52 protein-coding genes are annotated in these 56596 nt (G+C 68.2%); 20 read left to right on the top strand and 32 right to left on the bottom strand.

Annotated elements, in window-relative coordinates:
- Positions 1-24: 24 nt before the first annotated feature.
- Entirely contained in the window at positions 25-843 is an 819-nt protein-coding gene (locus ACWGLC_RS11720; protein ID WP_452100120.1) for a sucrase ferredoxin, read from the top strand.
- Positions 844-888: 45 nt separating this feature from the next.
- Here the strand turns inward: ACWGLC_RS11720 and ACWGLC_RS11715 are convergent, their stop codons facing one another.
- Together ACWGLC_RS11715 and ACWGLC_RS11710 are read right to left on the bottom strand one after the other, a co-directional pair.
- Complete coding sequence (locus ACWGLC_RS11715; RefSeq protein ID WP_452100072.1) at positions 889-1860, bottom strand: VOC family protein; 972 nt, start codon at positions 1858-1860, stop codon at positions 889-891.
- Positions 1861-1920: 60 nt separating this feature from the next.
- Positions 1921-3120, bottom strand: a complete 1200-nt coding sequence (locus ACWGLC_RS11710) for an acyl-CoA dehydrogenase family protein (RefSeq protein WP_452100071.1) — start codon at positions 3118-3120, stop codon at positions 1921-1923.
- Positions 3121-3265: 145 nt separating this feature from the next.
- Here ACWGLC_RS11710 and ACWGLC_RS11705 point away from each other — a divergent pair, with 145 nt between their 5' ends.
- The gene (locus tag ACWGLC_RS11705; RefSeq protein WP_452100070.1) at positions 3266-3832 is read left to right on the top strand and encodes a flavin reductase family protein; all 567 of its coding nucleotides are present in this window, start codon (positions 3266-3268) and stop codon (positions 3830-3832) included.
- Here ACWGLC_RS11705 and ACWGLC_RS11700 read toward each other — a convergent pair.
- From ACWGLC_RS11700 to ACWGLC_RS11665, 8 genes are all read right to left on the bottom strand, one after another.
- On the bottom strand, positions 3829-4545 hold the full coding sequence (locus ACWGLC_RS11700) for a PadR family transcriptional regulator (RefSeq protein ID WP_452100069.1): 717 nt from the start codon (positions 4543-4545) through the stop codon (positions 3829-3831). The two genes, ACWGLC_RS11705 and ACWGLC_RS11700, sit on opposite strands and share 4 nt — an antisense overlap.
- Before the next feature lie 18 nt (positions 4546-4563).
- Entirely contained in the window at positions 4564-5808 is a 1245-nt protein-coding gene (locus ACWGLC_RS11695; RefSeq protein ID WP_452100068.1) for an ABC transporter substrate-binding protein, read from the bottom strand.
- Positions 5809-5830: 22 nt separating this feature from the next.
- The gene (locus ACWGLC_RS11690) at positions 5831-6346 is read right to left on the bottom strand and encodes a nuclear transport factor 2 family protein (RefSeq protein ID WP_452100067.1); all 516 of its coding nucleotides are present in this window, start codon (positions 6344-6346) and stop codon (positions 5831-5833) included.
- Positions 6343-7074 (bottom strand): ABC transporter ATP-binding protein, encoded by a 732-nt coding sequence (locus tag ACWGLC_RS11685; protein WP_295648783.1) that lies wholly within the window; start codon positions 7072-7074, stop codon positions 6343-6345. Before ACWGLC_RS11685 ends, ACWGLC_RS11690 begins: the two co-directional genes overlap by 4 nt.
- Positions 7071-8867: a branched-chain amino acid ABC transporter ATP-binding protein/permease gene (locus tag ACWGLC_RS11680; RefSeq protein WP_452100119.1), complete on the bottom strand. Its 1797-nt coding sequence runs from the start codon at positions 8865-8867 to the stop codon at positions 7071-7073. Before ACWGLC_RS11680 ends, ACWGLC_RS11685 begins: the two co-directional genes overlap by 4 nt.
- Positions 8868-8877: 10 nt before the next feature.
- The gene (locus ACWGLC_RS11675) at positions 8878-9744 is read right to left on the bottom strand and encodes a branched-chain amino acid ABC transporter permease (RefSeq protein WP_452100066.1); all 867 of its coding nucleotides are present in this window, start codon (positions 9742-9744) and stop codon (positions 8878-8880) included.
- Positions 9741-10976, bottom strand: a complete 1236-nt coding sequence (locus ACWGLC_RS11670) for an ABC transporter substrate-binding protein (protein ID WP_452100065.1) — start codon at positions 10974-10976, stop codon at positions 9741-9743. The genes ACWGLC_RS11675 and ACWGLC_RS11670 overlap by 4 nt, the downstream gene beginning before the upstream one ends.
- A gap of 109 nt (positions 10977-11085) precedes the next feature.
- Entirely contained in the window at positions 11086-11973 is an 888-nt protein-coding gene (locus ACWGLC_RS11665) for a mycofactocin-coupled SDR family oxidoreductase (protein WP_452100064.1), read from the bottom strand.
- 196 nt (positions 11974-12169) lie between these two features.
- On the opposite strand from ACWGLC_RS11665, the gene ACWGLC_RS11660 reads away from it, so the two are divergent.
- Genes ACWGLC_RS11660 through ACWGLC_RS11650 form a run of 3 tightly spaced genes read left to right on the top strand, consistent with a single transcriptional unit; the run spans position 12170 to position 15672 of the window.
- Positions 12170-13840: a flavin-containing monooxygenase gene (locus ACWGLC_RS11660; protein ID WP_452100063.1), complete on the top strand. Its 1671-nt coding sequence runs from the start codon at positions 12170-12172 to the stop codon at positions 13838-13840.
- Positions 13837-14667 carry an SDR family oxidoreductase gene (locus ACWGLC_RS11655; protein ID WP_452100062.1) on the top strand — a complete coding sequence of 277 codons (831 nt, stop codon included), beginning with the start codon at positions 13837-13839 and terminating at the stop codon, positions 14665-14667. The genes ACWGLC_RS11660 and ACWGLC_RS11655 overlap by 4 nt, the downstream gene beginning before the upstream one ends.
- Before the next feature lie 51 nt (positions 14668-14718).
- Complete coding sequence (locus tag ACWGLC_RS11650; RefSeq protein WP_452100061.1) at positions 14719-15672, top strand: alpha/beta hydrolase; 954 nt, start codon at positions 14719-14721, stop codon at positions 15670-15672.
- Between the two features lie 2 nt (positions 15673-15674).
- On the opposite strand, the gene ACWGLC_RS11645 is transcribed toward ACWGLC_RS11650, so the two are convergent.
- From ACWGLC_RS11645 to ACWGLC_RS11625, 5 genes are all read right to left on the bottom strand, one after another.
- On the bottom strand, positions 15675-17219 hold the full coding sequence (locus tag ACWGLC_RS11645; protein ID WP_452100060.1) for an FAD-binding protein: 1545 nt from the start codon (positions 17217-17219) through the stop codon (positions 15675-15677).
- A gap of 88 nt (positions 17220-17307) precedes the next feature.
- Positions 17308-17679, bottom strand: coding sequence for an SgcJ/EcaC family oxidoreductase (locus ACWGLC_RS11640; protein ID WP_452100118.1), 372 nt, complete (start codon positions 17677-17679; stop codon positions 17308-17310).
- Positions 17680-17953: 274 nt separating this feature from the next.
- Positions 17954-18187, bottom strand: coding sequence for a hypothetical protein (locus ACWGLC_RS11635; RefSeq protein ID WP_452100059.1), 234 nt, complete (start codon positions 18185-18187; stop codon positions 17954-17956).
- On the bottom strand, positions 18187-19332 hold the full coding sequence (locus tag ACWGLC_RS11630) for a Rieske 2Fe-2S domain-containing protein (RefSeq protein WP_452100058.1): 1146 nt from the start codon (positions 19330-19332) through the stop codon (positions 18187-18189). The genes ACWGLC_RS11635 and ACWGLC_RS11630 overlap by 1 nt, the downstream gene beginning before the upstream one ends.
- Before the next feature lie 90 nt (positions 19333-19422).
- On the bottom strand, positions 19423-20208 hold the full coding sequence (locus tag ACWGLC_RS11625; RefSeq protein ID WP_452100057.1) for an IclR family transcriptional regulator: 786 nt from the start codon (positions 20206-20208) through the stop codon (positions 19423-19425).
- Positions 20209-20418: 210 nt separating this feature from the next.
- Between ACWGLC_RS11625 and ACWGLC_RS11620 the strand changes: the two genes are divergently transcribed.
- Together ACWGLC_RS11620 and ACWGLC_RS11615 are read left to right on the top strand one after the other, a co-directional pair.
- Entirely contained in the window at positions 20419-21249 is an 831-nt protein-coding gene (locus ACWGLC_RS11620) for an alpha/beta fold hydrolase (RefSeq protein ID WP_452100056.1), read from the top strand.
- A gap of 373 nt (positions 21250-21622) precedes the next feature.
- Entirely contained in the window at positions 21623-22963 is a 1341-nt protein-coding gene (locus tag ACWGLC_RS11615) for an ABC transporter substrate-binding protein (protein ID WP_452100055.1), read from the top strand.
- A 105-nt stretch (positions 22964-23068) separates the two neighbouring features.
- Here ACWGLC_RS11615 and ACWGLC_RS11610 read toward each other — a convergent pair whose 3' ends face one another.
- On the bottom strand, positions 23069-23482 hold the full coding sequence (locus ACWGLC_RS11610; protein ID WP_452100054.1) for a PRC-barrel domain-containing protein: 414 nt from the start codon (positions 23480-23482) through the stop codon (positions 23069-23071).
- 255 nt (positions 23483-23737) lie between these two features.
- Between ACWGLC_RS11610 and ACWGLC_RS11605 the strand changes: the two genes are divergently transcribed.
- The gene (locus ACWGLC_RS11605; protein ID WP_452100053.1) at positions 23738-24211 is read left to right on the top strand and encodes a MaoC/PaaZ C-terminal domain-containing protein; all 474 of its coding nucleotides are present in this window, start codon (positions 23738-23740) and stop codon (positions 24209-24211) included.
- Between the two features lie 186 nt (positions 24212-24397).
- Here ACWGLC_RS11605 and ACWGLC_RS11600 read toward each other — a convergent pair whose 3' ends face one another.
- From ACWGLC_RS11600 to ACWGLC_RS11585, 4 genes are all read right to left on the bottom strand, one after another.
- A complete protein-coding gene (locus ACWGLC_RS11600) occupies positions 24398-27454 on the bottom strand; it encodes a DUF3427 domain-containing protein (RefSeq protein WP_452100052.1) in 3057 nt (1018 codons plus the stop codon).
- On the bottom strand, positions 27451-27840 hold the full coding sequence (locus ACWGLC_RS11595) for a (deoxy)nucleoside triphosphate pyrophosphohydrolase (RefSeq protein ID WP_452100051.1): 390 nt from the start codon (positions 27838-27840) through the stop codon (positions 27451-27453). Before ACWGLC_RS11595 ends, ACWGLC_RS11600 begins: the two co-directional genes overlap by 4 nt.
- Positions 27841-27928: 88 nt before the next feature.
- On the bottom strand, positions 27929-29029 hold the full coding sequence (locus tag ACWGLC_RS11590) for a hypothetical protein (protein ID WP_452100050.1): 1101 nt from the start codon (positions 29027-29029) through the stop codon (positions 27929-27931).
- Positions 29030-29193: 164 nt separating this feature from the next.
- Positions 29194-29742: a DUF4352 domain-containing protein gene (locus tag ACWGLC_RS11585; RefSeq protein WP_452100049.1), complete on the bottom strand. Its 549-nt coding sequence runs from the start codon at positions 29740-29742 to the stop codon at positions 29194-29196.
- 777 nt (positions 29743-30519) lie between these two features.
- Between ACWGLC_RS11585 and ACWGLC_RS11580 the strand changes: the two genes are divergently transcribed.
- Positions 30520-31404 (top strand): TIGR03619 family F420-dependent LLM class oxidoreductase, encoded by an 885-nt coding sequence (locus ACWGLC_RS11580; RefSeq protein ID WP_452100048.1) that lies wholly within the window; start codon positions 30520-30522, stop codon positions 31402-31404.
- A gap of 54 nt (positions 31405-31458) precedes the next feature.
- On the top strand, positions 31459-32478 hold the full coding sequence (fgd, locus tag ACWGLC_RS11575; RefSeq protein ID WP_452100047.1) for a glucose-6-phosphate dehydrogenase (coenzyme-F420): 1020 nt from the start codon (positions 31459-31461) through the stop codon (positions 32476-32478).
- Positions 32479-32529: 51 nt separating this feature from the next.
- Here the strand turns inward: fgd and ACWGLC_RS11570 are convergent, their stop codons facing one another.
- Together ACWGLC_RS11570 and ACWGLC_RS11565 are read right to left on the bottom strand one after the other, a co-directional pair.
- Positions 32530-32844 (bottom strand): hypothetical protein, encoded by a 315-nt coding sequence (locus ACWGLC_RS11570; protein ID WP_452100046.1) that lies wholly within the window; start codon positions 32842-32844, stop codon positions 32530-32532.
- A 65-nt stretch (positions 32845-32909) separates the two neighbouring features.
- The gene (locus ACWGLC_RS11565; RefSeq protein ID WP_452100045.1) at positions 32910-34088 is read right to left on the bottom strand and encodes a phosphotransferase family protein; all 1179 of its coding nucleotides are present in this window, start codon (positions 34086-34088) and stop codon (positions 32910-32912) included.
- Between the two features lie 288 nt (positions 34089-34376).
- On the opposite strand from ACWGLC_RS11565, the gene ACWGLC_RS11560 reads away from it, so the two are divergent.
- The gene (locus ACWGLC_RS11560) at positions 34377-35357 is read left to right on the top strand and encodes an LLM class flavin-dependent oxidoreductase (RefSeq protein ID WP_452100044.1); all 981 of its coding nucleotides are present in this window, start codon (positions 34377-34379) and stop codon (positions 35355-35357) included.
- On the opposite strand, the gene ACWGLC_RS11555 is transcribed toward ACWGLC_RS11560, so the two are convergent.
- Positions 35354-35989 (bottom strand): TetR/AcrR family transcriptional regulator C-terminal ligand-binding domain-containing protein, encoded by a 636-nt coding sequence (locus ACWGLC_RS11555; protein ID WP_452100043.1) that lies wholly within the window; start codon positions 35987-35989, stop codon positions 35354-35356. The two genes, ACWGLC_RS11560 and ACWGLC_RS11555, sit on opposite strands and share 4 nt — an antisense overlap.
- 173 nt (positions 35990-36162) lie before the next feature.
- On the opposite strand from ACWGLC_RS11555, the gene ACWGLC_RS11550 reads away from it, so the two are divergent.
- Both ACWGLC_RS11550 and ACWGLC_RS11545 read left to right on the top strand, forming a co-directional pair.
- Positions 36163-37407: an NAD(P)/FAD-dependent oxidoreductase gene (locus ACWGLC_RS11550; RefSeq protein ID WP_452100042.1), complete on the top strand. Its 1245-nt coding sequence runs from the start codon at positions 36163-36165 to the stop codon at positions 37405-37407.
- Complete coding sequence (locus tag ACWGLC_RS11545; protein ID WP_452100041.1) at positions 37404-38567, top strand: saccharopine dehydrogenase family protein; 1164 nt, start codon at positions 37404-37406, stop codon at positions 38565-38567. Before ACWGLC_RS11550 ends, ACWGLC_RS11545 begins: the two co-directional genes overlap by 4 nt.
- A gap of 18 nt (positions 38568-38585) precedes the next feature.
- Here ACWGLC_RS11545 and ACWGLC_RS11540 read toward each other — a convergent pair whose 3' ends face one another.
- Together ACWGLC_RS11540 and arsB are read right to left on the bottom strand one after the other, a co-directional pair.
- Positions 38586-39092, bottom strand: coding sequence for an arsenate-mycothiol transferase ArsC (locus tag ACWGLC_RS11540; RefSeq protein WP_452100040.1), 507 nt, complete (start codon positions 39090-39092; stop codon positions 38586-38588).
- The gene (gene arsB, locus ACWGLC_RS11535; protein WP_452100039.1) at positions 39089-40225 is read right to left on the bottom strand and encodes an ACR3 family arsenite efflux transporter; all 1137 of its coding nucleotides are present in this window, start codon (positions 40223-40225) and stop codon (positions 39089-39091) included. The genes ACWGLC_RS11540 and arsB overlap by 4 nt, the downstream gene beginning before the upstream one ends.
- 100 nt (positions 40226-40325) lie before the next feature.
- On the opposite strand from arsB, the gene ACWGLC_RS11530 reads away from it, so the two are divergent.
- Both ACWGLC_RS11530 and ACWGLC_RS11525 read left to right on the top strand, forming a co-directional pair.
- Positions 40326-40703 (top strand): ArsR/SmtB family transcription factor, encoded by a 378-nt coding sequence (locus ACWGLC_RS11530; protein ID WP_452100038.1) that lies wholly within the window; start codon positions 40326-40328, stop codon positions 40701-40703.
- Positions 40704-41110: 407 nt separating this feature from the next.
- Positions 41111-41746, top strand: coding sequence for a maleylpyruvate isomerase family mycothiol-dependent enzyme (locus ACWGLC_RS11525; RefSeq protein ID WP_452100037.1), 636 nt, complete (start codon positions 41111-41113; stop codon positions 41744-41746).
- A 25-nt stretch (positions 41747-41771) separates the two neighbouring features.
- Here the strand turns inward: ACWGLC_RS11525 and bioD are convergent, their stop codons facing one another.
- From bioD to bioB, 4 genes are read right to left on the bottom strand one after another with little or no spacing between them, the layout of a single operon-like run.
- Positions 41772-42518: an ATP-dependent dethiobiotin synthetase BioD gene (gene bioD / locus ACWGLC_RS11520; RefSeq protein ID WP_452100036.1), complete on the bottom strand. Its 747-nt coding sequence runs from the start codon at positions 42516-42518 to the stop codon at positions 41772-41774.
- Entirely contained in the window at positions 42515-43660 is a 1146-nt protein-coding gene (locus tag ACWGLC_RS11515) for an 8-amino-7-oxononanoate synthase (RefSeq protein ID WP_452100035.1), read from the bottom strand. Before ACWGLC_RS11515 ends, bioD begins: the two co-directional genes overlap by 4 nt.
- A complete protein-coding gene (locus tag ACWGLC_RS11510) occupies positions 43657-45009 on the bottom strand; it encodes an adenosylmethionine--8-amino-7-oxononanoate transaminase (protein WP_452100034.1) in 1353 nt (450 codons plus the stop codon). The genes ACWGLC_RS11515 and ACWGLC_RS11510 overlap by 4 nt, the downstream gene beginning before the upstream one ends.
- A 1-nt stretch (position 45010) precedes the next feature.
- Complete coding sequence (gene bioB, locus ACWGLC_RS11505; RefSeq protein WP_452100033.1) at positions 45011-46222, bottom strand: biotin synthase BioB; 1212 nt, start codon at positions 46220-46222, stop codon at positions 45011-45013.
- 107 nt (positions 46223-46329) lie between these two features.
- Here bioB and ACWGLC_RS11500 point away from each other — a divergent pair, with 107 nt between their 5' ends.
- Entirely contained in the window at positions 46330-46860 is a 531-nt protein-coding gene (locus ACWGLC_RS11500; RefSeq protein WP_452100032.1) for a TetR family transcriptional regulator, read from the top strand.
- A gap of 116 nt (positions 46861-46976) precedes the next feature.
- Here the strand turns inward: ACWGLC_RS11500 and ACWGLC_RS11495 are convergent, their stop codons facing one another.
- A complete protein-coding gene (locus ACWGLC_RS11495; RefSeq protein WP_452100031.1) occupies positions 46977-47561 on the bottom strand; it encodes a CAP domain-containing protein in 585 nt (194 codons plus the stop codon).
- A 136-nt stretch (positions 47562-47697) separates the two neighbouring features.
- Between ACWGLC_RS11495 and ACWGLC_RS11490 the strand changes: the two genes are divergently transcribed.
- Positions 47698-49785 (top strand): oxidoreductase, encoded by a 2088-nt coding sequence (locus tag ACWGLC_RS11490; RefSeq protein WP_452100030.1) that lies wholly within the window; start codon positions 47698-47700, stop codon positions 49783-49785.
- Positions 49786-50066: 281 nt separating this feature from the next.
- Here ACWGLC_RS11490 and ACWGLC_RS11485 read toward each other — a convergent pair whose 3' ends face one another.
- Positions 50067-51752, bottom strand: a complete 1686-nt coding sequence (locus tag ACWGLC_RS11485; protein WP_452100029.1) for an MFS transporter — start codon at positions 51750-51752, stop codon at positions 50067-50069.
- A 119-nt stretch (positions 51753-51871) separates the two neighbouring features.
- On the opposite strand from ACWGLC_RS11485, the gene ACWGLC_RS11480 reads away from it, so the two are divergent.
- The 3 genes from ACWGLC_RS11480 (at position 51872) to ACWGLC_RS11470 (ending at position 55552) form a co-directional block, all read left to right on the top strand.
- On the top strand, positions 51872-52981 hold the full coding sequence (locus ACWGLC_RS11480; RefSeq protein WP_452100028.1) for a baeRF3 domain-containing protein: 1110 nt from the start codon (positions 51872-51874) through the stop codon (positions 52979-52981).
- A 77-nt stretch (positions 52982-53058) separates the two neighbouring features.
- On the top strand, positions 53059-53856 hold the full coding sequence (locus ACWGLC_RS11475; RefSeq protein ID WP_452100027.1) for a SurA N-terminal domain-containing protein: 798 nt from the start codon (positions 53059-53061) through the stop codon (positions 53854-53856).
- 100 nt (positions 53857-53956) lie between these two features.
- Positions 53957-55552: a hypothetical protein gene (locus tag ACWGLC_RS11470; RefSeq protein WP_452100026.1), complete on the top strand. Its 1596-nt coding sequence runs from the start codon at positions 53957-53959 to the stop codon at positions 55550-55552.
- A gap of 76 nt (positions 55553-55628) precedes the next feature.
- Here the strand turns inward: ACWGLC_RS11470 and ACWGLC_RS11465 are convergent, their stop codons facing one another.
- Complete coding sequence (locus ACWGLC_RS11465) at positions 55629-56507, bottom strand: universal stress protein (protein ID WP_452100025.1); 879 nt, start codon at positions 56505-56507, stop codon at positions 55629-55631.
- Between the last annotated feature and the right edge of the window lie 89 nt (positions 56508-56596).

Below are 56596 nucleotides of genomic sequence, written 5' to 3'. Positions count from 1 at the left end.
CTCGAGGGGTCGGGGTCGCGCGGGATGCGGTGGCTCATGCTCGAGCTCGCCGGCCCGTGGGGGCATTCGGCGTTGCTGGAATCGCCCGGGCTTCTCTCGCCCGAACTGGGCCGCCGCATCGCTCGGCGTGCCCAGTCGGAGGACATCCGGGTGGCCGCGATCCGTCGCCCGGGTAAGCGCTCCGAACAGCGGCGTTGGCGGTGGGCACTGGCCGATGCCCGGCCCGGACAGGAGTCCCTGCGGTGGGGCGAGGTGGACGGGCCCGACGGTTATGCGGAGATTCCCCTCGACGGCTCCGCGGGCACGCCGTCCGACGAGCCCCTGGTCGCGATCTGCGCGCACGGCAAGCACGACCAGTGCTGCGCCGTCCGTGGCCGACGCGCCACGACGCTGATAGCCGAGCGGTACCCGGAGGCGACGTGGGAGTGCTCGCATCTGGGCGGAGACCGGTTCGCCGCGACGATGATCGTGCTGCCGCACGGTCTTTTCTACGGCCGTGTCGATTTGGCGGTGGATCCTGCCGACATCATCACCCGGTACACCGAGGGCCGGGTGGACCCGCGCCACCTCCGGGGTCGCAGCAGCTACCCGGCGGCGGTGCAGGTCGCGCAGCACCGCGCCCGGTCGTTGCTCGGCGACGACCGCATCGAAGCCTTGGCCCCGCTGGACGTGACCGCCGTGGACGACGCCGGCCACGTCGTCGTCACCCTCGCGGGCCCGCTCGGGCCGATCGGGGTGCGACTGCGGGAGACCTTCTCCGAGCCGATCTTCACCATGTGCCAGGCCCGCTCGGCCGGCCCGGTCAAGCAGTGGGAGCTTGTCAGCATCAGCGCTCTGGAGTGACGCGGCTGGTGAGGGAGCCGGGCCGAGCAGTCGCCCGGAGCCGGGTCAGGCGTTCTCGACCACGGGCTCGGCGAGGTCGTCAGCCACCGTCTCGGCGGTGGGGTCGTCGAGCGGGATGGTGCAGGCGAGCGGCTCGCTGCCGGACCAGTCGTGGCCCCAGTAGCTGTCGGCGGCAATGAGCTGTGGCAGGTAGCTGTTCTCGTCCACCGTGAGGCCGTCGTAGCCGAACTCGATATCCCACCCGCCGGGGGCGCGGAGGTAGTAGGACACCATCTTGTCGTTGGTGTGTCTGCCGAGGGTGGAGGAGATCGAGAACCCGTGCTCGATCGTGCGCTCCATGGCTTGGGCGACCTGGTCCATCTCGGCCACCTCGAGCATGATGTGCACGATCCCGGGGCCCATCTGCGGCGAGGGCATCACCGCGAAGCTGTGGTGGCGCGGGTTGACGCCCATGAACTGGATGCGCAGCGGTGGCATGCCGGGCATGGGCGGGAACGGGAAGGCGCCGCGGGTGTGGAAGCCCAGGACGTCGCGGTAGAAGGCGATGGTCGCCTCGTGGTCGGTGGACGGCACCACGATGTGGCCGAGCCCCAGTTCGTCGGTGATGAACTCGGTACGGAACTTCGTAGACACCGCCGAGTGGTCGAGGCCTGCGCCGTGGAAGATCTCGAGCGGCTGCCCGGTGGGGTCGTCGAGGGCGATCAGCTCGTCGACGTTGCGGGCGCGGGCCTCATCATGGGACAGGTCGCGGTAGGCGACGCCGTGCTCGGTCAGGGCGGCGCGGACGCGGTCGAGGGCGAGTTCGTCACGCACCTCCCAGCCCATCGCGGTGAGCTTGTCGGCATCACCGCGGCGGACGATCAGGCGGTGGGCGCGCTCGTCGGTACGGAGGTAGAGGGTGTTCTCGTCGGAGCCGGCGCCTTCGCCCAGGTCCAGGACGTCGAAGGCGAGGGTGCGCCAGCGGTCGAGGTCGGTGGTGTCGATGGCGAGGTAGCCGAGTGCGCGGATGTCTCCCATGGGGCGGTCCTTTCGGGAAGCGGGGGAACAGAAGTGTGCGGTGACGGGCAGGCGGGGCCGTCAGATCATTGCGCGGAGCGGGCCCTCGGGGTCCACGCCGAGACTCGAGAGCGCGGATGCGTGGAACACGGTGCTGGGCACGTGGATGGCGTGGTGGAGGCCGGCGTGCGCGTCACGCCAGAAGCGCTGCATCGGCTTGTCCATGCGCAGGGCAGTGCCGCCACACCGGGCGTAGATGTTGTCGACGGCGCGCACGGCGGTCCATGCGGCCTCGGCCTGCGTACGGCGGCCTTGCGCGCGCCTGGCGAAGCTCACTTCGTCGCCTCGGGCCACTATGTCCCAGATTTCTTCGGCGTTGGCGATGAGCGAATGACGGGCCTGGTAGATCTTCGCCTCGGATTCCCCGAGTTGGTAGAGGACGTAGGGGTCGTCCTTGATGGCGGTGCCCTGGGCGCCCACGCGCTCCTCGAGGTATTCGCGGGCGCACGCGAGCAGTCCCTCGCTGATGCCGACAGTGGCGGCGGTGATGCCGAGGGGGAACGCGCAGGACCACGGTATGCGGTACAGCGTCTGCTCGAGCCCCGCGCCCGCCACCTGGGAGCCGTCGATGAGGTGGTCGTACTCCATGACGCGCTCGTCGGGGATGAAGGCATCCTGCACCACGAGGTCTTTGGAGCCGGTGCCCCTGAGGCCAACGACGTCCCAGGAGTCAGCGATGATCTCGTAGTCCGTGCGGGGGATCACGACGTGCAGCATGCGGGGTGGCAGTTCCATGTTGCCGTCGGCGTCGTGGGCCATGGCGCCCAGGAAGGCCCACGTGCAGTGGTCGGTGCCGGAGGAGAAGCTCCAGCGACCGGACATGCGATAGCCACCTTGCACGCGGATGGCGATGCCGTTGGGCATGTACGGTGAGGCCATCCAGGTGTCGGGATCGGTGCCCCAGACGTCGTCCTGGACGCTCTTGTCGGCCATTGCGAGCTGCCATGGGTGCACGCCCACGATGCCGGCGACCCACCCGGCGCTCGGATTGATCGCGGCGATGCCCATGACGGTCTCGGCGAACTGCCGCGGCGTCGCCTCCATCCCGCCGTACTCGAGGGGCTGGAGCATGCGGATAACTCCGGCTTCCTTCATGCGGGCGACGGTGGTGTCGGGCAGTTTACCGAGCTCGTCGGCCTCGAGCCCCTCGGCGAAGAGGGCCTCGCGGTCGGCGGTGACTGCTGGGAGGACCGAGTCGGCGGTGAGGAGTGTTCCGGTCATCGGGGGGCCTTTCGGTGCAGTGGCGGCGGACCGCCTGGGGTGATGGCACCACTGTGGCCGAGGATGTGTCGTGGATCACTATGGATTTCCGGTGACCGGAAATCGGGGCCGGCTCGGGTGTTCTTGCACCGGTACTCCTTGGGGCATGAACACGACGATTGATCTCTCCGACACCCGGGCGCTGCGTGATGTGCTGGGCCGTTTCGGCACGGGTGTGTGCGTGGTGACCGGCCGCGACGCCGTCGGTGGGACGGTGGGGATGACCTGCCAGTCCTTCATGGGGGTCTCGCTGGAGCCGCCGCTGGTGCTCATCTCGGCGATGAAGACCTCCCGAACCCTGCGGCATCTCGTGGCGGACCGTCGGTTCGCGGTGAGCGTGTTGGGCGAGGGGGACGAGGCGGTGTCGGCGATGGCCGGTAGCAAAGCCGAGGACAAGTTCGAGCACATCCCGATGACGACGACGAGAAGTGGGCATCAGGTGCTCACCGATGCCCCGGCATGGTTCGCATGCACGCTCGAGCGTCAGGTGGAGACGGGCGATCATGACCTTCTGATCGGCCGGGTGGTCGAGGCCGGGCCGGCGGAGAGTGAGCGCCGACCGTTGCTGTTCCACGGGGGCCGATACGGCGAGTTGGCGGGAGAGTCGGTCATCCCGGTCTCGGCGGATCTGTCCAGCCTGCTCACGGCGACCGGTCCCGGGACGTGGTTCTAGCTACGGTTCGTGCGATTCTTCCAGCGGCCGGGGTCGATGGGGACCGGCAGTCCCGTGCCGAGTTGCTTGGCGGCGTGTTCGTAGCGCTCGGCCGTGCTGTCGATCAACTCGAGTAGTTCCTCGGCCATCGTGATCTCTGCCTCATAGTGTCGGCGTGACCAGTGCATGACCATGTTCGCGAACGCCCACGAGGGTTCGTCGCTCGAGTTTGCGGCACGGGTCGCGGCTCCGTCACGGAGTTCGACCATCTGCTCGATGTGCTCCCTGACCCGGGCTTTGAGATTCTCAGGCTCGTTGAGGTGCCCCAGCCACAGGTGTAGAAGCGTTGAGTGTTTGAGTGTCGGTCGGTCGACTTCGGCGGTCCGGGTCCACTCACGGAGCGCCGACAGGCCCTCCGGGGTGATCGAGTACGCGCGCCGCCGACGAGTGTCGCCGGGGGTGCTGTTGGACCGGACGTAGCCGTGCTTCTCGAGCCGCTTGAGCTCGGAGTACACCTGGCTGAAAGAGGGGCTCCAGTAGAAATAGTTGAGCGACCAGTCGGCCCACGTCTTGATGTCGTATCCCGAGAGTTCCTCGCCGAAGGTCAGCGTTCCCAGCACTGCCCACGCGGTGGCGGGCAGTGCTGGGAGCTCGATCTTTGCAGATGAATCGCTATTTTCGGGCACGGCCAACTCTAGCAATCCGTATGGCCGGGACTCGTCGTCGTGGGCCATGTTTGGAGGGCATCTGGCTCAGCCCACATCTCCGGGGACATAGAAACCCCGCTCGTTGTAGGTGCCGGGACTGATGAACAGCGGGACGTCCGGCGAACCGGTGGGGAAGTGGTTGGTCGCGGTGTACCGGTAGGGGTTAGGGCCCTTGGCGTCGGTGACCCAGGGCGTCGCGTCGCCACCGTCTTCCGCGATCCCGCTGGTGAGCGCGGCGGCCATAGCCTGCGCGCTCGTGTCTCCGTCGGTCTGCTCGGCGGCCCAGCGAGCGAGCTGCACGGTTGCGCCGGCCACGGCCGGGGTTCTGATTCCCGTATCAGCGATCACGGATCCCTCGGGAGTATTGATCGCCAGTTCGGCGAAGTTCTGCATCTCGTCGGCCACATCGCCGTCGTCGACCGCCCAGTTCTCCTGGACCGCCAGGATGTTGGCGAGTTGCTCTGGTGAGAAGTGGTCGACGAGGGGGAACGTCGACGACGTGGCGGTGCCGTACGCCGGGACATCCCAGCGCATACCGGTGAGGGATTGGATGACGTACTGCACCGGTGTGCCGTAGCCCTCGAACACCAGCGCATCCGGATCGGTGGCGCGGAGCTGCTCGAGTTGCGGCGTCATGTTGAGGGCGTCGGTGGGGTAGCCCACGGACGTGAACTCGAGGCCGGCGGTCTCGATCACTTCCCGGTAGACGGACTCCGAGGCCTGGCCGGTGGGATCGTTGGAGAACGCCATCGCGACCTTCTGATGGCCCTTGTCCTGCAACTCGGCGACCAACGCATCGACGTACGTCGCCATCGGCTCGGTAGTGCCGAAGTGGTAAGGGAACTTCTCGGGGTCGTTGAGTAGATCCGACTGTGTTGCTCCGGCCGAGAAGATCTCCTCGCGCGTGGTGATGGGCAGCAGCGAGAGCGAGACGGCCGAGGAACCGCCCGGGTAGACCATGTCCGGTCGATTCCCCGAGTTGATCTGCTCTTGGAGGGCACTGACCGCCATGGTGGGGTCGTTCTGGTCGTTGTTCTCGATCAGCTCGACCTGCCGTCCACCGATGCCGCCGGCCTCGTTGACCTGCTCGGTCGCGGCCTTGACTCCCGCGAGAACGGAGCGACTCGCCGAGGAGGTGGGGCCGGACATGTCCGCTGTGAAGAAGATGCGGTACGGGCCGTCGTTCGACGGGGCGGATTCCTCACCGAGCCGGGTCTCGCTGCAGCCGGTAAGCGCCATGGCGGTGGCCGCGATACCGGCCACGAGGGGCATGAACCTTCTGGTCTTCATGGTGGCCTTTCTGTATTTCCGGTCAGAGGGGTGTGAGGTAGTCAAAGAAGCCGGGGCTGCGGCTCTCTCGTAGGCGCGAGAGTCTGCGGTAGCTGATCAGCCACCGCCCATCGACCAAGCGGTATTCCTCGTGGTAGTGGCCGAAGCCGTGGAGGTATTCCTCGCCGCGGGGGCCCGCCCACCACAGTCGGTCCTCCATGGGCCAGACACCGGTGGCGGTGGTGCCGGAGGTCAGGACGATCTCGGGACTGTGTCCGTGGTGGACGGTGGTCACGTGGGTGGGCCCGCCGAGCATTCGGCGGAGCGTTGCGGTCAGTGCCTCGGGTTCCACGACGCGGTTCGACCGGCCGTCGGACTTGGGCTGCTTGTCCGCGGGCAGGCCGCCCCAGGTCTGGCTGATCACGTCGTGGGTGTGCAGCGTCGGATAGACGTCCCAGCGCTTCTCGTCCAAGGCGCGCAGGCGGGCACTGAACACACGTCTGATCTCTTCGATCGCGAGCGCCTGGTCGCCGCTGCTCATCGTGATCGGCCCGGTCATCGTCCGCTCCCCAGATAGATCTCCTGGAGGAGTTGGCCGTCGCGGTACTGCGCGGGCTGACCGCTGGAGACGATGCGCCCGGAATCCAGGACGGCCACCGAGTCGGCCACGTCCAGGGCCACGTCGACGAGCTGTTCCACCACGACGACGGCCAGGCCCTCGTCACGGAGCCCGCGCGCCGTCTCGAAGACCTCCGTACGGATGGCGGGTGCCAGTCCGGCTGACGGCTCGTCCAACAGGAGAACTGAGGGGTCGGCGGCGAGCGCCTGGGCGATGGCCAGCATCTGCTGCTGACCACCAGAAAGTCCACCTGCCCGGTCGGAGCGCTTTTCTTGCAACACCGGGAATCGATCGAACGCGGCGGCAAGTGCCTGTTTCCGAGCCGCGGATCGCATGGACCACCCCTTTGCGGAGTAAGTGCCCAGCAGCAGGTTCTCCTCAACTGTGCGATTGCGGAAGACCCGCTTGCCCTCCTGTACCAGTCCGATACCGGCCGCGGCCCGCTTGTGGGCGGGCATGGCCGTGACATCGCGCTCGCCGATCGAGATCGTGCCGGTCCGGACGTTCGGCAGTAATCCGGCGATGGCTGACATCAGTGACGTCTTGCCGGCACCATTGCGGCCCAGGACCACCTGCAGAGCCCCGGCCTCGACCTCCAGATCGACGTCGTGGAGGACGGTCAGGTCGCCGTACCCACCGCCGAGTCCGCGCACGTGAAGCGTCGTCACCGGGCACCTCCTGTGTTGTCGGGCGTGGTGCCCAGGTATTCGGTGGCCACATCGTTGTTGTCCCGGATCTCGGCTGGTGGGCCCTCTACCAGCGTCTCGCCGCGAGAAAGTACGTGGACGTGGTCCGCCAGGCGCATGACCAGCGGAAAGTTGTGCTCGACGAGGATCACCGTGACGCCGGCGTCACGGATGCGGCGCAGCAGGTCCTCGAGACGTCGGAGGTCTCCCTCGTCGAGTCCGGAACCGACTTCGTCAAGGAGGAGCACCGAGGGGGATGCGGCGAGCGAGCGGGCGACCTCCACCAATCGGCGGTTGCCCAGCGGGAGCGAGTCGACGTCCTTGTCCATGACGCCGGCCAGACCTAGTGCGCCGAGCAGTTGCTCCGCGCGGACTGTGGCCTCGCGGACTCGCCGCCGGTGCCCGGGCAGCCGCAGGACGGTCTGTCCGAGCGAGGCCGGGTCGGTGAGATATCCGCCCAGTGCCACGAAATCGACCGTGGTCACGCCCTCAGGCATGATCGGCGTCTGGAACGTGCGCGTGACCCCGGCCCGGGCGATGGCGTCCACACTCATGGAGTTCAGCGCCCGGGCCCGAGTCCCCTCACCGAGGCGGACGGTTCCCGAATCCGGGCGCAGGAAGCCGTTGATCATGTTGAGTACGGTGGTCTTGCCGGAACCGTTGGTACCGATCAGCGCGGTGATCTGCCCCGGCCGAGCGGTGAAACTGACTCCGCGTACGGCATGGTTGCCGCCGAACGATTTGTCCAGGGCCTCTACCACCACGGGCTCGCCCTGAACGGCGCCCATATCCAGTTCTTCGTCGGCGTGCGAGTGGTCCGTCACCGTGTGACCGGGCGCAGGCACGAGACGGGAGAGCCATCGGCGCAACAGTCCGACCACGCCGTCGGGCAGGGCGATCGCCAGCACCATCAGCAGCAGACCGAAGATGATCAGTTGGTACTGGTTGAATCCAGTCAGTGAGTCCTCGGTGAAGTGTAGGACCGCCGCACCGAGAAGCGCTCCGTAGATCGAGGTCCCGCCACCGAGGACGGACGCCGCGAGCAGTGTGATCGCCAGCCCGAAGGTGAACGAGTCTGGGGCGATGAAGCCGTCCATCCATGCGAACAGGGCTCCACCGAGTGCGGGGGCGATGGTGCCGAGCACGTACACCTTGAGCTTGGTGCGGTACACCGACAGGCCCAGGGCACCGGCCAGCTCGGGGCTCTGCCGCAGCACCAGGAACCCGGTGCCGTGCGGCGAGAGGATGGTATTTCGCACCAGTAGGAACCAGGCGGCGGTCACCACCACCACGACGATGTAGTAGCCGTAGGCGCCCAGTTCGGAGCCGAAGAAGGTGGCGCGGTCCACGGCCATGCCCTGCCCGCCGCCGGTCCAGGTCCGGAATATCTCGATGAGGTTCGGCACGATCAACACCAGAAAGAACGTGACCATTGCCAGCGGCCAACCTGACAACCGGAGGCTGGGCACTCCGGTGATCAGGCCCACCACCACCGCACCGACGACCACCGCCACCAGTCCCAGCAGCAGATCGGACTGCCCGAGCGACATTCCGACAAACCCGGCGATATAGGCACCGATGGCGTAGAACGCGACCTGCCCCACCGCCAACTCACCGGCGTAACCGAGGACGAGATTGAGACCGGAGACCATCAGCGCCAGCGTGGCGACCAACATGATGTCGCGGGCGGCCACCGCGCCGATCAGACCGAACGAGGGACCGACGAGCAGGACGATCACCAGCAACAGTGGGACCGCCGGGGCGAACTTTCGCATGTTAGACACGTCAGACCGTCCTCTGTGCCGGGGCTCCGAAGAATCCGCCGGGTTTGACAAGCAAGATCACCAGAAGCAGAACGAACACCGCCACTTGCGCATACTCAGCACCTAGATAGCGGCCCGCCAACGCACTGAGCAGACCGGCGATGAACCCGCCGATCAGTCCACCGAGCTGGTTTCCGGCCCCTCCGATCACCACTGCGACGATTCCCAGTACCGCCAACGAATGACCGAGATTGGCATCGGCGTAGGTGTTGCCGGCCACGAACAACGCCATGCCGCCGGCCACGGCGCCGGACAGCGCGAACGCGCCCATTCCGAGGCCGCGGGCGTTGATGCCCCTGGCTCCGGCGGCGTCGGGGTCCTCCGCTGACGCGAGGGCGCCGAGCCCGACCATCGTGCGGGTCATCGTGAGGTGAAGGAGGACGACGACGATGATGACCAGGGCGATGAGGAGCAGATCGCTCGGGCGAACGATTCCGCCGAGCAGGCGAACTGTGTCGCTGTCGATCACGGTGGGCACCGACCGGGGCTGATCACCGAAGGCCACCTTGACCACGCCCTCGATGATCTGGCTGACACCAATAGTCACGATGAGGGCCGTCAGATGACGGTGTTCGGCGATGAGTTTGCGCAGGGCCACCCGCTCCATGAGCAGCGATAGCACCGCGATCAGGAGCGCGCCGATGAGTACGCCTAGCGGCCACGGCAAGTTCCACTCGACGGTCACCACGAACGCGGTATAGGTGCCGGCCATGAGGAGGGTGGCGTAGGCGAAGTTCACCATCCCGGCGGAGAGCAGGACGATGTTGTAGCCGGTTGCGATCAGCGCGTAGAGACTTCCCAGGACGAGCCCCTGCCAGATCGTGGTCACGACCGCTTACCTGGGACGTACATGCCGGTATCGTCGTACATGCCCGGTTCGATGTAGAGGAAGATCTCCGGCGGGCTGAACGGGAAGTGGTTGTCCTCCGTGTACCGGTACGCGTTGGGCCCCTTGGAATCGGTGACCCACGGAGTGTCGTCGCCGCCTTCTTCCGGAAGGCTCTTGTAAAACGTCTCGATGATCGAGGCGGTGTCGGACTCGCCCTCGTTCTGCTCGACCGCCCAAGCCGTCAGCTGCACGGTCGCGGCGGAGACGGCGGGCAGTCGCACGCCGGTCTCAGGCAGGGTGTCGCCCTCGGGAGTGGCCTTGACCTTCTCGATGAACTCGACCATCTCCTGCGGGGTCTCGCCCTCGTTGACAGTCCAGTTGGACTGGATCACACGTACCTCCTCGAGCTCTTCCGCCGAGAAGTTGTCCACGAACGGGAATGTGGAGGAGGTTTGCGTGGAGAAGCTAGGGATGTCCCAGCGCATGCCGGAGCGGGACCGCATCAGGTACTGGACCGGGGTGCCATAGCCCTCGAAGATCAAGGCGTCCGGGTTCTGGGAACGCAGCTGCTCGAGCTGGGGGGTCATGTCCAGTGCGTCGGGTTGGTAACCGACGGACACGAACTCCATGCCTGCGGCCTCGATGTCCTCTCGGTATGCGGCCTCTGCGGCCTGGCCGGTCGGGTTGTTGGAGAAGATCATGGCGATCTTCTCGAAGCCGTTCGACTCGGCGATCTGCCCGAACGGCGGGACGTAGGCGTTGGTCAGTTCGGCGGTACCGAAGTGGTACGGGAATGACTCGGGGTCATTGAGCTGGGACGCGACGGTCGCGCCGATCGTCAGGATCTCCTCGCGGGTGGTGATGGGGAGCAGTGAGAGAGACACGGCCGACGATCCGCCCGGGTAGACGAGGTCGGGCTTGTTTCCGGAGTTGATCTGCTCCTGGAGTGCGCTGACGGCGCTGGTGGGGTCGTTCTGGTCGTTGTTCTCGATCAGGACGACCTCTCGGCCGCCGATCCCCCCGTTCGCGTTGGCATCGTCGACCGCCACTTTGATCCCCGAAAGCAGGGCGCGATTGAGGGTGGAGGTGGCACCGGTCATATCTGCGGTGAAGAAGACACGGAACGGACCGTCGGACGAGGACTCATCGCCCAGCTGCTGACCTCCGCAGCCGGCGAGGACGAGAGGCAGCGTGAGAGCACCGGCGACGAGTCTGGACACGGAACGGGGCATGAGGGTCTTCCCTTTCCTTCATTATGTGATGTGGAACATATGTCAAATAGGTATAACACAGTGTCTTAAGGCGCCCGGTCCGGTTCTCACTAACGCTTCGCGGGTGCGGTCATCGTTCGACGCTTCCCGCATCGACGGGTAGCGCCACCGCGGTGACGTATCGGGCCTCGTCCGACAGGAGGAACAGGCTCGCGTTGGCGACGTCCTCTGGCTCGACCCACGGGATGTCCAGTAGGTTCATGCTTCTCGCGGCGTCGGCGAATTGCTCCTGTGTGGGTGTCTCCGCGTGCGGCACGAAGGTCTTGCGGACGTGCTCGTTCTGGATCATCGGCGTGTTCACGTTGGTGGGGTGGACCGTGTTGACGCGGATCGAGTGCGGGGCCAGCTCTTGCGCAAGGGTGCGCATGAGCCCCACTACCCCGTGTTTGGCGGCCGAATAGTGCGCAACGCTGCGCAGGCCCTTGAGTCCGGCGATCGAGCTGACCAGGACGATCGAGCCCCCACCCCGCTCGATGAGGTGCGGGGCGGTCGCCCTGATGGTGTTCCAGACCCCCGTGAGGTTGATGTCGAGCATGTCCTGCCAGGCGCTGTCCGAGAGTTCTAGTGCTGGACCTGAAGAAGTGATCCCGGCGGTCGCACAGACTCCGTCGATCCCGCCCAACTGCCGCGCACCCTCGTCCGCGGCGGCGCGGAGGGCGTCCACGTTCCGGACGTCAGCGATGTGCGTGCTGGCGGTCCGGCCCAGGGCCTCGACCTGCGCCGCTGTCTCCTCGAGATCGGCCGTGGTGGCGGCCGGCGTCACGACCGAGTCGACGGGGCCGCACAGGTCGATGGCGATGACATCGGCGCCTTCGCGGGCGAATCGGACGGCTTGGGCGCGCCCGATCCCCCGTGCCGCGCCCGTGACCAGAACGACCTTTCCGGTCAGTCGACCGCCATGATCGGCGTCCGTGCGATGGGCTTCGTCCGTGCTCGTGGACCGGTCGGTGGATCCCATGGTTGCTGGCTCCCGATGCTCCGTGGCCGGATCCCCCGGCCACTCTCTGTGACTCACGCCATATTCCTACTCGGCATATGAAAATTGCGCAAGGGCGCTTGCGCGTATGCCGAACAGGCATATGCTGTGGATCACAATTCGTCGGCGGAGTAGTGATCGAAACGCGGCAGACATGACCCGTGGAAGGGGATCTCATATGGAAGACGGACCTGATCTCAGGTCAGGCACGGGCGGCGCAGCCGACGTGGACGTAGTGGTGATCGGGGCCGGGATAGCCGGCCTGTACGCCGTCCACCGGTTCCGCGCCGACGGCCTGACGGTGCAGGGCTTCGAAGCCGCCGACGGCGTGGGCGGGACGTGGTACCACAACCGCTACCCGGGCGCGCGGTGCGACGTGGAGAGCGTGGACTACTCGTACTCGTTCTCCGACGGGCTACAACAGGAGTGGGACTGGTCGGAGCGCTACGCCACGCAGCCAGAGATCCTGGAATACCTCAATCACGTGGCAGACCGGTTCGACCTACGTCGGAGCTTTGAGTTCGGCACCCGCGTCACCGCGGCGCACTTCGACGAGGCCACCGACCTGTGGAACGTCACGGTTGAGACCGCCACGACCGACGGCTCTGTCGAGGGGCGCTCGCTCACCTGCCGCCACTGTGTGTTCGCGACCGGCTCGCTCTCCGTGGCCAACTTCCCCGAAATACCTGGCCTGGGCGACTTCGACGGACGAGTCCTACACACCGCGCAGTGGCCGCACGAGAAGGTCGACTTCACCGGCCTCCGCGTAGGCGTGATCGGGACCGGCTCGTCGGGAATCCAGCTGGTTCCGGAGGTCGCGCGAGAGGCCGCGTCGGTGACGGTTTTCCAGCGGACGCCCAACTATTCGATCCCCGCCGCCAACCGGCCGATCGACGACGTCGAGCGCCGCGAGCAGAAGGCCACGTATGACGAGCGTCGGCGGAAGTCGCGGCTCTCCGGTGGTGGCTCCCCGTTCATCCCGCACGAGAAGAACACCCTCGAGGTGGATGCCGCAGAGCGCGAACGAGTGTACGAGCACTATTGGAACCTCGGTGGCGTCTTGTTCTCCAAGGCGTTCCCCGACCAGATGCGCGACGAGCAAGCCAACCAGCTGGCCAGGGAGTTCGCCGAGCGCAAGATCCGCTCGGTGATCGACGACCAATCGGTGGCCGACCACCTCATCCCCACGGACCACCCGATCGGCACCAAGCGGATCGTCACCGACTCGGGCTACTTCCAGACCTACAACCTCGACCACGTGGAGCTGGTCAACCTGCGCCGCACGCCGATCGATCGGATCACCGCCGACGGGCCGGTGACGGTCGGGGAAGGCGACGAGGCGGCGCGGCTGCACGAGCTCGACGTCCTGATCTTCGCCACCGGCTTCGACGCGGTGACCGGCGCGATGGACGCGATCGACATCCGCGGTCGCGACCATCGCAGCCTCTCCGACGCGTGGTCGGACGGCGTGCGCAGCTACCTCGGGCTCATGGTGGCAGGCTTCCCGAACTTGTTCCTGGTCAACGGACCCGGCAGCCCGGGTGTGCTGGCCAACATGGTGCTCGCCTCCGAGCATCATGTGGACTGGATCGCCGACACCATCGGGCAGTTGAGGTCGGACGGCCGGCGCGCGATCGAACCCGACGAGAACGCGCAGGACGAATGGATGGCGGAATGCGCCCGCCTGGCCGACCAGACTCTCTTCCCCCGCGCCGACTCCTGGTATCTCGGCGCCAACATCCCCGGGAAACCGAGAGTGTTCATGCTGTACCCGGGCGGATTCGGCAACTACCGCAAGGTCGTGCAGGAACTCACCGATGCCGGCTACGAAGGGTTCGCGCTGCGATGAGTACACAGGGGCGGATGGAGGACCTCGTCGTCGTCGTCACCGGGGCTGCCGGAGGCATGGGTGAGGCCCATTGCCGGCGGCTCGCCGGGGAAGGCGCCGGGATCCTGGCGTTGGACCTGGACTCCGCGGCCACCACCGCGCGGCTCGCCGAGATCGTCGACGGGATCGTCGCCGACGGCGGGCGCGCGGCGTGGCGGACCGCCGACATCCGCGACGTCAGCGAGCTGGGCGCTGCCGTCACAGACGGGCTGGCCGAGCTCGGCGGCGCCCCGGGACGGGCGCCCCGTGTGGACGCGGTCGTCGCCAACGCCGGTGTGTACGACGTCCCCGGGCCGGCCTGGGAGATCGACGACGACGTATGGAACCGCTCATTGGACGTCAACCTCACCGGAGCGTGGAACTCGATTCGCGCCACCGAGCCGCACCTCGCCGACGGCGCGTCTCTCGTGCTGGTGAGCTCGACCGCGGGGCTCAAGGGCATCCGCGGAGCCGGGCAATACGTCGCGGCTAAACATGCGCTGGTGGGCTTGGCCCGAACGCTGGCGATAGAACTGGCGCCGCGGTCGATCCGCGTCAACACGGTGCACCCGGGGTCGGTGGCCACGCCGATGATCCTCAACGAGCAGATCTATCGGCGCCTCCGGCCGGACCTCGAGAACCCGACGCGCGAGGACGCCGCCGAGGCGCTCGCCGCCCGCAACCTGCTGCCGGTGCCGTGGGTGGAGCCCGAGGACGTCAGTGAAGTTGTGCTGTTCCTGTCCGCGCCCGAATCGCGATTCATCACCGGGCAGCAGATCGTCGTGGACGCCGGTCTCACGACGGCGTAGACGCTGCACCCTGCCGACCACACCGTGCCGACTGATGAGAGGAACGAGCCCATGATCACCGACCCCGAGGTGGCCGCACTACTCGCGCTGGTCGAGGAGGGATATCCGCAGGTCGAGACGATGGATGCGGTCGACGTGCGCGCCGCGTTCAAGGCGCGACAGAAGCGCCCGGCCGAGCCGGTCGAGGTGGGCGGGGTGGAGAACACGGTCGTCCCCGCTGCCGAGTACGGCGCGGGCGACCACGAGATTCCCGTGCGCGTATACCGACCCGTCGGCTCTGCTCCCGGTTCGCCGGAACCGGTGCCGGTCGTGGTGTTCGCCCACGGCGGCGGATTCGTTTTTGGCGACCTCGACAGTCACGACGACTTCTGCCGACGTATGTGTCGGGGCCTCGGCGCGGTCGTGGTGGCGGTGCACTACCGACTGTCACCGGAACACCGCTACCCGGCGGCGCTCCACGACGTCCACACTGTGGCGCGGTGGGTGACGGACCGAGCCGACGAGCTCGGCGTCGATCCGTCGAGGTTGATGCTGGCGGGAGACAGCGCAGGCGGCAACCTCGCGGCGTGTGCGGCGGTGCTGGCGCGAGACACCGGCGGACCGGCCGTGCGCGCCCAGTTGCTGATATATCCGATGACGGTGCCCGAGCACCGCGGCGACTCGTACCGCCGGTTCGGCGAGGGCTACGCGAACACCGCCGCGGCCACCGACTGGTACTGGGAGCAGTACCTGCCGGCAGGCTCGTCCGGTGAGCCGAGCCCGTATCTCTCGCCGGTGACCGCCGACCTCGCCGGCCTGGCGCCGGTGGTGATGATCAGCGCGGAATGCGACCCGTTGCACGACGACGCCGAGGTGTACGCCGGCGCCCTCGAGCGTGCCGGCGTCCAGTGCTGGTACCGCAGTTACCCGAGCACCTTCCACGGCTTCGCCACCATCTCGGCGTTGTCCGTGGCGCGGCAGGCCCAGGAGGACATGTGGGAGCAGCTGCGAGCGCTGCTGTACTGACGCTACTCGTTGACCATGTCACGAACCGCCAGATGGCTGAACAGCATCGACGTGCCGATCGGGTTGCCGCCGCCGGGATAGGTGGTGCCGCTCGGTGCGGCCATGGTGTTCCCTGCGGCGTAGAGACCCGGGATGGCCGTGCCGGCGGAATCAAGCACGCGAGCGCGCGAATCCGTTCTCAGGCCGCCCTTGGTGCCCAGGTCGGAGATACCGAACGCCGCAGCATGGAACGGGCCGCGCGTGATGGCTGCCATGGGGAGTTCGCCACCCGAGAACGCGCGGTCGTAGGCTTCGTCGCCGCGGCCGAAATCCTCGTCGGAGCCTCTGTCGACCATCGAGTTGAAGCGCTCGACCGTGGCGACCAGAGCGTCAGCGGGCACGCCGATCTTCGTGGCGAGTTCGTCGAGGGTCTCCGCGGTGTGCCAGAGTCCGGCGGCGCGGTACTTCTCGGTCTCGTCGAACGAGACGTTGCTCGCCTTGATCGGCGGGATCTCACCCTCGGTGTCGTCGTAGATCATCCAGAACGGCAGTGACAGGGCGCCGTCGTCGAGCTGATCGATGACGGCCCGGCCGAGACGGTCATACGGGGCCGACTCGTTGACGAATCGCTCGCCGTTCTGATTGACGAAGATGCCACCGGTAAACCAGAGCGCGAACGCCGACCGGCCGTCGGGATGCGTGAGCCCCGGAGACCACCACGCCTGGTCCATGAGGTCGGTGTCCGCGCCAACGGCGATTCCTGCCCGGTGCGCCTTGCCGGTGTTGCTCCACGGGCCCATCGTGTCGCGCGCGAGGCCGGGGACGCCGTGACGCGCGCGCATCTCCTCGTTGCCCTCGAAGCCGCCCGCCGCGAGCAGGACTCCCTTGCGGGCGCGGATGGCCACGGTCTCGCCGCCGCGTTCGACGATAGCGCCGGTGACTCTGCCGTCCTCGGTGACCAGCTCGACGAGCGTGCTGTTCAGGCGGAGGGTCGCGTCCGGGTAAGCGGAGATGGCTTTGAGGAAACGCGCCACGAGAGCGCGGCCGCCGATGAAGAAGTCGTCGGGAGTGCTCGCGCCGAGCCGGTCCACATCCAGCGGTCCGCGCACGATGTCGCGCAGCTCCGGGGCTTCTGAAACCGGGAGCGGAGAGGGCATGGTGTGTCGCTGTCCATCGAGCCGCGCTCCCGGGGCTTTACCGAAGTAGTCGGGCCACGGCAGCATCTCGAACGCGAGATTGTCGTCCTTCTCGAGATACTCGATGAGTGGGGCGCCGCCCCTCACGTAGGTCTCCTGGAGTTCCTGCGGCGTGCGGTCTCCCACGACCGCCCTGTAGTAGGTGAGGGCGTCGTCGATGGTGTCGTCCGTGCCGGCGCGTTGGAGCACTGGATTGCACGGGAACCACATTCCGCCGCCGCCGGAGTAGGCGGTGGTGCCGCCGAACTTGTCGGAGGCTTCGAGGAGTAGCACGGAAAGCCCTTCACGGGCCGCCGTGTAGGTTCCCGACATTCCGCCGCCGCCGGAGCCGGCGACCACCACGTCGTATTCTTCCATCCAATTGACCGGCATCGATTCTCATTCCTCGTGATTTAGCGGACGCTGGGTAGATGGCCGCGGATGACCGTTCGTCATCTGCGGGAGTTCAGGCTGTTCTGGTTCAGGAACCGGTGGTCATGTCTTCCGGCGCCCAGAACGCGCGCATCGACGTGATCTGGCCGGTGTCGTCGAACGTCATGACGTCGATGGGTTCCACGACGTACGTCTGGTCTCCGGCTTCGGTGACCACGCGGAAATGGAACGTCGCCTCCAGTCCGCACACGCGTGCCACGTGCAATGTCGTGGTGAGCTGAGCGTCTTCGAGACCCTTGTAGAACTCCTCGATCGCGGTTCGGCCCCGGTGCACGTCCGACCCGACGGGATCTTCGAGGGTCGCGTCCTCGGCGTACAGCGCAGCCACCTCGGCGGCCGAACCGTCGGCGACAGTCGCCAGATAGCGTTCGATGACGTTCCTGATGTCGGCTGCAGGCATGGCTTCCTTCTCGGTAGGGGCGGCGTCGATCGGGGTGGTCCGGCCGACTCCTGCGGCGGATCTCGGCGCCTTGACCCCGGCGCCTATGTCGCGCTGCGTGAGCTGCTGTGGTCTGAGTACTTCCGACTGTTCGTCGTGGGTTCCGAATGTAGCGACCGTGGTGCACGTCACGGAGGTCGATTCCCGGAGAGTGGAAAACATGGTGGCGACGCACCACGCACGAGCGTCCCGCACACGGTGTTGTGCGCGGGACGCTCGCCTCTTCGCGGCCGGCTCAGGTGCCGGCCGCCCTCTCGCCGGCTTCGATCAGTCCGTCATCGAACGCGGCCCGTACCGCGGCGGTGAGGCTCTCGCATCGCCCGGTGCCGAATCGCTCCGGCTCGACGTCGAGCTCGGGGCATCTGGCGTGCCCGTCGACCCAGCGGGTGAGGGTGTGTTCGCGTGAGAACTTGGTGACCTCGACGCACGTGGAGCATCGGGGGCACGTGAAGGGCGTGGCGCGTGCCATCAGCGGCCCATCGCGGCGAGGTTCGCCGCGATCTCGGTCTCCCAGTGCGCGACGGCGTGGTCGGTGTCGATCTCCACCTCGACGCGCTCGACCATGTCGGGCTGGATGTCCTCCACGTCCACGTAGAACTGCTCGTACCACCTGCGCAGTTGGTAGACGGGGCCGTCCTGCTCGGTGAGCAGCGGGTTGTCGATCCGCGCCTTGTCGCGCCAGATCTCCACGTCCTGACCGAACCCGTAGGCGAGCCCGGTGGTCATGGCGTCGGCGGCGGCCTTGGCCTCGACGGGGTCGACACCGGGGCGGTGTTTGGTGGCGATCCCGAAGTTGATGAGGAAGGAGTCCTCGGTGATCGGGTAGTGGCTGTTGATCAGCACCGCCTCGACGTCCTTGCCGCCGAGGGTGAGCTGCTGCGGGTTGATCATGTACGACGGCCCGTAGTAGCTGGCCTCGGACCTGAGATAGGTGTCCGAGTCGCCGTAGGACTGATCCGGGTCGATGTCGGGCCGGGTCTGGCTGTGCATGATCTGGGTGGCGATGTGGCCCTCGAAGATGTTGCGGAAGTACTTGGGGGACACCAGGTGCACGTAGAAGAAGTGCGCCATGTCCACGAGGTTGTCGATCATCTCGCGGCAGTGCGCGCCCTCGACGAGGAAGGTCTGCCAGGACCAGTCGCTCCACTCGCCCTCGTCCCAGCCCTCGATGTAGGGGATGGTGACGTCCTCGGTGGGCTGCGACTTCTGCGGGTCGTGCCAGACGAACAGTTGCCCGTTGCGCTCCATGGACGGCCAGGCGCGCGTCTTGGCCGCCACCGGCACGCGCTTGGCGTAGGGGATCGCGGTGCACTTGCCGTTGCCGCCCCAACGCCAGTCGTGGAACGGGCAGGCGATCGCGTCGTCCTTGATGGTGCCCTTGGCGAGGTTGCCGCCCATGTGTCGGCAGTAGCCGTCGAGGATCTTGAGCCCGTCGGAGGTGTCAAAGACGACGAGGCTGGTGCCGAACACCTTGACCTGGTGGGGCTTGCCGTCGCGGAACTGGTCGATCAGGCCGAGGCAGTGCCAACCACGGGCGAAGCGGGTGGGGTTGCCGGCGCTCTCGATCTCGCGGATCGCGGTATCGGAGTTCGGGGAAACAGGGGTCTGGGTCATCAGGGGCTCCCTTCGTTCTGTGACCGTGGGCCACACGGTAGGAGCGTGATCTGCGTCACGTGGTGACGATTTCCGGTGGTCGGAAAGCGGCTAATCCTTGGGTGCCTGAGGCGATCGAGAGATGTCGGCGAGGATGCCCATCGCGCACGTCCGGAGCGCCTGGGTGAGCGTCTTGTCGGACTCGATCCGGTCGAGCGGCCCGCATACCGAGACCGCGGTGTTGGTCTGGTGTCCGTCGCTCGTCGCGACGGGTCGCACGGTGACGGGCGTCGCCACGCAGGCGAGGTGGGGGAGGAGCTCACCGCGCGAATAGGCCAGACCGTCTTCCTGCACCACGCCGATCTCGGTTCGGAGTTCCTCGCGGGTGTGGAGGCTCTCCGGTGTGGTGAGCTCGAGCCGCGGGGCGAAATGCTCGTCGAGATAGTCGGGTCCCTCGGACGCCAGGAGCGCCTTGCCGGCCGCGGTCCTGAACGCGGGATGCCGGCCGCCGACGTACGTGGGGACGACGCTGAGTCGCGTGTCGCCGACCTTGTCCCACCACACCACGTCGGTGCCGTCGAGGTAACCGAGGTGCACCACCAGGCGGGTGCGTTCGTGCATGGCCTCGAGGTGGGGGCGGGCCAGGCGGAAGTACCAGTGGCCCTGCCGGGCGAGGGTGCCCAGGTGGAAGGGACGGACGCCGATCTCGTACTCGTTGCGGATCCGCAGGACCCACCGCCGGGCCACCATCTGCTCGAGGAGCCGGTGGACGGTGGTGCGGGGCAGTGCGGTGGCCTTGGAGATCTCGGTGAGGGTCATGGATCCCTCGGTCGCGATGGCGTCGAGGATCGTGTCCACTCTGTCGAGGATGCCGGTGAGGGAGTCTGGCCGGGTCATGGCGGTTGTCACTGTGTCTCTCCGTTCACGTCGCGCGAAGTGGGGGACGTCGCGCTGTGATGAGGGTCACTGTAGTCCGGTGAGTGGGAGGTGGGGAGGTGGGGGTTTCCGTTGAGCGGAAAAACCTGGGAGGTGACGGGACGACGACGACGAGGATGCCTCCCACCGGCCCGGATCCGCTGGCCGGGTCGCCGATCCACTGGAGTCCTCATGAGCAGCATTGATGTCCGGTTCGCTGATGTCCCCGGAGGCCGTCTGGGTTACCGGGATCTGGGTGATCCCGACGGGAGGCCGGTGCTGTTCCTGCACGGCTCGGGGCCGGGGGTCACGGGTTGGCGGAACTACTCGGAGACCGTCGGCGCGTTCGTTGACGAGTTCCGCTGCATCGTTCTCGAGTTTCCCGGTTTCGGCATCAGTGACGTGCGCGGCGGCCACCCCGTGGTCGACGCCCGGAACAGTTGCGTGGAGATCCTCGACCACCTGGGTATCGACAGGGCGAGCATCGTGGGGAACTCGATGGGCGGCATCGTCGGCGCCGGACTGGCGGCCAAGCAACCCGACCGCGTGGATCGACTCATCTGCATCGGCGGCGTGGGTACGACGTTGTTCAGCCCGGGCCCGGCGGAGGGGATCCGCCTGCTCATGGACTTCCTGGCCGAGCCGGACAAGCCGGCGCTGCACAGGTGGCTGCGGTCGATGGTCTTCGATCAGGCGTTGGTCACCGAGCAGTTGCTGGAGGAGCGGTGGGCGCAGGTCAACGAGCCGGGCGTGATCGAGTCGATGAAGTCCCTCTACAACCCGGCGGCGATCGCCAAGGTCTCCCGCGGCGAGGTCTCCTTCGACCTGGCCGACGTTACCGCGCCGACGCTGCTGTTCTGGGGCCGCGACGATCGCGTCTCCCCGGTGGACATGTCGATCATGCCGATGCGCCTCATGCCGGACTCGGAGGTGCACATTCTGCCGAACTGCGGGCACTGGGTGATGATCGAGCAGAAGGAGGCCTTCGAGCGCCAGGCGCGGGAGTTCCTGCTGCGCAACTGACGTTTCCGGTCAGCGGAATCTCTACAACGTGACACGTGTCACGTCGCATAGGTTCCGGGTGGTGAGCAGCCTGCACCTGCTCAGCCGCCCGTCGTTCAAGGAGAACCGATGCCCCGATACCTCAAGACATCTGCTGCTCTGCTGGCCACCGCACTGGCCGTCACCGGGTGTGGTGGCGCGGGGCCTGACCAGAACGAGGCGAGCGGTGTTTCCGAAGTGGCGTTGCCGTCGCCCGGGGAGGGATGTACCGCGGATCGCGCGGGAGGCACCATCACGATGGGCGAGTACACGATGCTTCCGTCGTTCGCGCCCGGCCAGGGTGCATACGGGGTTGGTCGGCGGGTCCCAATCCGCTGCCGTCTATGACCGCCTGATGCGCTGGGATGCGCAAGGGGAGGAGTTCGTTCCCCAGTTGGCGGAGTCGTTGGAGTCGGATGACACCAGCACAAGGTGGACGCTGACTCTGCCGGAGGGTGTGGAGTTCTCGAACGGGGATCCGCTCACCGCCTCCGACGTGGCGTTCACGGTGGGGCTGCACCAGGACCCGGCGACGCGCTCGATGGGGATGGCCGACGCGCGCCAGGTGGCGGACGTCGAGGTGGTGGATGATCAGACGGTCGAGTTCGTCCTGTCCGAGCCCTGGGCGGGCTTCCCTTCGATGCTGACGGGTCCGGTCGGCGAGGTGATCCCGCAGCAGGCTTTCGAAGCCGCGTCCCCGGAGGAATGGGCGGCGGCCCCGATCGGTGCGGGGGCCTACCTTCTGGACGAGTACATTCCGGGCCAGACAGCGGTGATGAAGCCCAACCCGAACTACTACGGGGGCGAGGTGTGTACGACACTGGAGTTCGTCCGGGTGCCCGGCTCGCAGGGCACATTCGAGGCCTTCCAGACCGGCGAGCTCCAGGTGGGCTTTCTGCGCGGGGCAAAAATCGTCCATGACGCCATGGATGCCGGCATGCCGGGCTTCTACGCCGTCCTCAGTTCCGGCTCGATCATCAATCTGAACAACGGCGCCGGCGGGTACGACGGGGTGTTCACCGATGTGCGGGCCCGCCAGGCAGTGGCCCACGCGCTGGACCGCGAACTGATGGACCAGCGTCTCAGTGGCGGTGTCGGTCAGCCGACGGCTGCGCTGCTGTCCGAGGATTCTCGTTTCTACAGCGGGCAGGAGGGTCCGGCCTTCGACCCCGAGCGATCCTCCGCGCTGGTCGAGGAGGTCAAGCAGGACACCGGTTGGGATGGTGGCGTGACCCTCGTGATCGGCGACGGCCCGGAGAACGTGGAATCCGGTGTGGTGATCAAGGCTCTCCTCGATGCGGTGGGCTTTGACGTGACAATCGAGAACACGGCTGTCTCGCAGGTGACGGCCCGTCAGTTCACGGGCGACTACGAGATGATGATCGGCGGATCCGTCGTCACCGAGGCCGATCCCGCGCATTCGCTGTGGAGTGCGGTCGTTCCGGGCGGGGCGATGAACTTCACCGGCACGGATGATGAGCGGCTGGTCAAGGCCGTGACAGAGCTCAAGGCCACTACCGCCGCAGAGGAACTGACTGATCGGCTGGCCGAGTTCCAGGAACTCCACGACGAGGTTGTGCCGTACACGGTGCATGCCAACGCCGAGGAATACGTGATCGTCGCGGAGTCGGTGCACGGGCTGGCGCCCACGCTGCACAACGTCATCCTGTTCGACGACGCCTACGTCCAGGACTAGTCCGGAACCACGACGAGAGCCACGGCTCCGGTCTCGTTCCGGGGCAGTGGCTCTCGGTTTCCGTGCGGTGTAATCCTGCGATGAGGCAGCCGGCCGCCCGGACCCTCAGTCGTCTCCACGACGGTGGTCGTGCTTGCGCAGCCGCGCGCGTTCGGCTTCCAGTGCCGGTCCGGCCGGCCGGGCTGATCCGGCCGTGTCCCCGCCGCCTCCATCGAGTTGGAAGTACTCGTACAGGCGGTCCTCGTCGGCGGCCGTGAGATCCCGGCCGGCTTCCACGCTCGGTGCGTCCTTCACCTGTTCCTTGGTGAATTGCACGTGGACCTCGCTGCCGTCGACGCGGGCGCCCCGCAGCGGCACGAAGCTCTCGGTTGTCAGGAGCTTGCTGGTCGAAACGGTGGCGAACGTGGGTTCATCGGTGCGGTCGTCGAGGTAGACCGTGCTGAGTTTGCCGATCTTGTCTCCCGAACTGTCGTAGACGACCGTGCCGTAAAGACGATCGAGTAGTTCCTTGTCGATCATGGCGGACTCCCTGGGTAGCCGGTTCAAGCACTCGCCACGCTAGGAGCCCGCCAGTGGGTTTGCGACCGGTCCGATGCCCCGGCCGCCCTGGGCGCGTGCCCCGCGGGTATGGCGTCACCGCAGCCCCGGGAGCAGGTGCGGCCACCTCTTTTCGCGGTAGCCGGCGGCGCGCCGTGGAACACTCGCGGCCAAATCAATCGACGACGCTCGCGTCCGCGACAGCCGAGGCGCCGGGCAGAGCAGAGGTGCGCACGCATGACCACAACGCCGAAGATGCCCACCGACTGGTACTTCGAGGATTTCGCCGAGGGAGAGGTGTTCCGGACCCAGGGGCGCACTATCACCGAGGCCGACCTCGTGACGTTCGCCGGGTGGAGCTGGGACACCAATCCCGTGCACACGGACGCGGTCTCCACCGTGGAGCGGCGGTTCGGGGGCCCGATCGCGCACGGGGTCCTGGGGCTGTCGGTGGTGATGGGTCTGGCGTCGCGGGTGGGTGTGTTCGACGGCTGCTCGGTGGCGTTGCTCGGGATCGACGGCTGGCGGTTCCACCTGCCGATCAGGGCGGGGGACACGGTGCGTGCGGAGATCACCATCACGGGGACTCGCCTCACGTCGTCGGGGGAGACCGGTGTCCTGGAGCGGCGCTTCGAACTCTTCGGCGCCGACGACAAGCTTGTGCAGAGCGGCCGGATCGACCTGATGGTGAGCTGCCGGCCGACGGCATAGGGACGGTCGGTGGCGGTCGGGGGAGGGAATGACGACAACGACGACGAAGCTCGCCCCCGCACGAACGAAAGCTATTGCCCGAATTTGCAACCGAGCGGAAGCCCGAGGGCTCGGCAGCGAAGCGCCATTCTAGGCACAAAGTTCGATGTGTAGGCGAACTTGTCAGAGTAGCCAGCGACCCGTGTCTCAAATTCCAAGCACAGAAGCCTGGGCGAGGACATCGGCAGGCATTGGACGCCGAAGTTCCCAGCGAATCTGGATCGGGCGTTCGCCGGAGTGCGAGACGTAGTCAGCGTTGCCCAACAGCATGAAGGGCGCAGTCGCTACGTCATCTTTCGGTGAGTTCCGGACCGCGAGTAGGACGCTGGTCCCGATCTCGCGCTGACTGAGGTATCGACGGCCGGTCTTCGATGACTGCGAGGTGCCCGACTGCGATTCCCAGTCAAACAACGTTGGCGAAACAGGGACGTCGCGGTACATCGTCGACGGGCTGAAGATGGCCTCGTCCTTGTGGAGATTGATAAAGAAGATGTCGGTCTGGTGGGCTTCAGACCAAGCGACGCCTTCGCGGGATCCCTGCGGTCTTCCGTCCTTGCCGCGCCAGTCGAGCGCTGAAAGGAGTTCCTCGCGGCTGTAGCTCGCATGTGATCGCAGGGGGAGGTCAACGAGGTTGCCCTCGAGTGGAAGCGGAACGTGGTGGATGTTCCGGGTCGCAGCTTCCATGAGCTGTATCAGTTCTTCGAAGAGCCGGGGGAACGCAGCGAGTTCGGTGACGGTGCGAGCAAAGTCAGGCGTGGCCTGTGAAGGGACCAGGTAGTCCACGAGCATTGACGCCCAAAGATCGTCGCGGGTGAGCGCGTCGCCGGCCAAGATGGCTCCGGCTACGCGGGCGTATTCTCGAATGCGGTCGATGTCGTCAACTGTCCTCAAGCGTTGGAGCTTTTTGAGGAGCTTCTTTTCTTCGCCTTCTGGCTCGGCCTGCCCCGTCGCGATAGTCACGATCGTCGTCCAGGAACGATCTGTGCGGTATACGTCGTCCAGGTCGCGATTGGTTTCATCGAGGAATTCGGCCAGCTTGGGGACTTCTCCTAGTGATGACAGGTCCTTTGCTAGAGCGTTCTTGGTATTGGCGTTGACTGCCATCCTTATCGACTGGAGGACCTCTTCTCGAGATACCTCGTCGAGAACGATCCGCGAGGCGCCGGGAAGGGACGGGAATCCCACATCGAGGTCAGACTTGAGGCGGCGGCGCGACAACCCGGTCATTGCGTGGAACCTGCCAGCGAGGTTGAAGTCGGCACGATGTTGGCCCACAAAGTCCAAGACGATGAGAACCGCTTTGCCCGGGGAGCGACGCAAGCCGCGGCCGAGTTGCTGAATGAAGATCGTCGAGCTGGCGGTCGGACGCAACATGAGAACAACATCCACAGACGGGATATCGACGCCCTCGTTGAAGACATCGACGGTGAAGATGCATCGCAGCTCGCCCGCCTTCAGTTGCTCGACCAGGGCGCGGCGCTCGTCGGGGGCCGTGGTGCCGACTATGGCGGCAGACGGAAGACCCCGGGCGGTGAACGTTTCGGCCATGTAGTTGGCATGGTCAACTGAGACACAAAAGCCGAGAGCCCGCATCCGTGAGGGGTCTAGGACCTTCTCGCGGAGCGCCTTGAGGATGAGCAGTGTCCGAGCATCGTTGCCGGTGTACAACGCAGAGAGCGCTCCTGGACTGTATTGACCAGCGGTCCATTCGACATCGCGCAGATCGGTGTTGTCGGAGATCCCGTAATAGTGGAACGGGCACAACAGATCCTGCTCGAGCGCATCCCACAACCGCAGCTCGTACGCTGTGCGGCCATCAAAGAACTCACGAACGTCGACGCCGTCAGCGCGTTCAGGTGTGGCAGTCAGTCCCAACACTTCGCCGGCGTGGAACCTCGAGAGGAGCCTCCGGTAGCTCGAGGCCTCTGCGTGATGAAACTCGTCAATGACAAGTACATCCCAGTGATCCGATGCATCGGAATCGCGATCGAGGGATTGGATGCTGGCGAAGACGTGCTTCCACTTGCGTGGTCGGTCGCCACCCACGAAGAGTTCGCCGAAGGAACCATCGCCGAGCACCGCCCGGAATGTCCGTAGCGCCTGGACGAGGATTTCTTTGCGGTGCGCGACAAAGAGCAGTGAAGGCTGCGTGCCGCCGGCTTCTTCGACCAACCTGCGGTAGTCGAGCGCCGCGACGACGGTCTTTCCCGTGCCAGTGGCGGCGACCAGAAGGTTTCGGTGATGCCCGAAGACCTCGCGCTCAGTGGCAAGCGCGTCGAGCATCAGCTGCTGGTGGCCGAACGGACGCACCTCGAGCCCAGCGAGTGTGACCAGGACGGAGCCGCTTTTGCGACCACCGGCCTCCTCTAGCGCTTGGTCTAGCTTGTTGGCGTCGCGCTCTGGGTCGTATGGCTCGAAGTCCGGCAGATTCCAGTACGAGTCGAAGACCGTTCGGAACTTGGCGATCTGAGCAGTGTGGATCACGGAGGAAAGTCGCACGTTCCATTCCAGGCCGTCTACGAGCGCCGAACGGGACAGGTTTGAGCTGCCCACATAGGCGGTGTCGAATCCCGAGTGTCGACGAAAGAGCCAGGCTTTGGCGTGGAGTCGCGTGGAGGCCTTCTCGAAGCGCACCTTGACATGCGCCCCGTAGTCCCGCACGAGTACGTCGAGGGCTCTTCGATCCGTTGCGCCCATGTACGTCGTGGTGAGTACGCGCGGAGTGATCCCACGTTCGGCGAGTAGCTCGAACTGCGGAGCAAGCACCGTCACGCCGGTGAACTTTACGAAGGCGCAGAGTAGATCAACCTCATCTGCAGATTCCATTTCGAGGGCGAGCTCGTTGCCGAGACCGGGTTCGTCGCGGGCGTTGGTGAGAAGCGCGCCCTCTGATAGCGGTGTGGAGGGGCGTCGTGGCTGAGACTTGCCAGCGGGATAGATGGATTGAAGGACCGTGCCGCCTGCAAGGTCGTCATCCGACTCGATGAACTCGATGAAGCGCTCAACGAAGGCCAGTCGCTTGTCAACGTCGAGGGTTTCGAGATGTCGGCGAACTGCATCACCCACATGGCGACCAAGTATCTCGGGAGCCAGTGTGGGATCGAGCTCCACGATGTCGTGAGCGCGTGCAGTGACATCGAGACGACGCTGAAACCGCGGGGTGATGACGGATTCGTAGAGCCCATCGGGGAGAGGTGCGCTCAAGAATGCTGCTCCATCTGGGACTGAAAGGCGGGGGAAGTGAGGATTGCTACAGCCGGGATGTCTGGAGCGGCCCAATCGAGGGCGGGTAGCGAGCCAATGGAGACCCACCGCAGTTCGTCGTGATCAGTGCTGTGCGTTGGCACTTCTGCTGACGTCACGAAGTAGCAGGCCAGATCAATGTCGTTGTGGCCGACGGTGGTGACGGATCTGTCGATGAGGGCGTCGACCGAGATTGAGATCCCAAGTTCTTCCCGGATTTCGCGAACTAAGGCGGTTTCGGGAGTCTCGTCGTCGTCGACCTTCCCGCCCGGAAACTCCCACTTACCCGCAGCAGTCTTGCCGGGCGCGCGGCGGCAGGCAAGAACCGTGCTGTCGCGCACGAACACCGCCGCAACGACCTCAAGACGCCGCAATGGAGCTCCCTAGGTTTCGACTCGAATGATCAGGACTCGACCATATCGGGGGCGTCCGACATCACTTCGCCATATCCACCCAGTCCTTGAACCCGGACGGGTCGTGGCGGCCCATATTGGCGTGCTCGAACATGCCCCAGCCCTCGGCGCCGTTGCACCTCGCGCGGGCCACGTGGTCTACGACGTTGTACGGAAGCATCCCGGTGACGTCCGGGGAGGCCATGTCGTAGGAGACGGACTCACTCCAGTCGCGGCCCATCCAGCGGCCGTGCGACCAGGCCGGGTCGCCCACGTAGCCCGAGCCCATGCTGAGCGGGACGCCGAGCAGCGTGTCGATCTCCAGCAACAGCGGCTCTCCCAGGGGCGTGGTCAGGTGCACGCGAACGTGCTCGGGGTGTCGGGTGCCGGCGCGGTAGTCGACCTCCATTCGCGGCCATCCCAGCTGCTCGACCCGACCGTCGGCGAACACCCGACTCGCGTGGTTGAGACTGCGATGGCCGTCAGGGCTCTCCTGCAGGATGATCACCAGAGCGAAGTCGTCGAACCGCAGCGGGATGTACGTCCACCAGAACCCCTCCCGCGGCTCCTCGGCGAAGCGCTCCTGCGGATCCGGCGCGCCACTGGGGCGGATGCCCCAGGATCGGTCGCGGGTGCCGAGCCACACGGCCGGGTCCACCGCGAAGTCCTCGCCGTCGACGTTCAACATCCCCGACCAGCTCCCCACCTGCGCGAACCGGCTGGCATCCAACATCGTGCGCGGCCCGTCCATGAGGATGTGCCGCTCCTCGAGCACCGCCTCGAACGAGCCCTCCCACCGCAGATCCATAGACAGGTCCTCGTGCTCGCACACCACCCGCAGCGACCGCAGTGGCTCGATCACCTCGATCTGGTAGCCGCCGACCTCCGACTCGGTGGACCGGTCCTCGAGTGCATCCGAGAACCGCACCGACCGCTGCGTATCGCCATGGCGGACCGTGGCAAACGCGTCCACCACCCCGAGGTTCGGATACACCCCGAACCCGGTCACCAAGAACACGTCGCCCGAGCGGTCGTGGGCGTTGAAGTAGTTGCGGTCGTAGAAGTTCCGGTCACTCGTCGACACCTGCGCCATCGACAGCGGGGTCTGGTGAATGGGGAACTCGTCGAGCGGGGCGGGCTTCATAGGACGCCTTGTCGTTGGTGGGGAAGGAGCCGTGATCCCAGAGTGGCCGATAAAGCCGCGTCCTGACGCGACTTTGCTCCTCGTAGTGGCAACAGGAGCTACATTGTCGGCGCAACACAAAGGCCGGACACCTGTGAGCGGTGCCCGGCCTTTGACTGGGACGGTCAGAAGTTGTTGACCCAGGCGAGCCTGTTCGAGCTGAATGAGATGAATCCGTCGTTCAGCACAACGTACTGGCCCGGCTGTGCGGCGGGATCGCCGTCAAAGCAGACATCGCCGGCAACTTGGCCGCCGGGAGCGAGATCTCCAAACGACAGCTCGGCGCGATCGCCGCCATACGCCGTCATCCTGGATGCGCCGTTGGGGTCCTGCATCTTCCAATCAATGGAATTGAACTGGACCGGTTTGTCACCGTCGTTCTTGATGGTGATCGTGGTGCACATGACCGGGGTGCCAAGGACCGTGGTTTCGGCGGTCAGCGGTGTACTGGTGGTAGCGATGCCGTCCTTAGTGATGGTGTCGCCGGCGTTCGCCGAAGTGTCCTTGTCGGTCTTTCCTTGGAAGTCCACTCCGGATGGTTCGTCCTGGACGGCGCTCTGAGAACTATTGTCCCCAGGGGTCACGGACGGGGAGTCATCTTCGCCTGAGCTCACTGCAGCGATGATGATCACAAGCAGCACCAGCACGCCGAGGACGATGAGACCAACCTTCATGCACCCGCCCTTCTTCTTCGGCGGAGGCTGCTGGGGGTAGCCCTGCTGGGGGTAGCCCATCTGCGGGTAGCCCTGCTGGGGGTGGCCGTACTGCTGCGAGGGCGGGCCCGGCTGCCAATTCGGGTCCGGAGTGCCCTGAGGGGACTGAGGGGGTTGGGTCATATGGACTCCAAGTGTGAGGGACGCTTACTAAGAACTTCTTCAAAGGATAGATGACAATCCGTGTCCGGAACAGGCGGCAACCGCGGTGTGAGCGGGAGCCGCGTGTAGTGCAGGTTGACACAGAGTGCCCCCACGTTCCAACGCCAAGAGGAAGGGAGTCTGTCCGCTGAAGTGCTGAAACCTTTAGGCGGTGTTAATCAGGGATTGAAGTAAATGTCAGGGCTAAGTGTGCTTGCGTCAGTTGTCTACAGGGTCGAGGACGGTCACCAGGGAGACCTGCGCCATCGACAGCGGGGTCTGGTGAACGGGGAACTCGTCGAGCGGGGCGGGCTTCATCGGCGGGCCTTGTCGTGTGTGGGGAGGGAGAGGTAATTCCACACTGGCGGACGGCACGACCGGCTGGCCCGGATTCGCTCAGATTGATTGCGGGAGCCGCGTGTCGATGCTCTGCAGCGGCGGTCTGTTGCGGAGGGCGGGGGTTACGCGCATACCCTGCCGTGGTGTACACATATGACTACAGCGTATGTACACAACTGACTACAGCGACGGCGTCGGGCCGCCGTGGCGGGGCTGAGAACCGCACCGTTCCCGACCCCCGACAGCAGAGGTAGCCCCATGCAGTTCTCCACCCCGATCGCGTTCAGCCCGATCGATCAGATCCTCGACCTCGCCCGCGCGGCGGAGGACGCGGGTTTCGCGCGGATCACGCTTCCCGATTCGCTGTTCCTGCCGCACCGGCAGGACACCGACTACCCGTACACCCCTGACGGGTCGCGGATGTGGGACGAGAACACCCCGTGGGTCGAACCGCTGACCGCGATCGCCGCCATGGGGGCGGTCACCTCGACCATTCGGTTCTGCCCCCAGGTGCTCAAGTTCGGCCCTCGTCAGCCACTCCTGCTGGCCCGGCAGCTGTCCACGGTCTCCCACCTGACCGGCGGTCGTGTGGACCTGGGCGTCGGCATCGGGTGGGACCCCAACGAGTTCGCCTGGTGCGGCGTGCCCTACCCGGGCCGCGGCAAGCGGGTGGACGAGATGCTCGAGATCCTCCGCCTCGCCGGCGACGGCGGCTGGTTCGAGTACCACGGCGAGCACTTCGACTTCGACCGCCTCACGCTCGACCCGGCTCCTCTCACCCAGGTGCCCTTCTACGTGGGCGGGCACACCGCGCCGGCGCTGCGGCGAGCGGTCCGCGTCGGCCAGGGGTGGACGTCGGCGATGATGGGGTTCGACGAGATCGTCACGACGATCGGGCGCCTCGGTGAGCTGCTCGAGGCCGACGGGCGCTCGCTGGCCGACCGCGGCGACGGCCAACCGTTCGCCATCCAGGTGGCGTGCATCGACAAGTACGGCACCCGTGGATTCGCCGAGCTCGCCGACGCGGGCGTCACGGACGTCATCGTCATCCCCTGGCTGATCGAGGGCCACGGGTACGACGCCCCACTGGAGGTCAAACGCGAGTCCCTCGCCCGCTTCGGCGAGAAATACATCACCCCGTGACTCTGCGTGACCACCGCACCGACACCCACAACCGCCACCCCTCAGGAGCCACGAATGACTGACCACGCCCCCCTCAAGCTCGGTTACAAGGCCTCGGCCGAGCAGTTCGGTCCGCGCGATCTGGTGGAGTTCGCGGTTTTGGCCGAGCGGGCGGGGATGGATTCGGCGACGGTGTCGGATCATTTCCAGCCGTGGCGTCACGACGGTGGTCATGCGCCGTTTTCGTTGTCGTGGCTGACCGCTGTCGGCGAGCGCACTGAGCGGCTGCAGTTGGGCACGTCGGTGCTCACGCCGACGTTCCGTTACAACCCGGCGGTGTTGGCGCAGGCGTTCGCGACCATGGCGTGCCTGTACCCGGGCCGGGTGTTCCTCGGTGTGGGAACGGGTGAGGCGCTCAATGAGATCGCCACCGGTCACCGGGGTGAGTGGCCGGCGTTCAAGGAGCGTTTCGCGCGTCTGCGTGAGTCGGTCCGGCTCATGCGTGAGTTGTGGACGGGCGAGACCACCAGCTTCGAGGGCGATTTCTACTCGACCAAGGACGCCTTCCTCTACGACGTACCCGAAGGCGGCGTGCCGGTGTACATCGCCGCGGGTGGTCCGGTGGTGGCCAAGTACGCCGGTCGCGTGGGGGACGGCTTCATCTGCACCTCCGGCAAGGGGATGGAGTTGTACACCGACAAGTTGCTGCCCGCCGTCGAGGAGGGCGCCGCGATCAACGAGCGTGACTCGGCGGCGATTGATCGGATGATCGAGATCAAGATCTCCTACGACCCCGACCCGGCCGCAGCGTTGGAGAACTGCCGGTTCTGGGCGCCGTTGTCGCTGACGCCTGAGCAGAAGCACTCGGTGGACTCGCCGCGGGAGATGGAGCGTCTGGCCGACGAGTTGCCCATCGAGCAGGTCGCCAAGCGTTGGATCGTGGCCTCTGACCCGGATGACGCGGTCGAGCAGGTCAAGCAGTACGTCGACGCCGGCCTGAACCACCTGGTCTTCCACGCCCCCGGCCACGACCAGAAACGCTTCCTGGACCTGTTCTCCACGGACCTCGAGCCCCGACTGCGCAACCTGGCCTGAGCCTGCCGATCAGCGGAAGCCGCGGGCCCAGCAGGCTCCTCGACAGTGAGTTCAGCTGGAGCCCGTGGTCATCGGATCGCCTACCCGGCCGTTATGTCGGGCATTGAGAACGACAGCCGGGAGCGTGCCGAACGCGATGAGCAGCAGAGCCCAGTATCCCAGCAGATCGGCCCAGGCGAAGAAGGAGAGCATCAGCAGGATCATCGCGACAGCTCGATACACGTAGATGGCGCCCGGGTTGTTCTTCGGCTGCCCGATGAACTGGGGTATCTTCTCCGCGCTGTTCGCCCGGCTCAGCTGGCGGAACGCCACCGTGAACTGGACGGTGCCGGCGAGCCATGCGACTGATCCCCAGAAGAGCTCCATGGCGGCAGTCCACAGGACAGCGTCGCGCCCTGCAAGTTCGACACGCCTCAGGCCGCCGCGGGTAGTCAGTCGGCGATGAGGCGGTAGAGCATGGTGTTGTGCAGGACGTAGTCGTCCGGGTTGTCGGGGGTCTCCGCCTCACCGAACTCGATACGACGACGATGAATTCGTGCCAGGATCACCGCCTGCCTCAGGCCCGCGTAGGCGTAATAGAACGGCAGATCGCGGACCGTCCGGCCCGTGAGCAGTTCGTACTGCCGGACCACCTGATCGTGGTCGAACAAGTCCGGGATGCCGGGGAAGCCGTACGTGACCGCCAGATCCTGGAACAGGTCGTGGAAGTACAGGAACCAGCCCAGGTCCACCTCGGCCGGCGCGAGGGCCGCCATCTCCCAGTCCAGCACGGCGGTCGGGGTGGTGCCCTCGTAGAGGATGTTGCCGATCCGGGCATCGCCCCAGCTGAGCACGTCCGGACCGGGGCCCGCGGGCCAGTTGGCCTCGATCCAGGCGAAGGCCTTCTCGATCACCGGGATCCTCAGTCCGCCCTCGCGGACCGTCCACTCGTAGTACTCGCGCTGCTCGTCGACGTGCGCCCGTAGTCCGTCGCCCTCGCCGGGTCGGTCGGAGACGAGTGAGGGGAGGAGTTCCGCGGGCTTCTCGATCCCGTGGAGCGCGGCGAGCACGGCCACGGACTCGCGCTGCAATTCCGCCCGCTGCTCGGGGCTCATCTCGAGCAGCCAGCCGCCGAACACGTACGGGGGATTGTCGACGGGCGCGACGCCGGTGGCCCGGTCCATCACCAGGAACGGCGACCCCAGCACTGCCGGGTCCTCCTCGAGCCAGCGCACGCGCGGGACGGGCAGATCGGTGTGCTCGCCGACGACCCGCATCACGTCGAACTGCCGGGCCAGGTCGTACACCGGGAACACCGGGAAGGCATCGTCGAGCGGGCACATCCGGGCCACGAGCCGCGCAGACTCTCGCTCGCCGGTGTCCGCCGATGTCCAGGAGGCGTCGAAGAGGATCGAGATGTTGGACATTCCCGACGCGTCGGGCCGCGTCACCTCGCCCACCTCGACGCCGCCCCGTCCGTCGGGTGCGTCACGCGCGCCGCCTGCGTCACGCGCGCCGCCGGTGACCTCGGGGCGGCCCTCCAGCCACGAGGTGAGGCGCCCGCGCAGGTCGTCGAGATCGGCCTCGCCGGACGTCACCGTCTGATCCAGCGGCTTGTCGGTCTGTGTCATTGTTCGTCAACCCCTCACCGGGTGCCTGATGGCGCGGGCTGTGCTCGCGGCCGATCTCAGTGTGACGTACGGCACACCGGACGGGGCTCGAATCGGGACGCCGGTGGAGGCGATGGTGGGGGAGGGGGAACGTTGTCGTCGTCGCCACTCCTCCGGCGCCCCCGCCGGGGCTTGGTGATCCGTCACCGACCGGGCGATTTCAGTAGCATCGGGGCATAGTGCCGCGGAGTCCGCCTGCGGGTGTGGACCGTCGCCGCCGGCCCCCTCAACAGCAGAAGGCGAACCCACATGGCCATTCCCCTGAGCATCCTCGACCTGGTCTCCATCCCCGAGGGCTCGACCGCCCGTGACGGCATCGCCGCCTCGATGACGTCCGCGAAGCTCGCCGACGAGCTGGGCTACCACCGACTCTGGTTTGCCGAGCACCACAACACGCCCAACCTCGCCTCCAAGGCCACCTCGCTGCTCATCTCGCAGGCCGCCGGCGTCACCGAGAACATCCGCGTCGGCTCCGGCGGCGTCATGCTGCCCAACCACGCGCCGCTGATGGTGGCCGAGCAGTACGGCACCCTCGCCAACATCCACGGCGACCGCATCGACCTGGGACTCGGGCGTGCCCCCGGCACCGACGGCATGACCGCCCAGGCGCTGAGCCGCTCCTCCGCCGAGCCGCAGGCGTTCGCCCAGCACATCTACGACCTGCAGGGCTGGTTCGGCGAGTCCGGCACCGCGCACAGCACCCCGATCTTCTCTTCGGTCTCCCAGGGGATGGAGGTGCCGATCTGGGTGCTCGGCTCGACCATCAACGGTGCCTCCATCGCCGGGCAGCTGGGCCTGCCGTTCTCGCTGGCCTCGCATTTCGCGCCCGACCAGATCGATGACGCCGTGCGCGTCTACCGCGAGACGTTCAGCACTGAGGCGCCCACCGCGCGGCTGGAGAAGCCGCAGGTGATGGCCGGCATCAATGTGATGGTCGCCGACACCGACGAGGAGGCCCGGCGGCAGTTCACCACGCTGCAGCAGATGTTCCTCGACATCCGTAGCGGACGCCAGCGCAAGATCCAGCCGCCAGTCGACCCGTCACAGTTCGCCGGCACCAGCCCCGCGATGCTCCAGATCAGCGCCGTGGGGTCGCCGGACACGGTGAAGGCCCAGCTGGAGGAGTTCGCCGAACGCACCGGCGCCGACGAGCTCATCACCGTGACCTACGCGCACGACCCGGCCGTGCGGGACCGGTCGATCGAGCTGCTGGCCGACCTCTGGTTCTAGTCCCCGGGCCGCGTGGCCGCGAGGACGATCTTCACCGTGCGCTCGATCTGCTCGTCGGACGCCTGCCGACCCAGCATCATGGGGGCCAGGAACAGTGGTGCGACCAGCACGTTGACCACCGCCTCGGGGGAGTGTTCGTCGGAGATCTCGCCCCGCTCGGTCGCGCGCTCGACCATCCGCCGCCACCCCTGCACGGCCGGCTCGTACTGCGCCAGGACCAGGCTGCCGAACTCGGGGTACCTGCGGCTGGCGATGAGTGCCGTGGTGGCCACCTCGACAGGATTCGCGGCGAACGACGCGATCAGGTGCGCGAACTCGCGGACGTCGGACTCCCACGCCCCGGTGTCGGGTGGCGTGACCTGGCGGGCATGTCTGGACAGTCCCTCCACGAGCACGTCCTCGTGGGTGGGCCACCACCGGTAGAGGGTCTTGCGGCTCACGCCCGCGCGCTCGGCCACGTCCACCATCGTGAAGTCGATCCGGCCCTCCGCGAGGAACGCGAGGCAGGCATCGGCCACGGCCTCGCGGACCTTCGCGCTGCGACCCCCGGCGCGCGTCCGGACCCGTCCGGGTGACTCGGCGGGGCCGGAGAGCGCCCCGTCATCGACAGCATCCACCTGGGCATTCACCACGACACCTCCCATTAACGACACAGTGTGTTGACTTTGCGTTCCGGCGTGCGCATGATGTGAACCACGCCACTCGCACGCTACGTCCTCGACGGCCCCTCTCCGTCCGGGCGCGCACCACCGGCGGCCCGCGACCGGAATCGTCTCGTCGACGGGGTCATAGAAAGGAACGCTCTATGCCTACCGGACCGTCCTACGACGTCGCCGTGGTGGGCGCCGGCCCGATCGGCTCGGCCACCACCCGACACCTGGCCGGCCGTGGCGCCTCGGTCATCGTGATCGGCCCCGACGAGCCCCCGACTTTCGCCGATCACCAGGGCACCTGGGCTGGCTACTACGACCAGGGCCGCCTCGCGCACGTGCTTGAGGTCCCGCTCATCACGTCACTGCTGGCCACCCGCTCGCTGCGCCGTTTCCCCGAACTGCGCGAGCGGACGGGAATCGAGTTCACCGCGCCCACCCACTCGCTCAGCGTGCTGCCCGACCTCGCGGACGGGGCCCCGGGCGCGGACTGGTTCGACCGCGACCGACTGATCCGCAACGCTGAGGACCTCGGGGTGGAGGTGACCGCGCTCAGCGAGAGCGACCTGCACCGCGAGTACCCGACCCTGCGGTTCGCCCCCGGTCACGTGGGGGTGGTCCAGCGTGATGCCCACATCCTCAACCCACGTGAGCTGGTGCGCGCCGAACTCTCCGCCGCCACCGCCGCCGGCGCGAGGGTGGTCCGCGACGAGGTGACCTCGCTGAAGACCACGAGTGGGGGCGTCACCCTGACCGGGAAGTCCGGCGCCGCGTGGCGGGCCCACCACGTCGTCGTCGCCACCGGCGCGGCCACCAACATGACCGGCCTCCTCCCTCGCCCTCTACAGATGAAGACGTTCGGCGCCACGGTCGTTCTGGTCGAGGTGGACGATCCCGCCGCCGTGGACATGCCCGCGATGATGTATCTCAAATTCCTCGACGGGCGCCTGCGATTCGGCGGGATCGTCATGTCACCACTGCGCTACCCCGACGGCAGGTGGTACCTCAAGGTCTCCGGCAACAGTCTTCTGGCCAACCCGCTGGCTACCGCCGAGGAGGTGGCCGCCTGGGTGAGGACCGGAGGTGGCGACGACGACGTCGACGACGCCCTGACCGTTCTCTCCGAACTGATGCCCGGCCAGCGGCTCGGCCCGGCCCACACGCGGCCGTGCACGGTCTGCCAGACGCCATCCGGGCTCCCGGTGATCGACCGCGTCGACGCCCGGACCGTGATCGCTGTCGAGGGCGAGCGGGGCGCGATGGCCGCCGACGAGATCGGCCGGCTGACCGCCGAACTCACGCTCCGCGGCGACTGGAACGACGGCATCCCGCAGGAGGTCTTCCGCGCCCGGTGGGCGGATGAGTTCGACGACGTTTCGGACAAGGCGGTCCCGGCATGAGACTCGTCATCCTCGGCGCCGGCCACGTGTCCGCATCGGTGGCCCGCATCCTGGCCGCCACGGGCGGATACGGCGAGATGGTGATCGCCGACCTCGATCTGGAGAAGGCCACGGAGGTCGCCGAAGAGGTGGGCGCCATCGCTGCGCAGTTCGACGCCGCCGACACGGCGAGCATCGCGGCCGTCATCACCGGCGCCGACGTGGTGTTCAACGCGGTCGGACCGTTCTACCGGTTCGGGCTGCCGATCGTGCGCACCGCGGTCGAGTGCCGGGTCGACTATGTGGACGTCTGCGACGAGTTCGACACCGCCGCCGCCCTGATCCGCGACACCGACCTCGACGCCGCGGCCCGGGCTGCGGGCATCTCGGTGGTCTTCGGCATGGGGTACGCGCCCGGGATCACGAGCCTGATCGCCGCCTGGGCCGTCGGGACACTGGACACCGCGCACAGTGTGGACGTGGCGATGGCGGTGCCGTACACGCTGAAGATGGGCGCGACCATCAACGAGCACATGCTCCACTCGATGTCCGGGAACGTGGCGCAGTTCCTCGACGGCGAGATCGTCGACGTGCCGGCGTGGGGAGACCCGCGACCGTTCGCGTTCAGCGCCCCGTTCGACACCACCGTCGACATGGGCTACATGGGCCATCCCGAGGGCATCACGATCGGCACCTACCTGCCCGGAGTGCGGAACGCGACCGTCCGATTCGCGTGGTTCGAGCCGGAGGCCAACGAACTGTGGCAGAGGTACGAGAAGCTGGGGCTGACCAGTGCCCGGGCCGACCGTCGGCTGCCCGTGCCGCCGAGGCGCTACCTCGCCCACTTCATGGACACCCCTGAGGGGCAGCGGGCCCTGGCGGTGGAGTCCGCCGGCATGCCCGGCACCGCCATGCAGATCGTGGCACGCGGCGAGCTGGACGGAGAGCCGGCGCGCGTGACGTTCGAGACCCAGGTGGTCTACACCGGCCGGGGCGGGCAGGACCCCACCCCGCACGCGGCCGCGGCCGCGGTGCGCGCGATGCTCGAGGGCACGATCACCCGAACCGGCGTCATGTCACCGGAGGCCTGTATCGATCCCGAGCCATTCGTCCGCTCGGTTTTGGGGCCGCTCGGCGTGAGGCTCACCAGGCAGGTCGCCATCACATCGTCGCTGGAGTGAGCCCGGGGCGGTTCGGGCTCAGCGCCGCGGTGGTTCGGTCCTTCCTGCGGTGAGCTCGGCGAGCAGGTCGCGCAGGCGGCGGTCGATGTCGTCGCGGACCAGGCGCATCCGCTCCATCCCGTCGATGCCCCGATCCGCAGGCTCATCAGTGGCCCACGTGACGTGAGTGTCGGCGTTGTCGTCGTCGGACTCGCCTCGGTCGCCCCGTGCGGCGAGTGTTCGCGCGGCTTCGGCGCCCAGCACCACCACCCGGTCCGCCCGGCGCAGGAGGTCGGGGTCGATCGCGCGCGGTGTCGCGCCCGCCATGTCGGCGCCCAGCTCGGCCACTGCCTCGGCCGACAGCGCGTTGACCTTCGCCCCGGGGTCAGTGCCTGCGGAGTGGACCTCGACCGCGTCGCCCGCGAGCCGGCGCATGAGGGCGGCCGCCATCTGCGACTTTCCACCGTTGCGCACGCACACGAACAGGACGACGGGGGGCCGGCCCGGCCCGGTGCTGGCCGGCGTGGCTGCGGAGCGCACGGTCATGAGGGATCTCCGCTCGGGGCAGGAGTGGGCGCGGTGGCCCGGTCGCGGCCGGGCAGGCTCTCATCGCCGGGGAACAGGCGCGGGCCCAGCCACAGCGCCACGTAGACGAGCCCCACCAGGACGGGCACCTCGATGAGCGGGCCCACGACGCCCGCCAGGGCCTGGCCCGAGGCGATGCCGAACGTACCGATGGACACCGCGATCGCCAACTCGAAGTTGTTGCCCGATGCCGTGAACGCCACGCTCGTCGACTTGGCGTAGTTCAGTCCCACCGTGCGGGAGGCCAAGAGGCTGAAGAAGAACATCAGCACGAAGTACAGGAGTAGAGGAACGGCCATCCGGGCCACGTCCAGCGGGCGGGTGGTGATGGCCTCGCCCTGCATGGCGAACAGCAACACGATAGTGAACAGCAGTCCGTACAGCGCCCACGGGCCGATTCGCGGCAGGAACGATTCCTCGTACCACTGCCGCCCCTTGGCCCGCTCGCCCAGGACGCGGGTGAGGAAACCGGCCAGCAGCGGGATCCCGAGGAACACCAGCACCGAGCCGACGATCGCCCACACGGAGAACTCCGCGGAGACGGTCTCCAGTCCGAGCCAGCCGGGCAGTACCTGCAGGTAAAACCAGCCGAGAGCGCCGAAGGCCACCACCTGGAACGCCGAGTTGATGGCCACCAGGACGGCGGCCGCCTCGCGATCCCCGCACGCCAGGTCGTTCCAGATGAACACCATCGCGATGCAGCGGGCCAGGCCGACGATGATCAGCCCTGTGCGGAACTCCGGCAGGTCGGGAAGGAGCACCCAGGCGAGCGTGAACATGAACGCCGGGCCGACGATCCAGTTGAGCAGCAGCGACAGTCCGAGCAGCTTCCGGTCGCCGGTCACGCGGTGGGTCTCGTCGTAGCGCACCTTGGCCAGGACGGGGTACATCATGACCAGCAGGCCCACGGCGATGGGGACCGAGATGCCGCCGACCTGCACCGAATCGAGGGCGCGGTTCAGGCCGGGGACGAACCGGCCCAGGAGTAGTCCGGCGGCCATCGCCGCGAGGATCCAGACGGCCAGGTAGCGGTCGAGGAACGACATCTCCTTGGCGACCGGGGCGACGCTGCGCGCAGGGGTGGTGGCGCTCATCGGATGTGCGGCTCCCGTCAGATCGATGGATGTCTATGGGTAAGGCTAGGATCACATATCGATGATCGTCAATCTGACCTAGTGGGGAGGCGGGGAGGGCATGACGACGACAACGACGACGACGAGTTCAGTGGCAGGCGCGGCGCTGGTCGGCGACCCCGCGGCGGGCGGATGCTGCTCGCTCTCGCGCACGCCCGTCGACGCCCCCACCGCGGAGTCAATGGCCGCCGGGTTCAAGGCGTTGGCCGACCCCACGCGGCTCAGGCTCCTGTCGCATATCGCGGCGCGTGGTTGCGAATCCGTGTGCGCCTGCGACCTTCTCGATGTGGTGGACATCAGCCAACCCACGGTCAGTCATCACCTCAAACGTCTCGTCGACGTAGGTCTGCTGACCCGCGAGCAGCGTGGCAGGTGGGCGTATTACACCGTGGCCCGTGACGCTCTGGACCAGCTGCGCGGATTCCTGGACCTGTCATGATTCGCAATTGCTCCAGGGGCTGAAGGCCGACAGAGGGCTGCCCGTGCGAGATAGGTATCGGCCGGTGCTGCGGAGTGGCCGGCCAGCCCGTAACAGGCGAGCTCGGGCATGAGCGGGGCGGCGGCGACTCCTGCGGTGTCATATGCGGGCATGGGCGCCTTCCGGCGGTGGGGCCTCACGGGTCGTCACTAACGGACTCCGCGGTGATGTGGGTCACATGGTCGTGTCGATCGTACGGTGGGAGAGGGCGGCGGGGCCGATTCGCGGCCCCAGGTAGCGGTCGAGGAACGATATCCCCGTGGCGTCCTGTGGCTTCGCGGCTTCCGCGATCTCTCTTGGCCGACCGCCGACGTCGGGAATACTCGAGCCCGGCGGAGTGGCGGTCGCGGCGACGACAGGGACAGGGCATGGATATCTGGAAGGCAACGCATCAGGCGCGTCAGGATCTCGCGGATGACCTGGCCGGGCTCGATGATGCGCAGTGGCGTCAGCCGACCCTGTGCGCCGAATGGGACGTCGAGCATGTGGTCGCCCACCTCACCGCGGCCGCATCGATCGGAAAATGGGCGTGGATGCGCAGCATCGTCGGGTCCGGCTTTCGGCCGGCCGTGCACAACGACCGCCGACTGCGTGAGCACCTGGGGTCAACGCCCCGAAAGACGCTCGAGAGCTTCCGCGCGGTGACCAACTCGACTGTTGCCCCGACGGGCGATCTACCCGCGTACCTGGGCGAGGTGATCGTGCATTCCGAGGACATCCGACATCCACTAGGACTGCCGAGTCGAGGTGATGTGGAGGCGGTCACCGAGGTCGCGCGGTTCTACGTGTCCCGGAACTTCACTGTGAACAGCAGATCCGTTGCCGCCGGGCTGCATCTGCACGCCACCGACGGGCCGTTCAGTGCTGGCGACGGGCCCGAGGTGAGCGGCCCGACTCTCGCGCTGGTGATGGCGATGGCCGGCCGCCGGAGCCACCTCGACCAGCTCACCGGCGACGGCATGCCCCTGCTCGCCGACCGGCTGGGCCATGGCACCGCCAGGTAGCACCACAGCTGGCGGAAACGAGAACTCACTCGACGAAGGCGCCAGGAATGCCGAAAATCTCGCCCCCTTCGAACCAGTCCGGAGCGCGACGGACGAACTCGTCGGGAGTGAGCCCGCCGGCGCCGTACGGGACACGGCCCAGCACCGGCACGCCGGTCAGACGCGGCAGGTCCTCGAGGTTGCAGCGGTCGGCCAGATTCGGATCGAACGGCCACGAGCCCACCACCACTCCCGCGCATCGCAGTCCCGAGGCGTCGATCGCGCGGACGGTGAGCTCGGTGTCCGACAGCGCGCCCAGACCGGCCCGCGCCACCACGACGAGCGGGGCGTCGAGGGCGGCGGCCAGGTCGAGGATCGTCAGGTCGGTCCCGAGGCGCACGAGCAGCCCACCCGCGCCCTCGACCAGGTCCAGGCGCCGCGGCGGCGACCCGGTGGCGTGGTCGCCCGTGCCGGGTGAGCCGAGCCAGTCGCGAATCGGACCGAGCAACTCCTCGCGCGTGGACTGCGGCAACCCGGCCACTCGGGCGGCGGTCTCGGGCGCGAGCGGATCGGGCAGCCTCCGCACCTCGAGTACCCGCTCCACGCCGGACAGCCGCGCCGCCTCGTGGGCGTCGCCGGGCTCGCCGGGCGCCAGCCCGGTCTGGACCGGCTTGCAGATGCCCACGTCCAGCCCGGCCGAACGTCCCAGCGCCGCCAGTGCCGCAGTCGCGATGGTCTTACCGACGTCGGTCCCGGTGCCGGTCACAATCACCGGACGGTCGACGGCCGTCATGCCGGGACCCTGCTGTCGGCCAGTACCTCGGTGAGGACATCGCACGCGGTGGCCAGGTCGGCATTGGAGAGGTCGGCGCGGGCGGTGAGCCGCAGCCGCGCCGTACCCTCCGGGACCGACGGCGGCCGGAAGCAGCCCACGCGGAGCCCCAGCTCAGCGCAGCGCTGCGAGGCCGCGTAGGCGCGTTCGGCGTCGCCGAGGATCACCGAGACCACCGCCGACGAGGGCCGGTCCGCGCCGGTCACCTCCGCCAGGCGTTCGGCAACCTCGAGCACGCGGTGCGCCCGCTGCGGCTCGCGCCGCAGCACCGCCAGTGCCGCTCGCGCCGCGCCCACGCTCGCCGGCGCCAGCCCGGTGTCGAAGATGAAGGTGCGCGCGGTGTCGATGAGGTGGTCGCGCACCCGCTCCGAGGTCAGCACCACCCCGCCCTGCGACCCGAGCGCCTTGGACAGCGTCGCCGTGACCACCACGTTCTCGTGCCGTGTCAGCCCGAGCTCGTCCACGAGCCCGCGCCCGCCGGCCCCGCGGACGCCCAGCCCGTGGGCCTCGTCGACGAGCAGTACAGCCCCGTATCCCTCGCACGCCGCGTGCAACGCGGTCAGTGGTGCGAGGTCGCCGTCGGCGCTGTACACCGAGTCGGTGACGACCAGCGCCCGCTCCTCGGATCGCCCCGCGAGCGCCCGCTCCACGGCCGCGACGTCACCCCGTTCGACGACGACGACGCGCGCCCGCGACAACCTGCACGCGTCCACGAGCGAGGCGTGCGAACCACCGTCGGAGACGATCAGCGACCCGCGCCCGGACAGTGCCACGACCGCGCCGAGATTGGCCGTGTACCCGGAGGAGAACACCAGCGCCGAGGGGCGGCCGGTGAAGCCGGCGAGCTCGTCCTCCAGTTCCTTGTGGTCGGTGGTCGTGCCGGTGACCAGTCGAGATCCGGTCGCGCCGGCGCCCCACCGGCGGGTCGCGGCGATCGCGCCCTCGAGCACCTCGGGGTGGGTGCCCAGGCCGAGATAGTCGTTGGAGGCCAGATCGAGCACGCCGTCGCCGGCCGTTCGCGGGCGCAGGGCCCGGTGCAGGTGGCGGGCCCGCCGGTTCGCTGCGGCGGCATCGAGCCAGTCGAGCGTGGGGGAGTGGGTCATCGTGTTGCTCCTACCCGCGCCCCGGCGAGGGCTGCGGCACAGATCGTGTCGATCTCGTCGTCGCTACAGATGTAGGGCGGCATCGCGTAGATGAGATCCCGGAAGGGGCGCAGCCACACGCCTCGCTCGGTGATGGCTGTTGTCGTCGTTGTCATTTCCACCGGCCGGTCCAGCTGGATCACGCCGATCGCTCCGAGGACCCGCACATCCACCACACCCGGGAGGTCGAGCGCCGGGGCCAGGCCGTCGCGCAGGCGCGCGGCGATCCGCGGCACCTGCGTGCGCCACTCGCCGGCCTCGATGAGGTCGAGCGAGGCACACGCGACCGCGCACGCCAACGGATTGCCCATGAACGTCGGGCCGTGCGCGAGTCCGCCCGCCTCGCCCGCGCTGATCACCTCGGCCACGTGATCGGTGGTGAGCGTGGCCGCCAGGGTGAGGTATCCGCCGGTCAGGGCCTTGCCCAGGCACAGGATGTCGGGCGCGACGCCCGCGTGGTCGGCGGCGAACAGCTCGCCCGTGCGGCCGAAGGCGGTGGCGATCTCGTCGAAGATGAGCAGGGTGCCGGTCTCGTCGGCCAGTCGCCGCAGATCGCGCAGGTAGTCAGGGTGGTGGAAGCGCATCCCGCCCGCGCCCTGGACCACCGGCTCGACGATGATCGCGGCCAGTTCGTCGGCGTGGTCGCGGATCGTGCGCTCGAGTTCGGCGACGTAACCGGGACGATAGTCGGCGGGCGGGGCGGGGGCGAACACCTGCTCGCGGACGACCCCGCGCCACAGGCTGTGCATGCCGCCCTCGGGGTCGCAGACGCTCATCGGGCTGAGCGTGTCGCCGTGGTAGCCGCCGCGCCAGGTGGCCAGCCGGGTGCGGCCCGGGCGGCCCAGCGATCGCTGGTACTGGATGGCCATCTTGGCCGCGACCTCCACCGACACCGAGCCCGAGTCCGCGAGGAAGACCTTGTTCAGCTCACCTGGCGCTATCCGCGCGAGCCGTTGCGACAGCTCCACCGCCGGTGCATGCGTGAGCCCGCCGAACATGACGTGGCTCATCGTGTCGACCTGCCGGTGCGCGGCCGCATCGAGGTGCGGGTGCCGGTAGCCGTGGACGGCCGCCCACCACGAGCTCATGCCGTCGATGAGTTCGCGGCCGTCGGCCAGCCGCAACCGGACCCCGTCGGCCGAAGCCACGGGCAGCGGCTGCGTGGACGCCGGGAAGCCGCCGTAGGGATGCCAGACGTGCTCGGCGTCGGCGGCGAGCAGCGCGTCGGTCGGCTGCGGGTCCGCGGTCGACCGCGGGGGTGTGGCACACCCCGCGGAGATGGTCCCCGAGGTGGCGATCTGCGTGGGCATGTCAGGCGTTCGCGGGTTCGCTGGTGCCCGCGCCCCGCGTGCGGATCGCGACCGGATTCTGCTTGGGGCCGGCGGCGGACTCGGTCGCGACGGCCGCCGGCTCCGTGGCTGCGTCCTGGCCGGTGGGCGTCGGCGCGGTGGTGGCGTTGTCGTCGTCGCTGTCGCGGCGCCCGGCGCGCCCGCCCTCTGCATCGGTATCCATGCGCAGGACCTCGAGTCCCGCGTCGGCGATCATCTCCAGGTCGGCCGCTCCCGGCTGGCCCTCGGAGGTGAGGTAGTCGCCCAGGAACAGCGAGTTGGCCACGTACAGCGCGATGCCCTGCAGGTTGCCGAGGTGACGCTCGCGGCCGGCGGCCACGCGGATCTCGGTGTCCGGCGCGACGAAGCGGACCATCGCGAGGATGCGCAGGCAGTCGCGCGGGTTGAGCGTGTCGACGCCCTCGAGCGGAGTGCCGTCGAAGGGCAGCAGGAAGTTGACCGGGATCGAGTCGACACCCTTCGCGCGCAGGTCGAAGGCCAGCTCGACCAGCTGCTCGTGGGTCTCGCCCATGCCGGCGATGAAGCCCGAGCACGCGGACAGGCCGGCGCCGTGGGCCTGGCTGACGGTGTGCTCGCGGTCGGCGTAGGTGTGCGTGGTGCAGATCTCCTCGTAGTGGCTCTCGGCCGTGTTGAGGTTGTGGTTGTAGGCGTCCGCGCCGCTCGCGCACAGCGACTCGGCCTGGCCGTCCTTCAGTGCGCCCAGGCATGCGCAGACCTCGACGCCAGGCGTGTCCGACTTGATGGCCTCGATGATGTCGGTGACCTTGCCGACCTCGCGGTTGCTCGGGCCCGTTCCGCTCGCGACCAGGCAGACGCGCGAGGCGCCTGCCGCGATGCCTGCCTTGGCCGCGGTGACGGCCTCGTCGGTGTTCAGCCACGTGTAGCGCAGGATGCCGGCCGTGGAGTTGAGGCGCTGCGAGCAGTAGAAGCAGTCCTCCGGGCACAGGCCGCTCTTGAGGTTGACCAGGTAGTTGACCTTGACCTTGTTGCCGAAGTGGTGGAAGCGCAGGCGGGAGGAGGCGGCGACGACCTCCATGAGCTGGGCGTCCGGGGCGCGCAGAACGGCGAGAGCGTCGGCGGCGGAGACCTGGTTGCCCGCCAAGACGTGGTCGGCGAGTTCGTGCCAGCGTGGGGCGACGGGCTGCGGGGTGGCGGACTCGATATTGGCGGCCATGATTTCCTCCTGAACGACGTTCATTGAACGGTGTTCAAGGTAGCGGGGCGGGCCCGTCTTGTACAGCGTTCAGGCGCGGGGGTGCCCGGTCGGTAGGATCGGCGATCGTGGCCCTTTCCCAGACGTCGGTCGTCGATACCGCCCTTGAGCTCCTGCGCGAATCCGGGCTCGCGGGCATGTCGATGCGCACGCTCGCGACGCGGATCGGCGTCCAGCCCAGCGCCCTGTATTGGCACGTCCCGTCCAAGCAGGCGCTGCTCACCGGCGTCGCCGAGCGCGTGTTGGCCACCGTGCGGCCGGTCGAGGCGGGCGATTCTGCCGCTGCCGAGCTGCGGGCGATCGGCGAGGCGCTGCGTACGGCGGTGACCAGCGTGCCCGACGGCGCGGAGATCGTGGCGCTCGGGCTCGCGGCGGGGGCTGTGAACCCGGTGGCCGACGCCGTCGAGGCGGCCTGCGCGCGGTACGGCGAGGCCGACCGGGCGCCCGGGCTCACCACCGCGCTGACCGGCTACGTGATCGGGCTCGGGCTCGAGGAGCAGACGCACCACAACCTGCGGAGCGCGGACCCCCAGATGGCGGACGTCGACTTTGGCCCGCGTTTCGGGGCCGGGCTCGAGGCTCTACTCGCGGGGGTCTGAGGCGCGGACGAGCGGCCAGGGGCGTCCCGAGTTGGGCGACGGACTGCCGCGGGGGTCGGCGCACGGAATCTGGTACCGCGTGAGGCCACTCAGGTTCTGGGCGTTGTTCCTGGGGCCTAAGCGAAGTCGAGCACCACGTGGATGGAACCGTCGTCCGCGGTCGCCGTGCCCGCTCCGACCTGCGTGAACTCGCCGTCGAGTATCCGCTCGCGCATGCCGGTGTCGGCCAGGAGCGCAGTGAGAACATTCGGAGGCGTGGCCTGGGCCGGAACGGTGAGAGTGGTGCGGTCTGTGGTCGACACGGCGTCCGGCACGGGGAGGTCACCGGTCGCCGTATCGCCCGCGGCCAGTTCCCCTGCGCGGTCGAGTGCACCGGCTTCGAGGGCGGGGGAGGTCGTCAGCCGGTCCGCGCCCACGGCGGTCCGCGCCTCGTTGATGCCGGCCACGACCGTGCCGGCGAACGCCTTCTGATTGATCTCGTCGGGTATCGCGGCGAAGTGGCCGGCCTGCTCCTCGGGGGCTGGGTCTCCCGGCGCGACCGGGGCGGCCGCGAGCCCGAACAGCGCGGCGATCCCTGCCAGGTCCACCGAGAGCGGAGCGGTCCGCCCGAACGAACTCTGCGCTGCGGCGGTGCCGGCGCCCATCGTGAGAAGGAGGGCGGAGGTTCCCGCGACGACGGCGGAACGGATCGGGTGACGCACGTGATGTCCTTTCCTGGGCGGCTGCCGGACCCGGATGGGTCACTGGTGCTCGACTCTAGAGCCGCCGAATCACTTACGCATCATTCGTCACAGGAGTCACATTCGTTACAGTGTGCGGACCGGCACAATGGGGGCCATGAGCACCAGCCATCCGCACCTTCTCAGCCCCCTCGCCGTCGGACCCCTCACCCTGCGCAACCGCCTGGTCATGGGGTCGATGCACACCGGGCTCGAGGACCGTAGCAGGCATCTGCCCGAGCTCACGGCCTACTTCGTCGAGCGTGCCCGCGGCGGCGCTGCGATGCTCGTGACCGGCGGATACGCGCCGAACGTCGAGGGGTGGCTGCTGCCGGCCGGGTCGATCATGGCCTCGCGCCGCATGGCCGACAAGCACCGCACGCTCACCGACGCCGTCCACGCTGAGGGCTCACACATCCTGCTGCAGGTCCTGCATGCCGGGAGGTACGGATACCAGCCGTTCGTGCGCTCGTCGTCGTCGTCAAAGTCCCCCATCAGCCCCTTCCGGGCCCGCGGCCTGTCGGCGCGCGGGGTGGAACGCACGATCGATGACTGGGTGCGCGCGGCGCGCCTGGCCAGGCGGGCGGGTTACGACGGAATCGAGATCATGGGCTCCGAGGGCTACCTCATCAACCAGTTCCTCGCCGCCCGCACCAATCATCGCGACGACGCGTGGGGCGGTACCGCGAGCGCGCGTATGCGCTTCCCCGAGGAGATCGTGCGCCGCGTCCGTGACGAGGTGGGCGCCGATTTCCTTCTGCAGTACCGCATCAGCCTGCTCGACCTCGTCGACGGCGGCCAGGCCTGGGAGGAGACAGCCGAGCTCGCGCAGCGCCTCGAGGCCGCGGGCGTGGACGTGTTCAACACGGGGATCGGCTGGCACGAGGCCCGCATCCCGACCATCGTCACCTCGGTCCCGCGTGGCGCGTTCGTCGACCTCACCGCCCGGCTCAAGGAGACCGTCGGCGTGCCGGTGATCGCCTCCAACCGCCTCAACACCCCGGACCTGGCCGAGCAGATCCTCGCCGCCGGGCAGGCCGACCTCGTCTCCATGGCGCGGCCGCTGCTCGCCGATCCGGCGTTCGTGTCCAAGGTGGCCGAGGGGCGGGCCGACGAGATCAACATCTGCATCGCCTGCAATCAGGCATGCCTCGACCACACCTTTGCCAACAAGCGCGCCTCCTGCCTGGTCAACCCGCGCGCCGGCCGCGAGACGGAGCTTCTCCTGACCGTCGCGCCCGCCCGTCGCCGGGTGGCCGTGGTGGGCGCCGGGCCCGCCGGGCTCGCGTGCGCCGAGGCCGCCGCTTCGCGCGGGCTCGCGGTGGAGGTCTTCGAGGCCGAGAACGAACTCGGCGGGCAGTTCCGCTACGCCATGCGTGTGCCCGGCAAGGAGGAGTTCGCCGCGTCGCTGGACTACTTCCGCCGCCGACTCGAGGTGCTGGGGGTGCCCGTCCACCTGGCCCGCCGCGCCGAGGCCTCCGACCTGGCCGACTTCGACCACGTCGTGGTGGCCACCGGCGTCCGCCCACGTGAACTCGACCTGCCCGGCGCCGATCACCCCATGGTCATGACCTACCCGCAACTGCTCACCGGCGAACGCACCCCGGGCCGGCGCGTGGCCGTGATCGGGGCCGGCGGGATCGGGGTGGACGTCTCCGAGTTCCTACTCGCCGGCGGTCCCGGAATCGCGATCGACGGGCGCGAGCCGCACGGCCACTCCATAGATGTCGAGGCATGGAACCGCCGCTGGGGCGTGGTCGACCCGGCAACCGAACGCGCCGGCCTGGGGACCGCGGTGCTCGACGAGCCCGCCCACGAGGTGCACCTGCTGCAGCGCAAGACCTCGAAGATCGGCCGCGGGCTGGGCAAGACCACCGGGTGGGTGCATCGCGCCGAACTCGACGCCGGTGGCGTGCACAAGCACACCGGGGTGACCTACGTGAAGATCGACGACGACGGGCTGCACATCCTCGATTCGGAGAGCCGGCCGCGGCTGGTCGGTGTCGACTCGGTCGTGGTGTGTGCCGGACAGGAGTCGGTCCGCGATCTCGCCGATGAGCTATCCGGTGAGCCGGGTGGTTCCCGTGCCGAGGGCGGCGCCCGGGCTGTGCCGCGGGTGCACGTGATCGGCGGGGCCGATGTGGCCGCCGAGTTGGACGCCAAGCGGGCCATCAAGCAGGGCGTCGAACTCGCCGCGACCCTCTAGGAATGCCTCTAAGTTCGCCAAGCGTGCGCATCCCCGCCCGGTTGCAAGACAGCGACTCCCGGCTGCCAGACAAATGAGGCGATTTCCGGGCGCTGAATCGCACCAGATGTCTTGCAGATCGGCGGCGATGTCTTGCAACCGGGGGCGGAGGGCCCGGGCGGAGGGCGCCTTGCAACCCGGGGCGGAGGGCCCGGGCGGAGGGCGTCTTGCCACCCGCGGGGGAGGGCCTCGCGGCGGAGGGCCTGGGGGCGATAAGCGGCGGGGCTCAGGCGGCGGGAGGGTCAGCTGGGGGCCCCGGCGCCTTCCCGGTCGGCCCGCACCTCGCGGCGACGGTCGACGATGCTGAACGCCAGCGCCCCCGCGGCCAGAGCGGCGATGATCCCGAGTGCCGCACGGAACGCGAGCAGCCAGTCGCCGTTCGCCGCGACGATCCCGAACAGCACGCCCGGCACGATCGCCGTGCCCACCGCCGTGCCCATGCGCTGGCCCAGCGAGATTATGCTGCCGGCCACGCCTCCGTACGCGGGGTCCACGGCGCGCAGCGTGAGCGTCTGATTGGGCGAGATCGTCATGCCCTGCGCAGTGCCGACGAACGCCGCCGGCACCATGAACACCAGGTAGTGCAGCGCGCCGGACTCGACGAACCCCGCCAGCACGATGAACGCCACGAGCGCGCAGATGGTGAGCGTGAATCCGGCGACCACCATCCGCCGCCCCAGCCGAAATACGAACCGCCCTGCGACCTGCGCTGACACAGCCGCACAGATCGAGGCCGGCAGGCTGATGAACGCGGAATCGATAGGCGCATACCCCAGGTGGAACTGCAGGTAGAGCGGCATGACGATCCACAGGCTCGTGCCGCCCACGAAGTAGATCGACACGATCACCATGCCGTTGCGAAAGCCCGCGTCGCGGAAGATATCCGGATTGACGAGCGGGGGCCGACCGATCCGCTCATAGCGACGCTCCCACCAGGCGAACACCCCGAGCAGCGCCAGTCCGGCGGGCACGAGGGCCCAGAGCGCGGGCGGGGTCTCGCGGCCCAGGAACGGCAGCATGATCGTCAACACGGCCACGCCGAGCAGGAGGATGCCGACCGGGTCCAGGTCCAGGCGCTGACGGGCCGGCCTGGTGGCAGGAGCGCGGGCCGCAGTCGAGGCGATCGCGCGATCGGCCGCGAGTGCAGCCGCGTCGTCGTGGTCGTGGTCGTGGTCGTGGTCCTCGTGGCCGTGGTCGCCGCGGCCGTCGTGGTCGTCGTCCAGTCGCGCCGACGCCCCGGCGCGGGCCCGGGACAGTCCGACGTCGCGCGCGGCGTCCTCGCCCGTGGGGGTCGGGATCCGCCGGTCGTCCGGCAACCACCGGTACCCCAGCACCAAGGCGAGCACGCCGAGCGGCACGTTGACCAGGAACATCGCGCGCCAACCCAGGTTGTCGCCGAGCGCCTGGATGAGCAGCCCGCCGACCAACGGCCCCGACGCGGTGGCCACGGACACGGTGGTGGCCATGGTCGCGAATGCCCGCGCCCGCGCCTCCTTGCGGAAGTACTTCTGGATGAGGCCGAACGTCTGCGGGTTGAGCATGCCCGAGCCGACGCCCTGGACCAGGCGGGCGACGTTGAGCATCTCGATACTCTGGGCGAACCCGGCGATCACCGCGCCCACGATGAACACCGCGATACCCGCGAGGAAGATCCGTTTGCGGCCGGTCGCGTCGCCGAGCCGCCCCGACGGCACGAGCAGCAGCCCGAACGACAGCGCGTACCCGGACACCACCCACTGCAGGCCACTCGAGTCCGCCTGCAGCGAGTCACCGATCACCGGCAGCGCCACGTTGATCACCGACAGCGCGATCAGCGCCATGAACAGCGGCACCATGAGCGTGACGAGGATCCGCGCCGAGCTCACCGCGGGCTGGCCCGCGGGCGCCGTCGGGTGCCGGTCGGCGGGGGTCGAAGGCGGATCGGTCACGCCCGCGATGGTAGCCGCGCGCGTCACGGAAAGGCCCCGGGAACGACGACGACGAAGAGCGCACGTGCCCGGCCGGCGAACCGGTCGCGGCCCACCGGACACATCAGTAGCGTCGGGTCATGGCTGATATCACCCGCACCGCAGAAGCCGATTCGATCACCAAGGCCGATCTCGCCGAGCTGGGGAACGTCACCGGCCCGGCCGTGTCGATCTACATGCCCACCGCCCGCGGGGGTGCCGAGGTCCGCGAGAACCCGATCCGCGCCAAGGCCCTGATCAAGGACGCCGAGGCCGGTCTCAAGGCCAACGGCGCGAGCGAGGAGGCGGCCGCCGAGATCCTCGGCCCGCTGGTCGCGCTGCTCGAGGACCACGAGTTCTGGCGCTACCTCGCCGACGGGCTGGCGATGTACGCCGCCGAGGGATTCTGGCGGGCGTACCGGCTGACCATCGACTTCCCCGAGGTGGCGTACGTGAGCGACCGTCTGGCCGTGCTGCCGGTGGTGTCCGCGGGGATGCACCAGGACGACTTCCTGCTGCTCGCGCTGAGCCAGAACAAGGTCCGCCTGTTCGAGGCGACCTTCGCCACCATGCGCGAGATCGACCTCGGGTCCATCCCCGCCTCGATCGAGGACATCAGCGGCGAGACCACCCCGCCCCCGCATCAGCAGCAGCACTTCGGCGCCGGCGGCGGGGGCGTCATGCACAGTCACGGCACCGGCGCCGAGGTCGGTGGCGTGCAGCTCGACAAGTTCCTGCGGCAGGTCGCGCAGGGGCTCGGGGAGGTGCTGGAACCGAACGACCGCCGGCCCGTCGTGGTGGCGGCGGTGGCCGAGTACCTGCCGACGCTGCGCGAACACCTGACCTACCCGAACCTGCTCGGCGAGGCGGTGGCCGGCAACCCGGACGCCTCGCGCCCGGATGAGCTGCACGAGCGGGCCTGGGCGATCGTCCACCCGGCGCTGCGGGCGCGGTCCGAGGCCGACGCGGAGCGGTTCGGTGACGCGATCGGGGCCGGGCGCGCCCTCGCCGGCGGCGGCTCGGACATCCTGCACGCGGCCCGCGACGGCCGGGTCGACACCCTGCTGCTCACGCGCCGCCGCTGCACCGCGGACCACGCACCCGACGACCTGGATTCGGCGGTCGGCCAGGTGCTGGCGACGTCCGGCACGGTGCTCGTGGTGGACACGCTGCCCAAGGACGTGGCGGAGGGCGCGATCCTGCGGTTCTGACGCGCGTGCACAGGCTCCGCCTAACTCCGATGTGTAGCCTCGGCGGACCGATGCACCCATCAACGTCAGGAGATCGTGTGCTCAAGCAGAAATGGCGGCTGGCAGTGGCCGCGGCGGGGTCCGTGCTCATCGTGGCGGGCTGCAGTGCGCCCGGCGACGGCGACACCGCACAGCCCGAACCGCAGGCCGCGACCGAGCAGGCCGCCCAGGACCAGGGCGAGGGTGCCGACGGCGGCGCAGCGCAGGGCCAGGGCCCGGACACCAGCAACATCCCGGACCCGGTGGCCGTGGTCAACGGCGAGGAGATCACCAAGGCCGAGTTCGTCTCGGTGCTCGAGGGCCAGTACCAGCAGATGTCGATGCAGGCCCAGATGTCCGGCCAGCCGGTCGACGAGGAGCAGATCAGGCAGCTGTCCATCGAGGGGCTCGTGGGCAGCGCGCTGCTCGAGCAGGAGGCCGCTGACCGCGGCATTGAGATCTCGGATGAGGAGAAGGACGCCTCGCTCCAGGAGTTCGCCGATACCAACCAGGTGAGCACGGACGAGTTCGTGGCCAAGATGGGCGAGCAGGGAATGGACCGTGCCGGAGTCATGGACCAGATCGAGAAGCAGCTGCGGGTGGAGAAGCTCATCACGGAGGAGTACGGCGAGTTCTCCCCGAGCGACGACGAGGTCCAGGCCGCCTACGACCAGGTGGCGCAGCAGCAGTCGATGATGGGCGGCGCCGAGGGTGGCGCCGGCGCCCAGCAGCTCCCACCGCTCGAGCAGGTCCGCCCGCAGGTCGAAGAGCAGCTCAGAGCCGAGAAGCAGGCCGAGCAGATGCAGACCATGTCCGACGAGCTGCGCGAGGGCGCGGACGTGACCGTGAACCTGTAGAAGGCGCTGTCGGGGTGCGGGGGTGCCGCCGCCGCGTTACACCCGCACGAAGTGGAGCAAGTCGCAGCCAGCGCGGTCCCGGCCGTGATGGGATCTGCCCATGCGGACTGTGCGGCGGGCCCTGGCGGCGACTGTGGCGATGGCGACGAGCGTGGCGATACTCCACGCGCCGGCGGCCGGAGCGCAGGCGGCGTCACCACCCGGCCTCGGACCCGCCGGCACGGCCACCGTCCACGGTGACGCCGCGTCCACCGACACGCTGCCCGGCCGGGGCCCCGGCGTGAACCCGGCGATCACCTCGTCGCTCACCGGCGCCACCTGCTCGACCGTGTTCATCGGGTCCGACGGCATGCCGGTCGCCCTGTGCACGTCCTACGTCGGTATGAACCCGCCCACTCCGCTGGCGCCGACGGTCAAGCTCTTCCACCCGGACACGGCCGACGTGCTGGCGGAGGTGCAGCTGGCCAAGGGCGCGCTGCTGGGCGGGGTGTACGGCTACCTCGACGACCGCGACCGGGTGGTGGTGGCCGACGGCAACCGCCGCCTGCTCGCCGTCGGGCACGAACGCGCCGCCGAGGGGCCGTGGCGGATGACGGTTGAGGTTCTGGCCGATCTGTCGCCGGCCGTGCCGGAGGGTGACGCGATCACCGGCCTCATGCCCGCGTTCGACGGGCGCGTGTGGTTCGCGACGTCGAACGGCGTGGTGGGAACCGTGCGTCCCGCGGGTGCTGGCCTCAAGGGTGGGGACGGAAGCCGATATGACGACGACAACGACCCGGGGCTGCGTTTCCTCGCACTCCCCGCGGGCGAGCGGATCACCAACGGGCTGACGGTCCGCCCCGGTGGCGCGTCGGTGATCACCACCCGGGCGCTCTACGAGATCGATTCCGAGGCCGACGGCATGCCGGTGGTGCGCTGGCGGCACGGCTACGAGGTGGGGGCTGGCCGCAAGCCGGGCCTGCTGGCCTACGGGTCCGGCACCACACCGACGTACTTCGGGCCGGACGACGGGCTGATCGCGATCACCGACGATTCCGAGCGCCCCGACCTCATCGTGTTGCGTCAAGCAGACGGATCCGAGGTGTGCCGGATGTCGGCGTTCGCCACGACGCTCGACCCGTCCACGGCGGCGGCGGACGGCGTGCTGATCGGCGGGCCCGCGGCCACGGAGAACTCGATCATCGCGTTCGACGACGCATTGGTGCTGGTCAACACCTATGGATTCGAGTACCCGCCGTTCGCGGTGGACGGCCCGGCGGTGCCGCCATCTGCCCCGTACACCGGCGGCATGACCCGCATCGATGTGGATGTGAACGGGTCGGGCGCGGACGGGACCTGCTCGCGCGCCTGGACCTCACTGTCCCGAACGGCCTCATTGCCCAAGCTCACCACCGGTGACGGCCAGATCCACGCGATGGCCTACGGCCCGGCCGTGGCGGATGCCGCTCGCGGTTCTCTGCCGGGTCCGGTGCCCGGCCAGGAACTGCTCGACCAAGGGCTGGCGCAGAAGTTCGGCCCGGTGTTCGCGACCTCCACGGATATCGAGACCGGCCAGGAGGTCATGCGGACGTTCATGGGCCACGCCCCGCTGGACGAGCCCATGGAACTCACCGGCACGCTGGCCTCCCGGGGCGACGCGCCCGGCGTGATGTGGCAGCCCACCCTGACCAGCATGCTCCGCATCGGCCCCGCCTGACCACCCAGCGACTTCGCAGGGCAATCGGCATTCGGCAGGGGAGTCGGCCGGTCGGATGATGAGGTGACGCGGTGGCTCAGTCGGCCGGGCGGATCACCGCGACAGCACAGGGCGCGGTCTGCAGTAGGCGCCGGCTGACCGAGCCGAGCAGGAGCCCGGCAAAACCGCCGTGACCGCGCGATCCCGTGACCAGCAGCGACGCGCCGTCGGCCTCGTCGGCAATGGTGGTGGCCGGATCTCCCACCACCAGGATCAGCTCGAGCGAGACCCCCGGGTGCCGGGCCTCGTGCGGGGTCAGGGCGCTCAGGACCTGCTCCTCGTCCTCGGCGAGCACGCTCTCGGCCAGCGTGTCGAGGTCGAACAGCGATGCCCCCGGCAGCTTGGGAACCTCCACCGAGTGCACGGCCCGCACGCTCGTGCCGCGCCGCTGCGCCTCGGCGAACGCGAACGCCGCGGCCGGGTCATTGGCCTTCGAGCCGTCGGCGGCCAGTACGACCGGTCCGCTGCTGGGACTCTCCGGCGTCCGGGGCGTGATCACGATGACCGGACAGGCCGCGTGCTCCACTACACCTGCGGACGTGGAGCCCATGGCGAAGTCCTCGCGCGCGGTGAGCCCGCGGCTGCCCACGATGATCGCCGACGCGCCCCGGCCGGCTTCGATGAGCGCGCCCACGGGACTGTCTGCGATCACGCGAAACGACGCCTGCACGCCTGCGGTGAGCTCGGCGAGCTGGTCACGCATCGCCCCCTCGACGTTCGCGCGGGCCGTCTCGTCGAACGCCACCACGCGTCCGACCGCCCGGTCGGCGGAGATCACGTTCAGCGCCACATCGTGGCTGCGGGCCCACTCAGCCGCCCACGTGACGGCCCTCCGGGCGTCTCGTGAGCCGTCGTAGCCGCACACCACCGGCCCCGCCGGGGCCTGCGGTGTTGTGTTGTCAGCGGTCTCCGACATGGCGTCCTCCTGCAGTGGCTTCGGTCGCGGGCCAGCCTAGTTGTGATGTCCAGGGAGGTTGGTCAGTCGGGTGACCGGTGGCTGGCCTC

The organism is Dietzia sp. NPDC055877, assembly GCF_053615975.1.
This window is presented reverse-complemented; position numbering and strand designations above follow the sequence as displayed.

Bases quoted from the DNA above. Each gene is read 5' to 3' on its own strand.
- ACWGLC_RS11645 (WP_452100060.1), bottom strand. From the start codon at position 17,219: ATGCCGGTCAATTGGATGGAAGAATACGACGTGGTGGTCGCCGGCTCC.
- ACWGLC_RS11720 (WP_452100120.1), top strand. From the start codon at position 25: ATGCGGTGGCTCATGCTCGAGCTCGCCGGCCCGTGGGGGCATTCGGCG.
- ACWGLC_RS11605 (WP_452100053.1), top strand. From the start codon at position 23,738: ATGACCACAACGCCGAAGATGCCCACCGACTGGTACTTCGAGGATTTC.
- ACWGLC_RS11680 (WP_452100119.1), bottom strand. From the start codon at position 8,867: ATGCGAAAGTTCGCCCCGGCGGTCCCACTGTTGCTGGTGATCGTCCTG.
- ACWGLC_RS11635 (WP_452100059.1), bottom strand. From the start codon at position 18,187: ATGGCACGCGCCACGCCCTTCACGTGCCCCCGATGCTCCACGTGCGTC.
- ACWGLC_RS11700 (WP_452100069.1), bottom strand. From the start codon at position 4,545: ATGGCCCACGACGACGAGTCCCGGCCATACGGATTGCTAGAGTTGGCC.
- ACWGLC_RS11705 (WP_452100070.1), top strand. From the start codon at position 3,266: ATGAACACGACGATTGATCTCTCCGACACCCGGGCGCTGCGTGATGTG.
- ACWGLC_RS11590 (WP_452100050.1), bottom strand. From the start codon at position 29,029: ATGAAGCCCGCCCCGCTCGACGAGTTCCCCATTCACCAGACCCCGCTG.
- bioD (WP_452100036.1), bottom strand. From the start codon at position 42,518: ATGACGGCCGTCGACCGTCCGGTGATTGTGACCGGCACCGGGACCGAC.
- ACWGLC_RS11515 (WP_452100035.1), bottom strand. From the start codon at position 43,660: ATGACCCACTCCCCCACGCTCGACTGGCTCGATGCCGCCGCAGCGAAC.
- ACWGLC_RS11580 (WP_452100048.1), top strand. From the start codon at position 30,520: ATGCAGTTCTCCACCCCGATCGCGTTCAGCCCGATCGATCAGATCCTC.
- arsB (WP_452100039.1), bottom strand. From the start codon at position 40,225: ATGAGCGCCACCACCCCTGCGCGCAGCGTCGCCCCGGTCGCCAAGGAG.
- ACWGLC_RS11650 (WP_452100061.1), top strand. From the start codon at position 14,719: ATGATCACCGACCCCGAGGTGGCCGCACTACTCGCGCTGGTCGAGGAG.
- ACWGLC_RS11530 (WP_452100038.1), top strand. From the start codon at position 40,326: ATGACGACGACAACGACGACGACGAGTTCAGTGGCAGGCGCGGCGCTG.
- ACWGLC_RS11540 (WP_452100040.1), bottom strand. From the start codon at position 39,092: ATGACCGTGCGCTCCGCAGCCACGCCGGCCAGCACCGGGCCGGGCCGG.
- ACWGLC_RS11715 (WP_452100072.1), bottom strand. From the start codon at position 1,860: ATGGGAGACATCCGCGCACTCGGCTACCTCGCCATCGACACCACCGAC.
- bioB (WP_452100033.1), bottom strand. From the start codon at position 46,222: ATGGCCGCCAATATCGAGTCCGCCACCCCGCAGCCCGTCGCCCCACGC.
- ACWGLC_RS11510 (WP_452100034.1), bottom strand. From the start codon at position 45,009: ATGCCCACGCAGATCGCCACCTCGGGGACCATCTCCGCGGGGTGTGCC.
- ACWGLC_RS11480 (WP_452100028.1), top strand. From the start codon at position 51,872: ATGGCTGATATCACCCGCACCGCAGAAGCCGATTCGATCACCAAGGCC.
- ACWGLC_RS11670 (WP_452100065.1), bottom strand. From the start codon at position 10,976: ATGCCCCGTTCCGTGTCCAGACTCGTCGCCGGTGCTCTCACGCTGCCT.
- ACWGLC_RS11490 (WP_452100030.1), top strand. From the start codon at position 47,698: ATGAGCACCAGCCATCCGCACCTTCTCAGCCCCCTCGCCGTCGGACCC.
- ACWGLC_RS11570 (WP_452100046.1), bottom strand. From the start codon at position 32,844: ATGGAGCTCTTCTGGGGATCAGTCGCATGGCTCGCCGGCACCGTCCAG.
- fgd (WP_452100047.1), top strand. From the start codon at position 31,459: ATGACTGACCACGCCCCCCTCAAGCTCGGTTACAAGGCCTCGGCCGAG.
- ACWGLC_RS11470 (WP_452100026.1), top strand. From the start codon at position 53,957: ATGCGGACTGTGCGGCGGGCCCTGGCGGCGACTGTGGCGATGGCGACG.
- ACWGLC_RS11465 (WP_452100025.1), bottom strand. From the start codon at position 56,507: ATGTCGGAGACCGCTGACAACACAACACCGCAGGCCCCGGCGGGGCCG.
- ACWGLC_RS11585 (WP_452100049.1), bottom strand. From the start codon at position 29,742: ATGAAGGTTGGTCTCATCGTCCTCGGCGTGCTGGTGCTGCTTGTGATC.
- ACWGLC_RS11625 (WP_452100057.1), bottom strand. From the start codon at position 20,208: ATGACCCGGCCAGACTCCCTCACCGGCATCCTCGACAGAGTGGACACG.
- ACWGLC_RS11525 (WP_452100037.1), top strand. From the start codon at position 41,111: ATGGATATCTGGAAGGCAACGCATCAGGCGCGTCAGGATCTCGCGGAT.
- ACWGLC_RS11610 (WP_452100054.1), bottom strand. From the start codon at position 23,482: ATGATCGACAAGGAACTACTCGATCGTCTTTACGGCACGGTCGTCTAC.
- ACWGLC_RS11550 (WP_452100042.1), top strand. From the start codon at position 36,163: ATGCCTACCGGACCGTCCTACGACGTCGCCGTGGTGGGCGCCGGCCCG.
- ACWGLC_RS11630 (WP_452100058.1), bottom strand. From the start codon at position 19,332: ATGACCCAGACCCCTGTTTCCCCGAACTCCGATACCGCGATCCGCGAG.
- ACWGLC_RS11545 (WP_452100041.1), top strand. From the start codon at position 37,404: ATGAGACTCGTCATCCTCGGCGCCGGCCACGTGTCCGCATCGGTGGCC.
- ACWGLC_RS11695 (WP_452100068.1), bottom strand. From the start codon at position 5,808: ATGAAGACCAGAAGGTTCATGCCCCTCGTGGCCGGTATCGCGGCCACC.
- ACWGLC_RS11620 (WP_452100056.1), top strand. From the start codon at position 20,419: ATGAGCAGCATTGATGTCCGGTTCGCTGATGTCCCCGGAGGCCGTCTG.
- ACWGLC_RS11640 (WP_452100118.1), bottom strand. From the start codon at position 17,679: ATGCCTGCAGCCGACATCAGGAACGTCATCGAACGCTATCTGGCGACT.
- ACWGLC_RS11710 (WP_452100071.1), bottom strand. From the start codon at position 3,120: ATGACCGGAACACTCCTCACCGCCGACTCGGTCCTCCCAGCAGTCACC.
- ACWGLC_RS11615 (WP_452100055.1), top strand. From the start codon at position 21,623: ATGCGCTGGGATGCGCAAGGGGAGGAGTTCGTTCCCCAGTTGGCGGAG.
- ACWGLC_RS11565 (WP_452100045.1), bottom strand. From the start codon at position 34,088: ATGACACAGACCGACAAGCCGCTGGATCAGACGGTGACGTCCGGCGAG.
- ACWGLC_RS11655 (WP_452100062.1), top strand. From the start codon at position 13,837: ATGAGTACACAGGGGCGGATGGAGGACCTCGTCGTCGTCGTCACCGGG.
- ACWGLC_RS11690 (WP_452100067.1), bottom strand. From the start codon at position 6,346: ATGACCGGGCCGATCACGATGAGCAGCGGCGACCAGGCGCTCGCGATC.
- ACWGLC_RS11665 (WP_452100064.1), bottom strand. From the start codon at position 11,973: ATGGGATCCACCGACCGGTCCACGAGCACGGACGAAGCCCATCGCACG.
- ACWGLC_RS11560 (WP_452100044.1), top strand. From the start codon at position 34,377: ATGGCCATTCCCCTGAGCATCCTCGACCTGGTCTCCATCCCCGAGGGC.
- ACWGLC_RS11660 (WP_452100063.1), top strand. From the start codon at position 12,170: ATGGAAGACGGACCTGATCTCAGGTCAGGCACGGGCGGCGCAGCCGAC.